Here is a 57,671-nt window from a genome sequence, read left to right as displayed (position 1 = left end):
AGAATTCCAGGCTGCATTTTGCTCCATTTCACGAATGAAACTTGCTCGTACTTCATCTGCATTTCCATGTGTCATTAAAAATACAAAGTCAGGATCTGATTCAATGATTCTTTCTGTATTGATCTGCGCATACTGTGGAAACTTTTCCAATGCAGGATAATCCTCTGCAATGTTTGTTCCACCTGCATAAGTAAGAATGTCACCGCTTAATGAATGAGGCAATGCCGCCATAAATGTGCCTGGAGCTCCATATACGAGAAGTACTCTTGGTGCTTCTCTTTGCATTTCCTCTTGTACTACGTCAAGCTCTTTCGTTAATTCTTCTACTAATTCCTTAGCCTGCTGCTCTTTTTCAAGCATTTCTCCATACAATTCAATTTGCGCTAAAATATCTTTGATCGAGTTTGCATGAGTTAAGACGACACTTGTACCTAACCCTTCAAGTGTTGGCACATCCTTTAGGTTCATTCCGCTGTTTGCCAACACAACATCTGGTTGAAGCAATGCAATCTTTTCAAAATTTAATTCATGTGTGGGACCGACTTGTTCTGCCTTCTCAATCGCAGAAATTGTTGGTTCTGATGTAGGCCTACCTATAACCTCAACACCTAATGCATAAAGTAAATCAACGTCACCGTTACCAAGAGCAACAACTCGCTCTGGTACATCAGTGAATGAAACCGTCCGATCAGCGAAATCAGTGATTTTTAGTTTTAGGTCACTCTGTTCAACTTCTTCCGAAGCTGCTTTTTGACAACCAGTCAACACGAAAATCAGGAGTATCCCGAGAAGCCATTTTTGATTATGTTTTTTCATCCATTTACTCCCCTTTCAACTAATTTTGCATGTACAACTAACCGACCATGATCACGATGTAATGTTGAATCACATGTTGATAAAGTCACAATGCGATCACCTGGCTCAATCACAATCTCTGATTCGTATAGCGACCTATCCCCTAGTTCATTTACAAATGATTGGAATTGATGATCTGATTCAAAATTTGTTTCGATGTAATAGAAGTCTGTTGTCGTTTGATAGACCGAAAACACTTCAAGATCATAGCCTTCGTATAGCGTGTCGTAGTAGATCGTATCATGCTGTGTGAAAAAATCTTCGTCCATGTACTTCTTTAATTGACCGAACATCGAACCATCTTTCATTTGATGACCATATAGAATGATGTTCCGGTCCTCAATATGTGATACATCATTTCTGTAGTCCATAAAGATACTTCCTGCTCGTGTATCTTTCTTTTTGTAGTTCCGATGCAAGTAAAACTCATTGTTATTTGCTTGTAAGATCGGATAATCAACCGCTGTATCTTCAATCGTAATCCAGCCAACAATGTCTTCGTTAATGTTTAATAATCGCTCAAATTGGGGGCGAATCGCATTCGGTGTTTCATTGGAAGTTCCATGGCTTTGTTCATAATAAACATCTTGTAATTCTCCAAGAGTTTGCCGGTTTTCAATATATTCATACACAATAAAACCAAGCTTTCCACCCGCATAGATGAAGACTGCTAATGCAACTATTGTGAAGATTCGTTGAATAAATTTCTTCATATTTATACTCCTATTGGAAGCAAATAAGATCCAAACTGAGCGTTACGTTCAATTGTGCATTCAACACCGTAAACCTCTTTTATAAGCTCTGCTGAGATTATGTTTTGTGGTGATCCCTGTGCTTTTATTTGCCCATCTTTCATCACAATTAAGTTGTCACTATACTTCATTGCTTGGTTTAGATCATGAAGCACCATACAGATTGTCATTTTATGTTCCTTGTTCAACTTACGAATTAACTCAAGAAGTTCTAGTTGATAATAAAGATCTAGATAAGTCGTCGGCTCATCAAGAAATAGCATTTCTGTTTTCTGCGCTAATGACATGGCAATCCATACCCGTTGTCTCTCTCCTCCAGATAGCTCATCTAACTTCCGCAACTTTTTTTCTTGTAAATTTGTCATTAATAATGCCCACTCCACTGCCTCTCCATCTTCTGCAGTTTGTTGTTGCAGTGGCTTCTTATATGGCAATCTTCCAAATTCAACAAGCTTTCTTACAGTTAAATCTTGTGGCCCAATATTTTGCTGATGGACAATTGAAAGCTTTCTCGCAAATTCCTTTGCTGTCATTCGATTCAGATCACGACCGTCCAATGTAATCGTACCTTCTTGAACTGCTTCTCCTTTTGATAAAAGCGACAGCAAAGTTGATTTGCCACATCCATTTGGTCCAATGATCGTCGTAATCTTCTCTTTTTCAATGGACCCCGTATTCGATTGTAGCAACGGTTTTCTTTTATCATATGAGAACGTAATTGAATCAAACTCCATTGACTTTATCACTCTTTCTTAATAGGAATATTAAAAATGGTCCGCCAATGACCGCCATAATCGTAGATGCTGGAATTTCTAACGGAGCAATCATCGTTCTTCCTAGCGTATCTGCGGTTAAAATAAGCAAGGCACCAGCAAGTGCTGAAAAAGGAATCAACACGCGATGATCTGTCCCTACTAGCAATCTCGCAATATGTGGAATTAAGAGACCAACAAAGATTATCACCCCTGCAACAGCCGTTGAAACGGCCGCTAATAAAACAGCGATAGCAGAGATTATCACTCTTAATAATGTGACATTTACTCCCAGGTTTTTTACTTTTCTATCTTGCAAAACAAGAACATTACATGATGTAGCAACAATGAAGGCAAGGATTAATCCAATGATTCCATAGGTTGTAATGACCTCAACATCATTCCATGTCTTCATTGTTAAGTTCGACGCATTTGATGCTCCTACTGAAATATTAAAATAGCTACATATCATCAGCATTGCTTCACGTAACCCTGTAAACATCGCACTAACAGCGATCCCTGTTAGAATGATTCTTAGCGGATTCAATCCAGATTTCCACGATAAGGAATAGACGAGAAAGCAAGAGATGCTACCTCCAATAAATCCAAACAATGGACCGCTCATGTAAAAACTAGGTAAAAATAATAAACCAAATAAAGTAAAGAAGCTTGCTCCAGCTGAGATCCCGATGACACCTGCATCAGCTAAAGGGTTACGCATGACTGATTGAAACAAAACACCTGCAACTGATAATGCTGCCCCTGCAAATAATGCGACAATCATTCGTGGAAACCTGAGATCGACAACGACGTCTACTTTGTCATTCCCACCTTGAATGAAACCGCTTATCAGTTCTTTTACAGAGACAGATACACTTCCAGACAATGCTGAATAGCCAATCATGAGCAATAAAGCAATGATGACGATTGAAAAAGATAAGATTTTTTTGTTCACCGTATTTCTTCCTTCATTTTTATTGTCCATTCGCTTCGGCAAAAATTCTTGCCAGCTCCTTCACAGCTTCGCCAATATATAAATTGGCAGTTGTCGCAAATTGGGGCTCTTTCACATCATAAACATGACCATTTTTCACGGCTTTAAAATGCTTCCAAATATCGTTTGTCTCGAATTCATTTTGGAACATTTCGATAACTTCTTCTGGCATTCCGTGAGATAATCTAATGATGATGTCTGCATCGGCCTCGTGTAAGTATTCAGTGTTCGCAGAGATGTATTCCTCTTGGAAGCCTTCTATTGTATTAACACCACCTGCCAACTCTACTAAACTCCCTACGTAAGATTGACTTGTTGCTACTAAGTAGCTACCAGGTATACCTAGTAATATGAGTACTCTAGGGGAACCGAATGACCCTGCTTGTTTTGCAACCTCTTCTAATGACGATTCGATTTCTGTAACAAGAGCATTTGCTTCTTCATTTCGATTATAATGATCACCGATACTCGAAATCGTTGTAAGCATTTCCTCCACACCTTGTAAGTTTAAATAAGTTGTCTCTAACCCTGCCTGTTCAAAGGCATCATTTAAATCATATTCCAATGTTGTAACAGACAAGACTTCATCAGGTTGTAGTGTCCGAATTAGTTCCATATCAGGGCTCATTGGATTTCCAACTGGCGTGACATCTTTATATGCTTCAGGAATATTGAATCCAGTTGTCGGAATACCAACTAGTTCTAGGTTCAGTGCATCCATGATTTCCATAATGGCATGTGTCGTTGCAACCACTTTTTGTGTTGATTCCTCTTCTAAAGGCTCGCTCATTCCTTCTGTTTCATTTTGATTGGATGTGCACCCTGCACAGATGATCAGTAAAAACATGATCAAAAATTGCTTCTTCATATTACCTCCAATAATATGGATACAATCACCTATAAAAAGTGATTGTACCCTTTTCTACTATTATTCTGTAAGTGTACGTTTTTCTCTCATACGTTTGAATAAATAGAACCCAGACAATCCAACTAATAAGCTATATACGATGACATCCATTAAGTTAATAGCATCGTTGGTTTTTGCGTTTTGAACTTTTGTTGTTTCATTTTCAGTAGCGCCTTGATCTCCATCACGATCAAAGTCTTCGCGGTCTTCTGCATCATCCATTGGTTGCTCAACTGGTGGTTCAACAGTTGTTGGCGGCTGAGGATTTGTAGTCGGTGGTGTTGTTCCATCTCCACCATCTTCTTCAAATTCTAAGCTTGATAAATCAAAGACAAATCGTACTGGATAAGCATGTGGTGCACCAATTGCTTCAATATCAGCAATATATTCTGATTGTAGAGTTGGTACGTTTAAGCTTAAAACTCTTGAATCATTTGCAGCATCACGACTTTCTTCAGCAAACGGTGTTTTCACACCTTTTAAATTTAACTGGATTGCGCCAAGTGTTGAAAGCCCCATTGCTTGTGTCAGTTTTAATGTATAAATGCCTTCTTCTACTACTAACAATCCATTGCTAGAGAAATACTTTGCAAAGGCTGATTCAGTGTCAGAATCAACGCCTAAAACTGAAAGTGGAAGTGTGTATTCTCCATCCAAAATACCATCTTGATTTGGAGTCTCAATTGGAGTTTCTGGAGTTTCCTCTAATTCCACCTCTTCAATAGTGTCAACAGTGAATTGCAACTCTACTGAACGTGTTACAGGGTCAGCACCTGGTCTGTATTGCATATGTAGATGAATCATCGTTGGCTTTACTAAACTATCAATTGCAAACTTGTATTCTTTCTTTTTAGCTTCCGTATCCTCTGAAACGACTGCCGCTTTCTGAGTAGCTCCATTCACATCTGTCTCAAGACCAGTGATCACGTCACTAGAACCAATAGTTAAGTAAATGAATGGTTGACCATTTTCAACAACTAATCTAGTTGGTCTTTCAAAGAAAGAATCCCAACTTGAAGTAGGTGCTCCATTATTTAAAATGTTAAAATTAATTGAGTAGTTCCCATCCTCTATTGACGGCTGTGGTTGAGGTTCTGGTTCAGGTTGTGGCTCTGGTTCAGGTTGTACTACTTCTTCCAACTCAACAATTTTCAGTGAAGATTTATCAAAGTTTAGTTGAAGTTCATGATTCATTCCGTAAGACATATTCATTTGGACATTGACTGTTTCTAATGAAAGAGTTTCAAATTCAATTTTCTTTGTGCCATTTTCGGCATTTTCCTCTAATACTGTTACATCCTCGTAATTTCCATTTCGTTCCACTTGGAATTTTTGGATTACATGGCTTGCACCAAGATTAAATGAAATAAGGTTCTTTCCATCTTTAACAGTTAAAGTAGCTGGTTTAGAGAAGTAACCTGCCCATGCTTCTGGTGCTGGAGTTCCATTATAAGTAACGTCGTAATTAATTGTGTACACACCATTTTGCAATCCTTCATCAGCTTTAGCCGTTAAAGGTGTTAAGTGTTGTACGAAGCTAAAGAGTACGATTAGACAAATAAAAAAGCTAGATTGAATTTTCTTCATAAACTTAACCCCTTTTTGGTAATAACTTGTTTCGGAATAGATATAACCCTGACAATATAAGTACTGTGATTAACATAAATAATGATAATTGATCACTTGTAGGTGGATTTTCCACTTGGTTACTTGAGTTTGTTCCTTCATTGTTTGTAGTATTTGTATTGTTCGTATTTGAATTATTTCCGTTAGAATTGGTGTTTGCTGCTTCGATTAAGTTCAAACTAGATTCATTGAATGATAAACGAATGGTATACCAGTGGTCATACGATGCATCTGCCACAACGTGAATTTTTCCTTGTGAAGGCTGACTAATTCCATCTAATGCGAATTGAACAACAGATTGCTCACCACTCTTTGAAACGGTTGTTACATCTTTTAATGACCCTTTCGATTCCACTTGGAACGCCTTTATCATATCGCTTGTTAATGTTAATTGTGCAGTGATGCTTCCATTTTTCACGGTTAATTTAGCAGGTTTTGCAAAATATCCGTCAGCCATTGATGCTGATCCACTATCTGGCTTTATCACCGAATATTGAATATTGTATGTACCGTCTGCTAGGTTAGCAGATGCTGTAGGCATAACTGCCACAAAAAGTACGACAAACATGAGTGCAACGAAACATATTTTTTTCTTCAAACATTGTTCCTCCTTCTATATTGATTATCATTCTCAGTTAATTTTAAATAAAAAAGTCTTCCTCCTCTACGTTTTAAAATTAAATGATTATCATTCTCATTAATTGTTATAAAAAATAGATGAATTCATCATCTAAAGATTGAGAATTATTATCATCACAATTGGATTATAGTTGATAATGATTATCATAGTCAATAGCTTTTATTTGAAAACTTTTTTCTTTTTTCGTCTTTTGCATTTGATATTTTATATTTACTGTTTCCACATTTACTCGTATTGATCTATTTTAAACCAAAAATAGGTAGTCATTTTATTGACAAAGTGAATAAGATGAATTATGGTTATATACATAACTATATAACCATATAACTATATAAGAAAAAAGATTTGGAAGGTGGTGCATTTTATTTGTTAGATGATAAAAAGCCCTTGTTTCTTCAAGTAAAAGAATTAATTGAAGATCAAATTGTAAATGGACAATTACAAGAGCATGAGCAGATTCCTTCAACAACTCAGATGGTTAGCTTTTATAAAATTAATCACCTCACAATAACTAAAGGCATTCATTTGCTCGTAGATGCTGAGATTATTTATAAGAAAAGAGGAGTCGGGATGTTTGTTGCAGAAGGAGCAAAAGAAAAATTAATTGTTGAGAGAAAACGTGGATTCTCAGAAGAATATGTTGTTCCATTAGTAAAAGAAGCTATAAAGCTTGGCATTTCTGATGATGAAATGATTCAGATGATCAATGAAATAAGGAGTGAACTCAAATGAATTGTGATATACAGTTAGTAAATGTAAGTAAGTCCTTTAAAAAGAGGCACGCTTTATCAAATATAAATGCTTCGCTTCCATTCGGAAAAATATATGGATTAATTGGTCGGAATGGTGCAGGAAAATCTACCTTGCTCTCCTGCCTGGCATCTTTTCAAGAGCCTAGTTCAGGCGAATTAACGATCGGTGGCGAATTGCCTTTTGAAAATGCGAATGCTATGGAAAAAGTAGCGTTTGTTTATTTTAAGAGTTATGAAGATGACCCAGACAAGGTCAAAAAATTATTTAAAGAAGCATCCAAACTTAGAAAAGGATTCGACCTTGACTATGCGCATAAATTGGCTGAAAAATTCAAGCTACCGATAAATAAAAAATTGAGCAGCTTGTCAACAGGACAAAAGTCTGCATTGAATGTCATCATCGGATTGGCAAGTCGTGCCCCAATTACAATTTTTGATGAAGCCTATAACGGAATGGACGCTCCGACACGTGAACTATTTTATCGAGAGATTCTCGAAGAACATGAACGCTATCCAAGAACAATGATTTTATCAACACATCTTGTTTCAGAAATGGATTATTTATTTGAAGAAGTGATTATCCTTCATAATGGAAAAATTCTACTTCAAGAAAAGGCGGATGAGCTTGCAAATCAAGGCTCAACGGTCGTTGGAGCAAAAGCAAATGTAGATGCATTTGCAAGTGAACTCCATGTTATTAATGAGCAACAATTAGGTGGAACAAAAGCGATCACAATTTTCGGCAGACTATCAGATGAGCAACTAATAGAAGCGAAGCATCTAAACCTAGAAATTAGTTCTGTTTCTCTCCAAGATTTATTCATACATTTGACTAGTAAGGAGGAAATTTTAGATGCATAACACACTTAAACTAAATCGATATTTATCTACAACGCTTATGGGCTGGGCATTATGGTGCTATTTTTTCATTGTGATTGGCTACATCGTTATGAGAGTAATCGAAGGCAATTTTCAATTTAGTGAAGAGTATCTTAGTGAAATATCTTTCTTGTACTTTTTGTATCAACCCTCTAAAATCTTTATGTTGGTGATAGGTATTGTCACTGCACTCTTCTATTTGCCTCAATTTGTTCGATTTGGTTATACAAGAAAAGATTATTTTAATGCACAGAGTATATCAGCCTCTATTATTTCAATAATGATAATGAGCATTGCTTATCTGATTGGAGTAGTCGAATATTTCCTTGGAGTGAATGATAATATAACACAAGCACCATCCATTTCAATGACTCTTATTTATGCGCTAACAATTTTCGTATATTTCACAGCAGGCTGGGCGATTAGTGCTGGATTTATGCGATATAAATTCTTTGGAGGTATGCTCTATATACTTGTTGCTATAGGTCTTTTATCTCTTCAAGACTATGTATGGGGAGAAGCACTTAACGATCCAATTTATGCATTTGCTAATCAAGCATCCGTTGGTCCGCTCGCCATTCTCACCTCGATCGTAATTGGATGTATTTTTACAATCATCTTCAAATTGACAACTAAAAGAGTAACGATAAAGATGAATTAACTTAAACACTTAACGAATTCTTGACGAAAAGACTAGTTAAGTTTAAGCTCTACTTGTAATTTTGCTAGATAATTTTGAAGTACATCTAGATAAAATCGGATTATTGTTAGAAAAATACGAAATCCTGGCTAGATACCCTTCAAAATCTAGAAAAATCAAGGAAAATTCCTTTCCTTGATTTTTTCTATGATTTAAAGATCTCCCTTGCATCTGATTTCAAACTACGTACTTGTTTTAAGTATGTCGTCATATTTCGATCATCCTCGATTGGGTAGTTAAAATCGAAGCGTTCTGCGACAGCCTTTGCTACTCTTCTAAATAAGTCACAAGTTACAAAGATTGATTCCCATATTTCGTTCTGGTTATGGTTAGAGTATGTTTGCTCATACATTTCCCTAGTTTCCCTGTTGATATTTGAAAATCATAGTGCATGCCGATCCACCAATCGATCATTTGATCTAGTGCTTCCCTAACTGGATATTCAAACATTGATTTTGAGTATGGAAGTTCATCACGCCAAAGGCCTTTCGCAACATTTTGCAGGCACCACCAAAAGTTATTCGCGTAGCTATTGTACTCGTGGATAGAAGGCTCTTTTACATAATAATCTTCATCTGTTGGCAGTGGAATTGCTGGGAGAATTTCGTCTTTATCAATTAATGAAAGCGTCAGTTTATCTTTCCCATATTCTAGCTTCATCTTCTTGATTGTTTCCAAATGTAAATCGATTCTATTACCATCTGTAAACAGCATGAGAAAACTATACGATTCATCAAAACACTTTGGCTGAACCGGTCCAAAATCATTGTAATCTGGTTCTTGTATCATCAATCGATCTCCAAATAGGTCTAGCCAGTTTTGCTCATTTAAAAAGGAAGCTATTTCGGTCACTACAAAAACAATATCATAATCTTGAAAAATATCTTTTGGCACTTTTGAATTCGTTCTGGAGCCATTCATGTACACAGCTCGAATACGCTCATCACCATTCGCAATCTTGGTGATTACATTAATCATTTCCGTCTCATTTCTCATATGTATACCTCTTCAAAAAAATTCATATAGCCCTTCAGCAAAATATTGAAACTCTTCATCCTTTAAACTTAAATGTTTATAGCCTTCAAAAAAAGCAGCGTAAAGCTTCTCTTCTTTTCTAAGTTTCCTGATCGCTAACGCTACATCATAGCGCGGATCACCTACTGTCATAAACCCACAATCGATCCATAAAGAGACGGTTCCATTTTTTACAAACACATTATCTGTCGTACAATCACCATGAATCATCGTTGGTTCTATAGTTGATGGCCGGTTTTCATTCAAATGCTCTAATAAATTCACACTCCCATCGGTGCCACCTTCATGTAAATACTGCTCAGCAAGTACTAATTGACAATCAATCCAGTTTTCTTGAGTACGAAACTTCCCCGGAATCCTCGTCGCATGCAATTTATGTAAATAGGAGCCAAATGATCGAACGAGATTCTCCTTTTCTACATCTGAATTTGTGTCATTTAATGCTGTTGTTAATGAACAACCTTCCTCATATGAAGTGATTAAAGACGATCGATGCTTCTCTTCATAAAAACCAATAATGTTTGGAACCCGTATTTCGGTTTAATGACTTAATCGCTGTAAAACATCTGCTTCTCTTTTGAGCCATTGTCGATAACGTGGTTCTGTTGCTTCTTTTAAAAAATATTCCCCTCTGCTTGTGACAACTTTACTTACAGTAGAAGTCCAACCTTGTTCTTTTAATTTTTCGACAACTTCAATTTCACCAACTGCATCTTTAATTAGTTACACCCTTCTTACCCCTTCAATATGTAATCAGCGGAATTAATCGGATTAAAGCGCTTTAAATAATATTCCTCCGCTTTCCAGTAGCGTTCCGTGAATTTATTGTATTGCTCAGCAATTGCTTCTGCTTCTCGATTCATACGTGTTTCTTTATTTGTATCTACAAAAAAAACTGTTTCTAAATACGGTCTCCACTCTGCTCTCTGCAAAAACACCCCTTCAATTACGATGACGCAATGTTCTGGAAGATAAACATCTTTCTCTGTATAGCTGTCTTTTTCTCTATCGTAATATGCTAACGTAAAATCACTCGCCCATTGCAATTGGTGAAACAATTGCTCTTTTAATTGTGTCACCTTCCACTGCAGATAAAAATATTCATACCATTGTTCGTAGCCAGTATTGTATCGTTCTTGACGTTTTACGATATGATCATCGAGATGAAAAAGCCGCGTTTGTAGTCCATCAGCCTCTAAATGCTTAAATATGTTTTTTGAAAATGTTGTCTTCCCTGCCCTACTAAAACCATCAATCCCAATAATAGATCGCTTATTCTTATTTGCATCTTCCTTGATCAATCGAATCATTTCTGTTTCAGATATACTGTTTATACGATTCACCTCCCTATTATTACCTGTTTTTAGTATACTATGAAAGTATGAAACTTCTACTTCTTTCAATCGTATACAAAATTAGACATTAAATACTTAAGGAGAGTTACAAAATGGATGTACATCTTTCTGTTCCAACACAACGCTTAACAAAGGAAAGTATAAAAGTAATGGTCGTAGGTGAGGTCATTTCAAATATAATTTCCTTTGTCACACTTGGTATATTATTGTTTTTAACTCACCACTTCTCTTGGTGGGATTGGGTCTGGTGGGTATTAATCGGGCTAGTCGTTATTTCTGTACCAATGGCCATTTGGTCAATTGCAATTCAACCCTTCCTGTTGTACAAAAACTTCCGATACGATGCAGACGAAGAATTTTTACAAATAAAAAAAGGTGCTATTATTGAAGAACATCAGTTAATCCCGATGACAAAAATCCAATCTGTAGCAACAAATCAGGGACCGTTGCAACGCAAATATAACCTTTATTCTTTAAAGATTGAAACAATGGGATCTAGTCATAGTATTCCTCAGCTGCCAAAGGAAGTCGCAATCGAATTAAGAAACAGAATTGCTCACTTCGCAAAAATTAAGGAAGTGGATGAATGATGAGCCCAAAACGATATTCACCGTTAACCATTATTTTTGATCTATGGGGTTTAGTTCGTGGATCTTTTTTCATTTTTCTCTTTTTATTCATCATTAATCGTTCAGACGCTACTTGGGTGTTTTACGCTAGAATTGCCTTTCTCGTCATTTTTGGTTTAATCATTCTTTATACAATCGTCAGTTGGTTTACAAAAAAGTATTGGTATGATGACCATTCCTTTTATTTGCAAGAAGGTGTATTCGTTCAGAAGAAACGCACCGTTCCCTTCTCGAAAATTCAAAATGTAAACCGTAACACAAGCCTTATGCACCGATTATTACGTCAAACATCGATTCAATTCGAAACAGGGATTTCCGGAGAGGATGGAACAATTAAATTCGGTGTCCTTACAAAAGAAGAAGCTGAGAACTTTGAAAAAATGGTCATGGGCCATAAAGAGGAAGTATTGAACGAACTGAAGGTAGAATCGATGGTGGAAGAAGAGCAAGCTCTTCCATCAAAAACAATTCATTTTACCGCAAGCAGAAAAGATATTGTTAAAGCATCGGTGACATCACTAAGTTTCCTAGTGCTCATTCCTGTATTAGGTTCACTTTTTTACTCAGTAAATGATGTGTACAATGTAGAAAAAGAAGCTGAAGGGATCATTCAATTTGTATTAAGCTCATGGGTCATCACTTCAATCATTGTGCTTTTCCTTATTGTGGCTTCTGCAATTTTTGGTCTTATTCGTACATTCATCAAATATGGAAACTACCAAATTTCGTCTGATGATGAACGAATCTATATTTCTCGAGGAGTACTTGATGAAACCCATTTCTCCATATCTAAGGATAAAGTTCAGGCAGTTGAGATCTCACAATCTCTTATAAAACGATTACTTAGAATTGCAGAAGTTAAACTAACAAGTGCTGGACAAACAAGTACAGATGATGACAATTCACTGGAAACAAGCTCTCTGTTTCCGTTTCTGCCAATTAACGATGCTTACCGACTTATTACAGAGCTCTTGCCAGAATACGAAGTTAAAGAAGATATGCATAAGTTAAATCGGAACGCATTGATGGCACGTCTTATACAACCATACTGGTTTTGGATCATTGCAACAGGAGCCTTATATTACTTTAAACCTGATTTCTTAGGATTTGGTATCCCGTGGTGGCTGTTATCGATCATCTTATTTATATCGACTCTTATTCTAAGAATCTTAGATTATAAGAACAGTGGTTATCTCTTACACGATCAATTTGTTCAATTTAAATCAGGAAGCTTGCAAACTGTTACATTTATAACCCGAAGAGATAAGGTCTTAGAGGTAGGGGTCACACGAGGACCTGTCTTACGAATGTTGGGGTTAGCGAATGTGCATATGATTAATCGTTCTCAGCCGGTCCGACATTCAGGAATCGATACTGTCCCTTATACATTCGCTCAATTGTTTTATGATTGGTACCAAAAACGATTTAACGAAATTCATGTAACAAAAGAATAAACGATTAAAACCCAAGAGTGATCTTGGGTTTTATGTTGGACTTTTTGATTGCATTATATTGATCCCTAATCCAATAAATACAATACCAGTTGCTTTATTAAGATAGTAATCTACTTTTGGATGATTTCTTAATTTTCTTGTTGTAAAAGATGCAAAATTCGCAAGAAGTAAACACCAAATTAGACTAGTAATGACATAGGTCATTCCTAAGATAATAAATGGCAATGAACCATATGAATGATTAACAGATACAAATTGTGGAAGGAGTGAAATATAGAATAATGCAACTTTAGGATTGGTTAGGTTCGTGATCAGCCCCTGCATATAAACTTTCTTCAATGAAATTGCCTTTTTATCTGACACCTCAAAATTTGAATCCTTTTGAATAAACATTCGAATACCCAAATAAATGAGGTATCCAGCACCAATGATTTTCACAATTGTGAACAATACAACTGAAGTCGTAAGAATAATCGACAATCCGATTGCCGCCATAAACGTATGAATCATAGCTCCAGTTGAAATTCCTAATACCGAATACACCCCTGCCTTCTTCCCTTGAGACACACTCCGACTGACAATATACATCGTATCCGTTCCTGGTGTTATATTCATAATAATAGCAGCCAACAAAAACACACTGAAGCTTGTAATGCCAAACAAGAGAAAGCCCCCTTTATTTTTATAAATTCAGAAAATTATTCTAATCATACTATACTCCTTTACTTTAAGGGAATAAAGTTTTTTTTAAAACCCTCCAATATTACACCACCCTAACATTCTTTTGATATAGTAACCTCCTACTCATTTTAAGGAGGTTCTTTCCATGGTCTTATTAGTGAAGGATTTATCAGTATCTTATGGAACAAAAATTGCAGTAAATAGACTGAATTTACAGCTCGTAGCAGGGACTGTCATTGGCATACTAGGAGCGAACGGTGCTGGTAAATCAACCGCAATCTCAGCGATGCTAGGTGTATTACCAAGTGATTTTAAGGAACTAAAGTTAGTCGGGCACTCCCCCATTACCGAACGAAAAAAAGTATTTAGACAAGTAGGTGTGCAGTTTCAAGAAACAAATTTCCAGGATCGGTTGACCGTACTTGAGGCATGTGCACAGTGGCAGGCACTTTATCATGAAACAGAGGATCTAACAGAATTATTCATAGCATTTGGATTACATGATAAGCAGAAACAACTTGTAAAATCCCTTTCTGGTGGTGAAAAACAGCGACTAGCTGTATTGCTGGCATTGATTCATAGTCCAAAGCTTGTATTTCTAGATGAATTAACAACAGGTTTAGATACGAAAGCTAGAAGAATGCTGTGGAAGACGTTACTAAACAGAAAGAAAAATGGACTTTCGATCGTGCTTAGTTCACATTACATGGATGAAGTACAAGCATTATGCGATGAGATCATTATTTTGCGTGAAGGGAAAACTGTATTTAAAGGAAAAATTGAAGAAGCTCTTCATGAAAGTAGTAAAGAAACGTTAGAAGAAGCATACTTATTTTTTGCTGGAGAGGTGGAAGAATGGATATGAGAACATTTGCTACATTTTTAAAAATCGAAGCTAAGTTGGTGTGGAAAGGAATGGATATTTTTATTTTCGGGATTCTCTTTCCAATCATCATGGCCTTCTTATTTGGCTACTTATTAAAGGAGGATGGATTGGTTCCCTTCGATTCATCTTATTCTGCAATTATCACGATTGGAATTCTAGCAACCGGTGTAATGGGTGTCCCATTAACGATCGCTGATTATCGACATCGAGGTATATTAAAAAGATTGCAAGTAACCCCAGTTACACCAATGGCAATCTTATCTGCACAAGTGATCATTCAAATGTCTTCAGCAATTGTCTCCTTCATTTGTGTAACATTCGTCTATCATGTTTTCTTTGATTTTTCTTTAAAAGGGGATTGGACAACTTTTCTATTAGCATATGGCTTTGTTATGCTATCAATGTATAGCATTGGCTTCTTTATTGGGAGCATCGTAAAAGATCAGAAGTCTGCAAATGTTTGGAGCTCGATTGCCTATTTTACGATGCTATTATTTTCAGGGGCGACTATCCCCTATGAAATTATGCCAAGCTTTTTTCAACGGGTAATGGATCTTCTCCCCCTTTCGCACGGGATTCATTTACTAAAACAAACCAGTATTGGTGAACCAATCACCGACCATTTATTGCATCTTTCAATTCTTAGCCTTTGCATCTTGATTGGCGTTGGTTTAGGCTTAAAATACTTTAAATGGAAGTAGGGTTATGATGTATTCAACAACTGAAATCGCTCGACTTGTAGATGTCCACCCAAATACTGTGAGAATTTATGAGGAATGGGGATTCATCTCCCCCGTCCCTCGTAAAGAAAACGGCTATCGGGTTTTTAATGGCATTCATCTTACTCAATTAAAGATTGCAAGAGTTCTTTTTCATGCAGAAATCATTCAAAACGACCTACGAAATCGAGTGAGAAAGATTGTCTACGCTTCTGGACGTGAAGAATTTTCTCTTGCCACTAGCTATACATTTGAATACATTGATACTTTAAAAAAAGAGCTTGAATTTGCAGTACGTGCAGTCGATGTCGTTGAAAGATGGCTTAAACAAATTCCGAATAACTCAAACCAGACTTACTCTCGGTTAGAAGTTGCAAAGTTACTCGACTTAACACCCGAAACGCTAAGGAATTGGGAACGAAATGGTCTTGTGACCATCCCTAGGACCACAAGAGGTGTTCGGCAATATAGAGAGATTGACATTGAAAGACTTCACGTAATTAGAAGCTTGCGTCATGCACACTATTCCATCAATTCCATTTTGAGAATGTTCAAACAAGTAAGTGAAACAAACACAAATATACTAATTCTCCTTAATACACCTAATGAGGAAGAAGATATTGTCTCAGTATCGGACCATATAGTCATCGCCTTACAGCATGCGATTGTTGATGCGAACAAAGCATTAGAATGGATACAATATTTAGAGTCTGTTCATAAATAAGCTCCTCTTTATCTCCTTTTCCGAAAGTGGTGTGAAGGATTCAGAACGGATCAATGCTGCCCACTTAGATGCTCGTGGACAAGTTTCCATTCATCCTTCTCATCTTTCATAAATACATTAGTTGCTCGCCCACTTCCTTGAATGAACTTTCCTTCGAAATAACCTTCATAATGATAACGATAAATACAAGTAGCTGACCGTTCATCCACTGCCAACCATTTAATGTCCCGGGCTTGATATACTTCATCTTTTATTGTTTGCCATGCTTGTTCGAAATAGCTGCGGATCTCAACCATTGAGTTGCATGTTTTATTTGAAAACCAATAAATTGCATTAGGATGTAATAGCTTTTGTACTTTATCAAATTGATGTGTATTTGTTGCATGAATATAATTAGATAATGCTGTATGGTGATTCATGTAAATCTCCTTTTCTACATTGATTCATTTTTATTCTCTAACTGTATTATATTACTCTTTATTTTTGTAGACAAACTAGTAAGAATATTGTAAATTATACTGAAATCGTTTAATGAGGTGATTGCTTTGATTCAAACTGAAAGGTTATTCTTACGGAGATTTTCTGAGAAGGATGCACAACGTGTTTCTGAACTATGTAATAATTATAATTTGAATAAAAGCACCTTAAATTTACCATATCCTTACTCCAAGGCTGACGCGCTATCATGGATCGCAACACATGAGGACAATTTCTATCATGATCTACTATATGAGTTTGCGATTACAGAGAAACAATCAGGTGAATTAGTTGGGGCAATTGCTATATCCAATCAAAAAAAATTTTGTCACGGAGAACTCGCTTATTGGATTGGAGAGCCGTATTGGGGCAATGGGTATGGGACTGAAGCCGCTAAGGCAATCATTGCTTTTGCTTTTAATGAAAAGAAGCTTCACAGGGTATTTGCACGGTTTTTCAAGTCAAACCCAGCATCTGGAAAGATTATGCAAAAGTGTGGCATGGTTTATGAAGGAACAATGAAAGATCATGTTCAAAAAAATGGAGTATACGAAGACCTAGTATTTTATGGATTAATTAATCCTAAATCAGTAGGAGGGGGAGATTAATCCCCTAGTTTCTTTCCTACTGATACTTTATTATTTGGTTTACTATTCATTATGATAATTTATATAAAAAGTGATTCTACTAGATTTAACTTCCCATTCCTTTTCCATCATTCGTGGTCGAGAACAGTTCTTCGCAACACATGTATTCGGTATCATTAAATTTTAACCTTAAGAATATCCCGTTTCTACGGTCGGCCGACTACCGCCTTTAGTTCTTTACATTATTTTTTATAATGAAATTGACTGCTCAGCTGTTCGATTGAAGATGAAAGATTTAATAATCCTTCTCCAACGGCATGATTTTCATTTACCTTCTCTAATTGAGCATTTGAGGCTGAGACCATTTCTTCTACACTTGCTAACGTTTCTTGAGAGATTGAAACATATTCATTTGTTTTTTCTTCTATTGATGGCAAAATCGTTTCGATACGTTCAATCATCTGTTTTGATTGATCGATTTGACTACTGACCATTTTTGTTTCACGTAAGATTGCCTCGAATTGAACCTTGCTTTTCACAGCATTTTGATGATACTCTTCGTATTTCTTTAACATTACAGCAAATGTGTTTGTCGCATTTTTTGAAACGACTTCCATTTCATGAATCATCTTTGTTATATCTATTGTCGCGTTTGATGACTGATCTGCTAGATTACGAACTTCAGTTGCTACAACTGAAAAACCTTTTCCTGCTTCTCCTGCCCTCGAAGCTTCTATACCTGCATTAAATGATAAAATCTTTGTTTTTGAGGCAATTTCTTGAATCGTTGTAATAACTTGATCGATTGACGAAGCGTATGTATTCACTTCATTCAAAGCATGCGATGCAGAATTAATTTCCACGGAAAACTCATTGATTGAATCAATAAACGCTCTCATTTGATTTTCCCCACTTAAGGCTGTTCCATCCATTCGGTTAGAGTTCTCATTCACTAGATTCATAGAATGTGACAGATGATTTAACTCCTTCTTTAAGTCAATAAATAAATCCATACCCTGGCTTGTCTGAGTAGCCGTTTGCTCAGCACCTGCTTTTACAGTTTCAATTGCAGTATTTAGATGTCCTTGATAATCAATAAGAGCTCCAGAAGATTGATGTAGATCCATCCCTGACTGTGTTAATTTTTCCGTAAGTTCGTTCAGTTTTTTTAACATCTCTTGTATATGTATAACCATTTGATTATAGCTACGATACAATGATGTAATTTCCGGTGTCGTTGTGTCAGGATGAATCATTGTAGAAAAGCGACCACTTCTAGCTTCCTTCATAACCTCTCGAAGCTTCACAAGTGGACGCGTAAGCTTACGAACAAGAAAGATGATTACAATCGCTGTGATTAAAATACTAGTCGTGACCATAATCATGATAAATGTAGTCGCTTCATTTAAGCCTTGTAAATAATCAGCCTGTGGTACTGCTAGAACAAAGTTTCCATTAAGCTCTTGTATTTTCTGAAATGCAATTGTATAAGTCTCTCCATCAATGATACGATGAATCATCCCTTGGTTGCTTTCACGAATCTCATTCGCAATCGACTCTGGAATCTTAAAACTTACTGATCGATTTACCTGAAAACTAGAAATATCTTGAATTGATACTAAAGCAAAATCCACATTTAATCCATCCTGAGCCAGCACAGCTTGTTGACGCTTCAATACCCGATCAAGCTGGTTCGAAAAAGCAGTATCATCTCCCACATATTGGAGCATTAAGTTTTGTGACATATCATAAACATAAGAAGTTTCTCTAATAAGTCGTTGTTCCATCAACTCTACTGCTGTTTCTTTTGAGCGGTCGTATGTTGTGTAGGCTACGATCGTAACAATTGTGATAACCAACCCTAATACGGCAAATAAGAGCCTAAATTGTAATGAAAATCTCTCTAGTAAATGACTAAGTCTCTTCTTCAACCTGAGATCCCCCTTCACTATGTACAATCTCATTATGAAGTCGAATTATGAAGCTACTGTTAATTTTTTGTATAGGATTTGTAATATATAGAACTTATGACCTAATTACATTTGCATATTTTCTTTCATATTCTTGATGAATCTGTCCAGCAATAATATTCTTCTGAATTTCAGATGTTCCTTCATAGATTCTCGTAATACGAGCATCACGATAAAAACGCTCGATTGGGTATTCTGCAATATAACCGATTCCGCCATGAATCTGAACAGCTTTATCAGCAATGCGGTTATATGTTTCCGATCCCAATAGTTTCACCATTGCCGCTTCTTTAATCACTTTCTTACCTTCGTCTACCATTGAAGCAACACGGTATGTCATTGACCGTAACGCTTCGATTTCCATTGCCATTTCGGCTAAATAATGTTGGATAATTTGCTGCTCAAAAATCGGCTTACCGAACTGTATCCGTTGATGAGCAAAATCTACTGACATCTCTAGTAGCTTTTCACAAGATCCTAGATTTCTAGCTGCTAAGCCCGCCCTTCCATTTGCAAGTATTTTCAACGCATTCATATACCCCTGGCCAACTTCTCCTAATACATTTTCGGCTGGTACTTCACAGTCTTCAAAAAAGATCTCTGCCGAATGTGACCCATGTAATCCCATTTTCTTTTCAAGCTTGCCTACTTTAAAACCCGAAAAAGCCTTTTCCACTATAAATGAAGTAATTCCTTTTGCACCTTTCGAAGGGTCGGTCACTGCCATAACAGTAAAAACATCAGCAATTGGTGCATTCGTGATATAGTGCTTGCTTCCATTTAAAAGATATTTATCCCCTTTTTTTATCGCTGTCGTTTTTAAATTGGATGCATTTGAACCAGCACTCGGCTCAGTAAGAGCAAAAGCTCCGATTTTCTCTCCAGATGCCATTTTAGGAAGATACCTCATTTTTTGTTCAGGCGTTCCAAGCTCAACTATGCCAACACCACCAATTCCAGTATGTGCACCAATCACTGTCGTATAGCCATTATGGGTTCTACCAAGCTCCTCCAATACAGCACATTTTCCAACCATATTAAGCCCTAGTCCTCCATATTCCTCAGGAACACTTATTGCGAATAACCCGATATCCTTTGACTTTTGTAGTATTTCTTCTGGAATATGATCCTTTTCTTCAATCTGCATTGCATATGGTTCTACCTCTTTATTAATAAAGTCTCGAATCGTTTTCTTTAAGGCAATTATGTCATCACTAAAAGTAAAGTTCATGTTCATTAACATCCTTTCACATTTTCAATAATTGTTGAAATCCCTTGGCCACCACCAATACATAATGTTACTAATCCATACCTTTCTTTTCTTCTAGCTAGTTCGTTGACTAACTTTGTCATCAAAACAGCTCCCGTTGCACCTAGTGGGTGACCTAACGCAATCGCACCACCATTAACATTCACTTTATCTAATGGCAATTTTAGTTCTTTAATCACTGCCAATGCTTGGGCTGCAAATGCTTCATTTAATTCAATTAGAGAGATGTCCTCTAATGTTAACCCTGCTCTTTCTAAAGCCAATTTTGTCGAAGGGACGGGTCCAATTCCCATAATGTCAGGTGCGACCCCTGCAACAGCCTGTGAAATGATTTTTGCTTTTGGCTTTACACCATACTTCTTAATTGCAGTCTCGGACATTAATACACATACAGCTGCTCCGTCATTTCGCCCGCTGCTGTTTCCTGCTGTGACTGTACCATTTTCTTTAAAAACCGGCTTTAATTTTGCTAGTTTTCCAATGTTTGTTTGTCTAGGATGTTCATCTACCTTAAAATGAATCGATTGCTTTCCCACCTTTACTTCGTAAGGAACTATTTCATTTTCAAAATATCCTTTCTCCACTGCAGCCTGAGCTAAATTTTGACTTCTTAAAGCAAACTCATCTTGCTCCATTCTTGATATCCCATACATTTCAGCAAGGTTTTCTGCAGTAACCCCCATAGTAATCGGGCCATACTCCTCTATTGGCTGTGAACGAGATTGACTCTCTGTATTTGAATCAACAAGTGTCTGATTGCCTGTGCCCACTCCAAATCTAGCATTCCGTAAGTAAAACGGTGCTAAACTCATTGATTCAACACCACCCGCAATGACAACATCACTTAAACCACTTTGTATTTGCTGCACCCCATTATTAATGGCTTGAAGTGCTGACCCACATTGACGATGAACTGTATAAGCTGGCAAATCAATCGGTAATCCTGCTCGTAATAACGCCACCCGTGCAATATTTGGTGCATCCGTACTTTGCTTCGTTTGACCTAGGATCACTTCATCAACATCTTTTTTTGGAATCCCCACTCTTTCTACTACGTTCTCAATAACCTTTGCTGCTAGAAAATCCGGTTCTACTTCTTTCAAACTTCCGCCCATACGACCAATCGCAGTACGGACTGCTTCAACAATATATACATTTTTCAAAACAACATACCTCCTGGTATCTTTCTGAACATTCAGTCAATATTTAATTCGACTTCTTCTTTTAATATCCTTTATGTTTTATCGAATTCATAATTAGAAAGAAAATATAGGATGTGATTTAAAACTTTTAAATCCGTACGCAGTAAAAGAAGGTATACCTCCTATAAAACGTATAAACGGATGGAGATTATTAGAAATGCTAAGCTGGGGAAAAATAGGAATCGCTCTAGAAAATAGAATGCATAAAAACATTTATTTCTGTAGATTTTAGCCATACAAAAACTCAGTATATTGGATATTGAAAAAAGCAATTTAAAAAACATCGACACTGATTTTAGAAGTTATGTCTAACAATCTTTTCTTGTATTGATTTACAAAGGATTTGCTGTGGAAAATAAAAAGAAGAAACAAAAGAAAAAGGCTAGCTTACTGTCAATAAACATGACGATAAACAGCCTTTTTGCCCTTGTATAGAGGGTACTAAAATTTTATATCTTAGTTTTTCGAGAACATTCATTGACTATTGCATTCTAATCACTCGATTTTTATCAATTATCCTCTTCAAATGATAGGTTCAAAGGTTCATCATGATATTCCGTTAATACATTAAAGTTTGTTGTTTCCACAGACTCATCTACTTCTTCAAACGTTAATGAATCGATCCAAGCCTTTCCACTACCAGATAAAAGAATGCCAAAAGAGATCATGTCTGCTTCAACGGGAACATCCAAAACAATCTCATATACATTCCAATCATTTGTTCCTGCGATCTTCCGATTATACATATTATCAAATGCAAGTACGTCACCTTGTTTATGATCCACTCTCATCCAAAGTCCACAATAATTATCGACAGCCTCCGTTTTAATAAACCCCTTGAAGCGCATACGTTTACTAATATAGTTCTTTGCTTTAAATTGCTGCATCAACGTGCCGAACTCATCTCCTCTCGACACTGAAACAGCTTGTATGTATGCAGACTTCCTTCCTTCGTGAAACATTTTATGATCCAACCCAATAATAAATTTATCTGGATCACTTCCTGTTAAAAACCAGTTCTTAATTGGAGATACCATTGTTTCTTCCATTTGATTGCCCCCTGTATGAATGAATTGAAAAGCATTTCGATATTTTCCGGGTGGTAACTGATAGACTCTTTTAAATGCTCGAGTATAAGCTTCTTGGCTTTCATATCCGCAGTGAATTGCAACATCGATGATCTTCATCTTAGTTTCAAGCAACAAAGATGAAGAATAGACTAGTTTTCGTTTCTTGATGTATTCCGTTGCGGATATACCCAGTTCCTTTTGAAACTTTCGGTGAAAATGATAACTAGAATAGCCCATGAATTCAGCCACAGTCTCAAAGGTCAGTTCTTCTTGTAAATGATCTTCAATATATTCAATGCTTTGTTGAACAAATGATTTAATGAAATCCATCACCCCCGTAAGTTGATCATACACAATGCCTTAGAAGGAAGATTGATAATTTTTGCTATTTTTGTACTATCGATATACATAATGATTTTCCAATGAGGTAAAACAACGAAATTTAAATCTCACTTCACTATATTGCTAATTGAAAAGAAACCATGAATCTATAACACTAACAAACGAGCTCTCGTTTACTTGAGTAACTCTCATTACTTAAAACCGTTACACCTAATCAAGCGTAATTCCTAAGCATAACAAGATGATTGCTTGTTGAACATATATTAAGTTCTTCTTGAATTCATATCCAACAAAATAATCTGAAGAGATAGAATCAATACTTACTTCTTCGTTTCTAAAAAACGGTGGGCAAGGATTTAACATTGCATGTTTATTAGTTGTTTTCATTCTTTCTAAAGTGATTTGATACTGATTTATATACTTTTCTGTTCTTAATTCATTTGGCAATGAGTCAGTTAAAACAATATCGCTTACTGATAAAATAGGTTCAAGAATCGTATGAAACTTATAGTTTCGATTATCTATCCCTAGCTCAAACCCATCCATACAAACTTGGTTGAAGTTAAGGTCCATTATTTCTGAAATACTTTTCCAAGACGTTGAAATATTACTTTTTGGACCAACAAACGTATATACTAAATCTTTATAATTCCTTTTCTTTTCACTTATTGAATACAAGTCAGATAAAATCTCACAAGGGTGATTATCCGAAGTCATCGCATTTATGATTGGTACTGGTGAATGTCTTGATAATTCCTTTACTTTTAAAAAATCAGAATGTCTAACAACCACTCCATCTGCCCAATTAGCGATATAGTGGATTACATCTTCTAGTGCTTCTCTTTTATCTAAACTTTCAGGAGGAAATAGTATAGAATCTCCTCCCAAATCTTTTATCCCTTTTTCAAATGTTATTCTTGTTCTAATGCTTGATTCTGGAAAAAATAATACAAAGTTTTTTCCTTCTAAAGCATTCATATTATCTTTTTGTTTTATCTTTGTAGCTAACTTAAAGACTTCATTTATCTTTTGTTCAGTTAGTTCATTTATACTTAGTAAATTCAAAACAACAACTCCTTCGATTTAGAATATTGCGTTTAAAATCATATTCATTTTACCAGTTCAACAAAACTACTCGTTTCCCTTAGTGTAAACCTATTTACCTACTATTCTATATGATGACAGCACTGATGGTATTGTCTTATCCTCAATCAGCATTATATTACATAAAGTTTTAGTATAGTCGTGTAAACCTATGACCCAATTGATTTATTTTTGTCCACCTTACAAACGATAAAGTCAATAAACGTGCGACTTGCGATTGGCAGCACTCTTTTATCCTTATACGCTAGACTGATTGTCCGTATAATTGGTGGTGAGATTGAGAGTGTTTGTAAATTATATGGACATCTTTTTAAGACAAGTTCAGGCAAAACAGATACTCCTAAGCCCTGTTCGATCATTGACATGATTGTATAATCATCGTGAACTCGATACTCGATCATAGGTTCAAAATTATGTGAAGCAAAATGAGTCATCGGTTCACTTACATCTCCCTCATCCAACAGAATATATGGGTACTTTCCGATAGTTTCTAGATCAATGGAATTTGCTTTAATTCTCGCACTTGGTGGTAAAACAGCAACCATTTCATCCTTACTTAAGTCAATCGTCATTAAGCCAGAAACAGACTTAGGATTTACAAAGCCAAAATCTACGATTCCAAGCTTAATCCAATTTTCAATGTCCGTGTAATTGCCTTGATACAATTCAAAATGTACAGCAGGATAGCTTTCCTTAAATTCATGTAACCATTGTGGTAGCCAATGGCTGGATACACTTGAGAAAGTACCAATTCGTATTATTCCACGATGAATGCCTTCCATCTCTTTCTTCTTTTCGAGTAATTCCTTATGTGAATGGAAAATCTTCGTAATATAGGGTAAGTATTCTTCACCATCTGGTGTTAATTTAACTCCCTTTCTAGATCGTAAGATTAATACCGTTCCCAATTCATCCTCCAACGCATGCATCATTTGGCTAACTGCTGATTGCGTGTAACCTAATTCTTCTGCAGCTTTTGTAAAGCTTCCTGTTTCAACAACTTTTATAAAAGCATAATACGCGTTCACATTATCGTTCCTTTCTTTTATAAGAAAATCTAATATTACCATTATAATTATTCGTTTTACTAATATAAAGAGCAGTGATACGATATTTTTCAGAAAGTAGAGGAAAGAAGGTTCTTTTCATGAAGCAACTGACAGCAGATATGCTTATATTAATGGTCACACTTTTTTGGGGTGCATCCTATCTATTTATGAAAATGGGCTTAGAATCCGTTGATGAATTCACAATGATTGCTTTACGATTTGGGATTGCTTTCTTATTAGCAGCTTCATTTTTCTTCAAACGGCTAAAGAGTGTAAAGTGGCCAACAGTTAAATACAGCATCATTCTTGGCATGCTACTGTTTCTCGTCTTCACAACCGTCCAATTTGGATTAAAAACAACAACAACATCGAACGCAGCATTCCTTGTAGGATTGACAGTAGTATTCGTACCACTCATTCATGCTGGAATTATGCGAAAAAAGCTATCAATCCCTTTATGGATTAGCATTTCCCTTGCGCTTGTCGGCATTGGCTTCTTAACAATAAAAATGCCTTTTTCAGTTCATTTTGGAGATATATTATGTATTTTAACAGCCGTTTTTTATGCGACACATATTACCGTCGTTGGTAGTGTATCAAAAAGCCTTGATGCGATCACACTTGGAGTTCTGCAATTAGGGTTCGCTTCCTTATTTGGCTTAATCTTTGCATATATATTTGAAACTCCAGCTCTTCCAACTACGATGAATAGCTGGATTGCGATTTTGTTTTTAAGTATATTTTGCTCTGCAATTGGTTTTATCGTTCAAGTTGTTGCACAAAAATATACAACTGCCGTAAAAACTGGATTAATCTTCTCCATGGAGCCTGTTATCGCAGTGATTCTCGGTTTTATTTTCTTACAAGAATATATGAATTTTATTCAGACAATTGGCGCACTATTAGTGTTTACAAGTATTTTATTTGCCAACACTTACGATCAAGTTAAATGGAAAAGACTTAGACGAATAAAAACATCATAATCGTTTTTTATAGTGGTGCTGAGATGGTCTCTGCACCTTTTTAATATGAAAACTATCCATAAAATTAGAATAATATGCAAATCGAATTACTTTTACATCGTTTTATAGATGAAACCTTACCTGGATCTAATCGTAATAGATTATATAAACTTACTGAAGTAGGTGATCTTAGTGAATCAAAGCGTTTATTTTCAAGACAATTTCTTTTCATCCGGATTAACGACCATACATAATTCTAACCATGAATTACTAGGTTATCTTGATTTAAAATCTGCCTTCTCTAGGAAAGTTTCATTGCTAGACAATGATAAAAAAGAGGTCATGAAAGGGCAGTTCGCCCACTTTTTCTCAAGGAAATGGGTGGTTCTAGATGAAAAGCGAGGCTCAATTGGTGAGGTAAAGCAGTATTTTTTCGCCATTGCAAAGAAATTTCACTATCAGACTCATGAAGGAGATCATTACCAAATCGAGTCACCCGTTTTTTCAAGAGAATATACGATTATTGATGAATGTAAACAAGAGGTTGCCCATTTTTATAGAGTGAGTTCATTTTTTTCAACGCCAGCATTTAGACTCGACAACCACTCTAAACGACTAACAACAGAAGAGCTCATTATCCTTATAATGGGCGTAAATGCGATTCAAAAAAATAATCAGGCTGCTGCAAATGCTAGTACATAATCACTTGCTTATTCCGTTACGTTACACGTTATCCTTTAGAAAAAGGAGATGATGAACAGTGCAAACAATTGGACCATTTGCAAAGAAAATGAATACAACTTTAAGAGCATTAAGGCATTATGATGAAATTGGATTGTTGGTGCCAACTGAAGTAAATGAAAGCGGATTTAAACTATATGGAGATGTTGAGGAAGAGCGCCTAATCAAAATTCAAGCGTTACAATACATTGGTATTTCACTCGATGAAATGGGTGATATTCTATCCGATCAAGACAAATTCTCATCTATTCTATGCGTCCAAAAGAAGCATTTACAAGAGCAAAAAAGGCAAATTGACTCTACATTAAAAGCCATTGATGAAATTGAAAAAACTCAAGCTCTTCTATCAGAAACATCAAAGCAAGCACATGATTTCCTCTACTACACAATCCACCTGTATCGGATGGAAGACGCACAAGTTTCCTTTTTAAGAAAGCATTTTTCGGAGTCAGTTGTAGAAAGGATCATGCGAACGCCAATCGGAGATAAAAGTAGGCTACTTTCCTTACAATTATTCGAAGCGATGAAACAAAACAAAGACCCTATAAGTGAAGAAGTCCAGAAAATCGTCAAAGAGATGGTCGAAAGCTCAAAGCAATTCGTTGATCCTGAAATTGTGACGCTTATTGCTGAAAAGATTACTATCTTTGAAGAGTATGAGCAGTTGTTTACATCAAGCATGCCTCAAGCAATGAATGACTATTACTTAAAAGCTGCACAATGTCTTTTTCGAAAGGAGCAATAAATAGTCGACCAGTGAAAGGTTCCTAATGTGCTAACAGCATTTTTAAAACAGCCCAAATATATTTTGAACCAAAATTAGGGCTAGATGAAGCAGCTATTCATCTAGCTTTTTTGTACATCAAATGATTAGATTACTATTACAAAGGTGTTGGTTAGACGAACGCTTTCTTATTGAATTTTCCACCAATTTTCACCACTTCTAATTAGTAGGCGATACCTACACGAGAATTGATATAATTGTTACTTCCGATCTGCTTGTAAGTAAATTCAGCTGTATCCGCTACATTTATTTCAACTCCATCCACTGGTAAAAAATTACGCTCCACCCGGTATTCACCTATTACTTCTCCATCAGGCAAATACGTTGGACATACAATGGTCCAGTCGAGTAGAGATTGTTCTAGCAAATCATACACTTTATGATGTTCTTTCGCTGCACGTTTTGATTTCTGCTTTGATTCACTAGTTTGATAGCGAAGAGAATTTGGCGAGGTTCTACTTTGGAGAATACCAGCAGTTCCAATCGTTATGATTCGTTTTATACCTTCACCTTCCATTGCTTTAATAATAAGTGGCATGCTTTCTGATAGAGTGCTTGTGCCATCAGTATTCAGTGCACTAATCACTACATGAACCCCATTCATGGCACGGACTATATCATCTTTATTTAAAACATTCCCTTGCATAATGGTTAGATTTTCATTATTGATTTGTAACTTCTCTGGAGTGCGAACTAATACAGTAACATGATGTCTGTCAAGAAGTGAATAATTCACTATTTGACTTCCAACTCGTCCAGTTGCACCTAAAACTAAAATATTCAAAAGAAAAATCCTCCTTATTAAGGAAATAACTATTACATTATAAAAACGATTATTTCGTCTTTTTTTACTTAATACATCAAAACATGCAAACTAAATGTCTAATAGCGATCTTTATAGAAGTTGCATATCTATCCCCTCTATTATTGAGTCAGTGTGAGTAATACTTATTGTGTAAATATAATTAGCTATGCATTGTGGATATACATTCTGTAATATTGTACTACAAAATGAGGGTGTCATTATCTTGTTTATTCGTAGTCATTTAAAATCACCAAGAAACAAAAAGCACACCACAATGAATGAGTGATGTACTAAGAATCATTTTATTTATGATAGTAAAGTCAAGTGCATCTTTTATTAGATAGTGTCCGGTAAACTTTATTCACTATCCTTTAAAACATTGTGTTACTTTCCCCTCCCCATTTGAGACTTCAACGGTTGCAAACGCCCCATTTACAAATGTCATCTGCGGAGGAACATGCCCACAATCAATATCAAATACAATTGGGATCTCAAGCTCATTAAAAAGATCTGTATACACATCTTCAAGTGTATAATCCCTTACTGCTTTACTCACTGGGCTTCTTCCAAATAAAACACCAGAGCAATTGTCAAACCAGCCCGCTAATTTCATTTGTACAAGCGTCCGGCGTAATTCGGTTGTAGAGCACTCAACATTTTCTAAATACCAAATGATCTGTTCGTTTTTACTAAACTTTTCTTGGAATGCATGAACATCACCAAATGGAGTACCAATTAGATGACGAATCGTATCGATGCAGCCCCCTAACAATCTTCCTTCAAAGTGAACTGGCTTATTTGTGACAGTCATCCACTTCGTCTTTTCAGTAAAGTGAAACACATATGGACTTGGTTCTTCAAAATTCCACTCTTTTTGATAGTTTGATGAAGAAAATTGTGTGATTGATTCTCCTTGTTTCGTTTCTAGAACCTTCTCCCACATTGCCGTTGTTTCGTCCATTTCTATTCCACGTAGATCAATTAAGTTTGTTCCATGAGCGGTTGCAATTCCTGTTTTCAATGTAATAGCCATAAGTAAAAGACTTGTATCAGAATAACCCAACACCCATTTAGGTCGGATCGATTGAAAATCAACGTACGGAAGAATTTCAAGTAATAACTCCCCACCCCATGGAGGTATGATCATATCAATGCATTCATTTTTCATCATTGAATTGAATTCGGCTGCACGAACAGCCGCTAATGCAGACTTCATCTTATCCTGCGTCCAAGCGGTTTCACCAAAGACTACTTTATAGCCTCGAGCTTCCATTCTTGCTTTAGATTCATGCAATAAATGATGTAGCTCACTTGAAACACCTGATGATGGGGCAGTAACGCCAAGAGTTGCCCCATTTTTCAAATGTGGATATATAATCATAATGTCACACACTTCCTATTCTATTAAGTTCAGTGCGATTTCCTCTTCTTTGTTGTTCCACTTCACTAAAAAATTTTGTTCTTTTGTAGGTCGGTAAAAAAGTTCAACTTCTTGAGTGATAACTGCTTTCATTTCATGGTTGAGGTTAAGAACACTACTACCTGTTCCATTTGTCGATGTTCTAAAATACCAATCCTCTACATTCACTTCAGTATCATCGCCAATATACCTAATTTCTAGTTTATGAGTATAACGTTCCTTATCAAGTGAAGTATAAGTAGATTTCACTGTCCAGTTTGCACCGTCTCCATTGTATTGAAAGACTTCACTTACGATACGATTTGACATAATGAAGGTAATGATAAAGTAAACAAGAAATCCTGCTAAAAATAGTAGAAGATACTTTGTACTCTTCTTCAAGCAGCCACCTCCTTATTAGGCATAATCAACTCTAAACTCAATTGTTGTGCCATACCTGCGTTTTTCAACAAAGCCAAGCTTTTTTAACATTGTGATTGCCCGTAGATTGCTGTTTTTAGTTTTTGCAAGAAAGGTAGAAATTCGATATTGATTGAATCCAAATTTCATCATATATCTTAGCGCATGTGTAGCAATTCCTTTATCCCAAAATGTGCGATTGCCAATTGTAACGCCAATTTCTCCTTGGCGCTGTGGCAAAAGATTGAGGTCAACATAGCCAACCATTTGATCTTCAAATTCTATCGCAAAACGATGAAAATCTTGCCCTTGGCTTTCAATAATTCGCTTCCACCACTTGCAAATTTCGTCTTCAGTTAAGTCTTTCTTCCAGTCTACAGATTGACAAAAAACGTCGTCTTGACTCCATTTTAATACAGAATGGATGTCGCTCTCTTGAATCGGGCGAATATGTACCGACTTGTTCATTTCATTACTTTTTTAAAGACTTCATCAATATATTTTGCTACTTCTTGGTATCCACGTGCATTGGGATGGACATAATCTTTTGACCATAATTCATCATTTCTAGTAAACTCATGATCCCATACATCTACTAATATCACGTGCTTATCTCTTGCTAAACTTCGGATGATCTCATTTGCATCAATTAATTGTTGGCGAATGATTTTCTTTTTTTCTTCTGGTAAGGGTAAGCGAACGGTAAAGTCAGGCAATGTCCCTATGATGATTTCAGTATCAGGAAATGCGTCTAATAGCGTGATAACAGCTTGCTGAAAAATCTCATCATTCCATCTTCCTTTTAAAACATCATTTGCTCCAACGATCAAGCTCACTAGTTTAGGTGAAAGGCTAACCGCTTCAGGCAGCTGCTCATCTACGATTTCAGCTGAGGTTAAACCTCTTACTGCCAAGTTTCTATACTCTAACGGTGGTTCATGCATATTGGCGAATAGCTCTACCCAGCTTTTTTTCTCTATACCTTCCACTTCATCTCCTATACCTACAGTAAAACTATCCCCTATCGCTACAAAAGTCATGAAGCTTCCCCCTTTTCCTCTTTAAAAAAGTCGATTTTATTTGGTCGTAAAACTGCAATTGAGAAAAGAATAGAACAAATGAACATCATGATCGCTAAACTTACAATCACTAAACGAAGTGACAATAGGTCTGCTATCATACCAACTATTAATATAAAAAGCACTTGCATGGCGCTTTGCATCAATTGAAATACACTTGTCACTCTTCCCATAATATCAACGGGAATTTGATTTTGATAAAAAGTCATCATTCCAGCATTTAAAAACGTATTAAAAAACCCAAGTATAACAAATCCAACAACAATCGAAAGGAAATCCCACGAAAAGGCATAAATGACGTATCCCACTGTCATCATGATAAATCCTATGACAATCATTTGTCGAATTGATAAACGGTGTGAGCTGATTGAAAGAATCGCTGCTCCAACAATGGACCCTATCCCCGTAATACTGATTAGAAGTGCGTATTCACGCTCGCTTAAGCCAATAACCTGTTGTGTAAAAACAACCTCCTGTGTATCCATGGCGAATGAAAACAAGAGCACACCAATGAATCCACTATATAAAAAAGCGACAAATTGATTTTGTTTAAAAAAAGCAAACACTACAGAAAAATCGGCTTTCACTTGGTCAAACGTCAACTTGACCGACTTCTTAATGCTTTCATCAGATTGTTCAGGAATCACTAGTAATAGTAATGCAGCAATGGTAAAAAAAGCAGAATTAATCCAAAAGATCATTTCAAATGAGAGTACCTCAATAATAATCCCTGCAATAGCTGGACCGATGACAAATGCACTCGATTGTGAAAAAGAACGAAGCGAATTGAAACGCTTTCGTTTTTCGGGAGGAACGAGCATTGTTGCGAAAGTCGTTGAGGCAGGATGATAGAAAGATTGTCCAATGCTTAAAAAAACGAGAATGATATAAATTGATGTTACATTTGGAGCAAATGCTAGTAGCAAAATTAGTCCTGCTCTAAGCCAGTATGTAACCATCATCACTTTCTTCTTGCTTCTAGAATCGATATAACTTCCCGTCCAAACTTTCGTAACGATGTTAACCGCAGGCCCAATAATCCACAATAATGCAACAGCCGTTGCCGAACCAGTCAACCTTAACACATAGAGATTGATCGCAACGAGGTAAATGAAATCTCCGAAGTTTGCCAACCCCATAGAACCTAATAAATATGAAGGGTTCCTCCACCCTTTTAACTTATGTTGCATAACGAGACTCCCTTGGCATTGGATGTACCATTATTATAGCATTCTGTAGTGAATTTTTAGAAGTTTTTGTTATTTTAACCGTTCACGATTTTGTAAATTCTCATTGGAGGAAAATGAAGCTCCAAATTGAAGTTAATGAAAGAAAGGAGGAATACGATGTTTGTTAAACCATTTCAGAAGCCAGAACGATTACTGCAAGTCGAAACGTTGCTAAAGCGATTACCGGAAAGTCATCAAAAATGGAATGATATAAAGCAAGACTTTATACGCTACCAAAGAGGTTATAAGGGTGAGAAAGCATTGCTTTATTTTTTGGAGCAAACACAACAGTACAGGATATTTCATAATGTAAAACTGCATACAGCTAATAGAAGCTTTCAAATCGATTTTCTTCTCTTATCTCAAAAATTCATTCTCATTCTTGAATGTAAAAATTTCTATGGAACGCTTCATTTTCAAAAGAATTGCAAACAATTGGTTCGTTATGTGGATGAAAAAGAAGAAGGATTTTCAGATCCTATTTCACAAGTTAAGCAGCACGCAAATGCGTTACAAACATGGCTTCAAACTTACAGCTTCCCAATGCTACCAATTGAAATCCTCGTCATTATCCCTAACCCTTCTACAATCATTAAGGTAGATCCCCACTATAGTGATGCACTAAAATATGTGATTCACTCTCACGCACTTCTAGAACGACTACATCATTTTGAGAAACAATACAAAACAATCAATATTATGCTGCAGCAATTAGATAAAATCTGTGAGGAAATACTAACTAATCAAATTGAAGGTGTTACCGATCTCTTAAATATATACAATATAAAATCAAATGACCTATTAATAGGAATTCGTTGTCCTTCTTGTAATGAGCATGGTATGATCAGAAAGTTTGCTGTCTGGAAGTGTCCAAACTGTTTTGTTCATTCCAAAGATGCCCATGCAAACACCGTTATGGAATACTTCACACTCTTCGGTCGAAAAATTACTAATAAGGAATTAAGATGGTTTGCTAAAATTGACAATATAGATCTTGCCAAAAGAATCCTGCAAGACTTAAATTTACGTCATAACGGAGAAAATAGAGGAAGAATATACTTCAAAGAGTGAGTGTATTAGCTGGTTGCTAATGAAAGTTGCTGATTTTTAACCGAAAATTGCTGATTCTCAACCGATAGTTGCTGATTCCTAACTGAAAGATGCTGATTTCTAACCTAAAGTTGCTGATTTCTAACCGAAAGATGCTGATTTCTAACCTAAAGTTGCTGATTTCTAACCTAAAGTTGCTGATTCTCAACCGATAGTTGTTGATTCCTAACCGAAAGATGCTGATTCTCCCCAACAGTTGCTGATTTCTCCATTTATTGACTAGAATCTAGTAAACTCGTCCTTCATCGATGATGTTTTGCAATTTTTCTATTGTTATCTTTTTTCTACCGGCTTCTTTCATGATGTATCCCTTTTTATGCTTGACCCATTTGCCGTATGGAGCGATGTGATAAGTGCTGCCGTTAGCATAATTCACATTTAAAAATAAGAGTACGTGCTCTCCAACTGTATAATGAGGAACGTCCGAGACGGACTGAAATAAGGTACCATCTGGTAGTACGGTCTCACCGCCATGGCGGCGAAGTGTAAGTTGCTCTTCATCTTCTCCTTTGTATGTGTTCTTCACTGTTAGTAAAACATCTGTGTAAAGTATACTTTCCGCAAAGCCTTCTCCCACCATGTAGACGGATGGGTATATTTCAGTAACTACAGCCTCTACAATTTTATCGGAAAGAAGAAGTTCTCCGAAATCATACGGACCATTGTATACTTCTAGTTTTGTTGACAATGCTTTTTCGTCTACTTCGAAATCAGTTGTCGGTTGATTTCCAAGAGGTTGCGTAGAGCAGCCTTGTATAACAAGCATCAATAAAAGGATCATCACTTTTTTCACAATCCCCACCCCTTCCACCTCATAATACCATTATAATCCCAAAAAAGAACACACCTTTTCAGGCGTGTTCTTTCATTTTCAAAGCTTCATAGCGTACTCCTTCGTACATGTAGCCTTGTTTTTTATACATTTCTTTTGGTGTGTCTTCTCCATCTGCAACAAGGATGACTGCTCTTTCGCCAGCAAGTTTCATGACAAAGTGCTGTAGGTGCTTTGCAATTCCTTTCATGCGAAACTTATCTTTTACGGCAAGGTTGTCAATTTCGAGTGTGTTTTCGTTGGCGTAAACAGTTAAGCTTCCTGCGAATTCTCCTCTATACGTTGCGCCAATAAAAGTGGCTTCTTTGCTCTCCACTAGTCCTTTTAGCAGCCACTGCTTTCGCATCGCATAAGCTTCGCCGTACTGCTGATCATGTTCATATTGCATCTGTAAAAACGGCTCTTCCCATTCCTGATCAACGATGTTTACTTGAATACTATCGTTTTCTTCTACAGGAGGGAAACCAATCGGATCGATTGCATACAATTCAAGAAAACCAACATCGTATTTTTTCTCTGTTAAATAGTTTTGTAGTTCCTCTGTTAGCACCATATTTTCTGGAAATAGGAATTTTAAATGAGTTTGACCTTTTTCTTCATGAAATAATTGCAAGTACTCCTCTGCCTGTAAAAATTCATGCAGTGACGGCATTTGATGGAATGTGATAAAGTTGCCATCGTATAAATTTAAAAATTCAGCAAAGTGGTAATGCGTATATAAATCTGTTTTTAAAACTGGAAGTCCGTAATGCTGAATCTGATTAAAAGTAAACATATGATTCTCCTTCTTAAATCAAATGAAACCTTGTTGTGCTTCCAACTTGCGAGGAAGTCACTTCAAGTCTTACATCGATTCTTTCTTTTAATTCTGGTACGTGTGAAATAACCCCAACTAAGCGGCCGCTGCTTTGAATGTCAATTAACGATTCAATTGCTTGTTCGAGAGACTCTGGATCAAGTGTACCAAATCCTTCATCAATGAACATCGTATCAAGGGACACACCACCAGCATATGATTGAACGACATCAGCTAGCCCTAATGCGAGCGCAAGCGATGCTTTAAAGCTCTCTCCACCTGATAATGTTTTAACATGACGATCAAGTCCAGTATATTGGTCAAAAACAAGCAGTTCTAATCCACTTTGCACATTTCCTTTTGAGCGATCGGTTTTACGAATCAGCTGATAGCGCCCACTTGTCATTTTGACAAGACGGATGTTGGCTTCATTCAATATATCATCAAGGAAGGAAGCTAGTACATATCGTTCAAAAGTAATTCGATTGGCGTTATTACCTTTTGCTAATTCAGATAAATGACCAATTAATTTATACTTTTCCTCAAGCCTTTTCATTTGCTCATTAAGTGCAACCACTTCTTCATAGATGCGTTCATGATCTCGCTTCTTCACTGCTAAGTGGGAAACGACCTCTTCTAAGTTCACTACAGATCGCTCGATTTCTTGCAAGTTTTCATTCAGCTGTTCAAGATTCGGTGCTTTTACATCCTTTAAGGATGCCTTTAATGACTGAAGGCGATCTTGAACTGAGCGGACGGTTTCATGGTATTGTCGCACTGTTGCTTCTAATTGTTTACGTTCAGCCTCTGTGCGCTTAGCTTGCTCATAGAGCGAGTAGTTTGCAAATCCTTGGCTCTTCATTTTATCAACAAAGGCCAATCTCTCATTTTTTAAAGCATTCATCCGTTCTTGCAAATAGGCAACATTCTCTTTCTCAACAGCGATTTGTGCACTAAGCTGCTCCTTCACGAACTGTTCCTGCTTCTCGGCATACTCGAGCATTTGCTTCTGCTTTTCTATTTCCCGTTCTATTTCTGAAACGACATTATTGAAATGCACAACCGAACGAAGCTGTTCTGGAATCTTCTTCTTCATTCCATTAAGCGTTGTTTCTGCTTTAGCCAACTCAATCTCTGCCGAATGCGTCCCTTCTTCTGCTTGCTGCAACTGATGCTTAGTCTTTTCCAACTTAGCTTGGAGCTCCTCCTGCTGTGAACGCAACGTTAATAACTGCGTTTCTGCTTTCTGTGCTGACTCGATTTCTTGTTTCACTTGCTGACCTTCACCCTGAATGATGTTGATTTTCTCAAGGATGCTCTCATTTTCAAGATCAGGAAAAATCTCATCTATCTCCGATTGCATTTCAGCCCCTGCCTTTTTTAAAGAGTTGGCTTCAGATTCCACCTGAAAATAAGTCATTTGTGACTTACTCTTTCTGCCTTCCTTTTCAGTCAGCTGTATACGAGCAGCTTTCAGATCGTCGTCACTAATTAAATCCGCTGTATTTACCGTTTTTTTCGGGTGTTCCACAGCTCCACAAACAGGACACTCTTCACCTTCATGCAAATGAGAAGCCAAATTCGCAGCTTGTCCTTGTAGCCATTTTGCTTCTACAACAGAGAGGGTCGCTCTTGCATCTTTTTCCTGACTCTCAGCAATTTCGTACTGGGCTTTCGCTTGTTCTAGCTGTACGACCTTTTCTTTGTAGCTTCCTTGCTGTTTGTTAAATTTTTGTAGCATTTGGAATTGTGATTTAAGCCGCTCTAATGCGTATCTGTGTGTCGACAATTGATTCACTTTTTTTTCAATATCGCTAATTACGACCTGACCTTTTTCTAACTCTATTTCAACTTGCTGTACCTCTTCTTGCCTGCTCTGTTTTTCTCCTGAAAACTTGTGCTGTTTTGATAGTAATTGCTCATATTGATCGTTCAACTCTGAAAACTGTTCAACATCTGCTCGTAATGAAAGCAATTCATTTAACTGCTTTTCGACTTTAATTCTTTCTTCTTCCTTCGCTAATTCTACTTGAAGTGCAGCCTGTTTCTCTTTATAGCTGTTCTCTAAGTTTTCTTTAGCAAGTGTAGCGTTCTTTAATTTTGATTCTGCATCGGTGACATCATTTTTCAAACGATGACAAAGCTCCTCTTGTTGTTCAAGGACTTGAGCTTTAAAGGCAAATTCGATCACTTCTTCAACCTTTACTATGCTGTCTTTTTCAGCTTGTAATTGCTGAAGTTCGCCCTCTAAGCTTTCCTTCTGCTTTATTTCTTGAACAATCTTTTCCGCCGTAAACAACCACTCTTTTATGTTATCACGCTGTTCGCGAAGGTCAGTCAATGCGTTTGATTCCTTATCAAGTTGAGTCTTTGTCGCTTCTATTTCAGATTCTAACAACGGAAGCATGACTATGTCATTTTCACTTTTTTCTGCAATATGCTTCTTCAATTCATCATTAAAATGCGCCTCTATTTTCCATAGTAGAGACGTTCTAGTTACCACTTGGCTTTCTACTTCTTTCTTCAACGTTTTTGCTTCTTCTGTAAGCTTTAACTCAATCTTCTTATATAATTCTGTATGGAAAAGTCGCTGAAGGATGCCTTCCTTTTCCTTGCTATCTGATATGAGGAGCTTTCTGAATTCGCCTTGAGGAATCATCATGATTTGGCGAAATTGATTGCTGTCGATGACCATAATTTCAGTAATCTTCTCATCCACATCACGAACATTCGCCCCAAGTAATTGCTCTGAGCCATCTTCTAACATCAAATATAGCTCAGCCTTCGCTCCAATCGTTGTCGTCCCCTCACCACGCTCTTTTTTCTTTAATTGCTGTGGAGAACGGGTAATTCGATACATTTTCTCTCTTAATGTGAACGTTAAACTCACTTCTGTAGGTGTTTTCTCATCAGCAAATTGACTGCGAAGGTCAGTTCCATTTCGATCCTCCCCACTTGCCTTTCCATAGACGGCGAAGCTAATTCCGTCAAAAATCGTTGTTTTCCCAGCACCCGTTTTACCAGAAATAACAAACATCGTACGATCACCTAGTCGAGTAAAATCGATTGTTTCAGTTCCAGCATAAGGGCCAAAAGCTTGCATCGTTAAGGATAGAGGTCTCATCTTTTTGCCTCCTCTCGTAAAACATGCTGAATTACATTTTCCATCACAGTTCTTTTGTCGTCTGTAAATGGAACGGTTGTATTGTCCTCATAAAACTGGGCAAACAAATCTAGCTCTGTTTTTTGCCCATCCTGCATGACCTTGATATCCGTTTTTTTCTTCTGATCAATGCGATACTGCTTTCTCTCAAGATGAAGGACGTTCGGATATACGTTCCGCAACTTTTGAATCGGATCTATAAGTGCACCTTCGTCTAGTAAATTGATTTTTAAGTAATCATCAAGCTTTTCTTTTTCATAAAAGCTAGCATCAAGAAGTTCTTCTAAATACCCTGAGACTTCACGCATATCGCGTGCAGGTTCAATTGATCGCCTACGCTTCGTAAAAGTACCGTTTGCTTCCATATCAATTATTGTGATCGATTTTTGCTGAGTCGCTTCTGAAAATGAGTATTTTAATAGGGAGCCTGAATAGGCAACCTTATCATGCTTGATTGCATCTGGACTATGAAGATGTCCAAGTGCAGTATAATGAAATGGAGCAAAAACATCGGTATGAACATTGCCACTTCCTCCAACAGACAAAGTCCTTTCAGAATCGGTCGTTTTCCCACCTAATACAAAAGCATGTCCGACAAAAATATTCGGTTCATTCGGATTAATGTTCTTTTCCATTTCTCCAACATAACGCTTCATCGCATCATGATGATTATGAATAGTAGCATCGTCAAATAATTGCCTAACTTGTCCAGGCTCTGCATATGGAGCTAAAAAGAAATTCACACCGGCAATTTGTACTGGCTTTAATCCGGCTTCAAGCTGACCGTTCAGGAAGAGCTTACTATGCTTGTACCAATCTGTCCCAAAGGAAAGACGCTCCGCACTATCATGATTGCCGCTAATCGCAAGTATTGGAATCTTTAACTCTATATTTATTTTATAAAAGACTTCATTTAATAAATTTACCGCATCTGTTGGCGGTACAGACCGATCATATAAATCGCCAGCAATAACAAGAACATCGGGATTCTCTTCTTTTAGAACATCCAATAAATTATATAAAAAATGGCGTTGATCCTCTGTCATATAAACACCATGAACAAGCTTGCCTAAATGCCAATCAGCTGTATGTATTATTCTCATAATCAAACACATCCTTACATAATGTGATTTCATTATAACATGAATAAAAACCTACACCCTCCAACGGTGGGCATAAGCTTGGGGACATTCATTACAGCATTTCAAACGGGAAGTAGATATACATGAATAAATACAGTATAACGTAATCGGTGATCATATTTTTAAATGTAAGCTATTAACGAAACAAATGAGAAACGTACTTCTTTTCTCAATATTTAATGTTTTCCCGATCAAAATATCGAATCTCGAAAAAAGATCACACTTGAAACTAGTAATAAAAACGTTAGTATCGGGTGTTCCAATATCCAAACATCACCCAAATTATGTATTTCCAATCTTTTAAAGTATTGAATGAGCAGTTTCATCACAAGAAAAACCTTTAGAATGTCGAAAGCCTTATCAGAATGAAAAGCCCGAATGTTCATGAGAAAACTTCTGTGGCAAACAATTTGTTTTCAGTCTTCAAGTACAATCATAGCGTTCAAGATTAGCGCCTTGACCCTCGTAGTCATCTCAGTACATTTCATAATTAATAAACTTGCAATACTCGAATCATGATGAATAAAAAAACTACTGTTAAAACCATTTCTAATATAAATTTTGTAAGTGTAGATTTATACTCATGACGGTTGTCTGAATACTTTTTTTCCATAATGATTGTGAAGGTTTCTTTTATAAGAAGCATAGGAAGTAGAACAAACATTGCATCGAAGATCCATGATTCTGATTGAATAAACAGATTCCATTCTAGTACTCTATTTAAAAGCTGAATACCAACAAGAATGATTGCAATAGCTAAAATTAGCCGATCCCCTTTTTTATGAGAATCACTCATGTACTCTTCACCAAAGCTTCTTTTTTCTACTTTGTAAAACATCCGTACAAAAAAGCCGATTGCAAAATTTAAGATACTATATACTATGATCAGAATGAAGGTGATTTCATACAATTCCATTGAGATTCTGCCTCCTATAGATTTTATGTAAAGCTTATAAAAGCAAGAAAAAACCTATAATAAAAATAGCTGATACCCCTGTGCGCATAGTAGTAAATTTATATTGCCTTCGATTTTCGACATACTTTAATTCTATGAATATGCGTAAAACTTCACCAATAAAAGCAAACAGTAAGCCCAACATCGGGACTAACCAATATGAAGAGTTGTCTATTATGATGATAAAGACAAGCAATAGAACAGCTGAAGCTGTAAACATAATACGAATCCACTTGTCATACTTTTTGTGCTGTTCATTTACAAAGTAATTTTTAAAAATGCTTTGTTTTTCTACCTTAAAGATTTTTCTACCAATAACATCAACTGCCCATAGAATGATAAATAATCCGATAATTGCAATTATAATGAGCTTCCCTTCCATTTTCTCCCCACCTTTATGTAAACTTCTTCCATTTTACTATAAAAATAGTCGTTTAAACATAAAATCACCCAATCTCTACTAAGAGAAATTGGGTGATCGAACAATTATAGTTTAGATACGTTAGCTGCTTGTGGTCCACGAGCACCTTCTACTACTTCGAAAGATACTTCTTGACCTTCGTCTAATGATTTAAAGCCATCTGTTTGGATTGCAGAATAATGAACGAATACGTCGTTTCCATCTTCTCCTTCGATGAATCCGAAACCTTTTTCAGCGTTGAACCATTTTACTTTACCGTTTTTCATGAAAAAAATCCTCCTACAGGCAATAAAATATGCCACAATGAAATTCACCATTAAGAACGATTATGTTTCTTACCCATACTTATCCAAACTTGTGATGGAAAAAGCTGCTTACGGAAAAATAACGCGATGCTCAACGGCTATCTATACTATAACAGTTCTCGAGTAATTTGTCAACTTTTGGTTACTTATAAAAAACTTTCTAGCAATCACGTAATCTAACGAAACGAGCCGCTATTTCACCATCTTTTCTGGCAGACTTTGAATTGAAGAGATGACATTGTCCAACTTTGTCTCGATTCGATGAAGCAAGAATAACGTAACAACGATTGGAAAACCAAGATCACTCATTAACATCATAAAGTCTTCCAACTTCCTTCCCCTCCTTTTTTAAATAAACCGGTCTACTCCTTCGAGTAACCGGTTTATAAGCTGTTTTATATCAATTCTAGGTTTGTCACTTGACGATCAATCACTCTTGCCCCTCTTACAGCTATTAGTTGCCCACTGTTTGAATTAAAAACATTAGCAACAATGATTGATTCCATTGCTTGTTTTACTACTTCAGCATCTACTGGCTCTTTAGGCGCATCAATGGTTAATCGACTTGTCCCACCAAAAGCTGTTTCAAAAATAAGTTCCAATTTTTTAGTCATTACTTACACCTCCTTCGGTTTATAAATGCTTTTCATTATGCTACTATGTCGGATCGATCATTTCGATAAACAGATACGACAGAATACAAAGTCAAGCTCTCAATAGCTTGAGAAACCTGTAAGAACCCTTCTGCTGTTGCTTCTGGAAGGATATTACTGTACGTTCTTTGACTAAATTCTACTTCACCTGATTCATTCATGCCTGTTTCAAAAACAAGCTGTAGCTTTGAATCAAGCAGCATCACTTGTGCCATAGTGATCACCTCCTTCACCTTTTATATACAAAGATGAAGCGAAAATGGTCAGATAAAATCATAATTTTCATGTTATCTAGTTAAGAAAACAAGCAATCTTTTACTAAATACATAGAATAAACAATAGCCGAAGTGAGGAGGTGACGATATGAATTTATTAGGGTATTTAAACCAGAATTATTTTATATTGATTCCGGCACTATGGGTAATTGGCTTTGCTTTGAAACAAACTCCTATTATTCCAAATTGGACAATCGTGTGGATCTTATTAGTTTTTTCTATTACTGTTGCTAGTTTTGCCTTTGGATTTTCCGCAGACTCAATCATTAATGGAGTAATTGCTACAGGCGTAGCAGTCTTTGGTCATCAAGTTGTAAAACAGACCTTAACAGAGGGAATACTAGGAGATAAAGGGGACAAGCAATAACTACAAACTTTCGCTTGTGTCGTATGTAAGCTTCACAAGCTTTTTTTATGCAAAAAAAGATTTGCCAAGTTAGGCAAATCTTTTTAAATAATCAATTATAAACGAAATCTAGCAACAATGCCCTTTAAGTCATCAGATAAATGAGCGAGCGTTTCAGCTGATGCAGCCACTTCCTGCATCGTTGCTAATTGCTGCTCAGTTGCTGCTGAGGTTTCCTGCGCTGCTTGGACGTTTTTAGTCGTTCGTTCCATTAACTCTGTGATTTCACTCATTACTGTCCTACTTAATTCATTCATTGCCTCGATTGAGTGCTTCACATTCGTCACTTGATCGGTTACTTCTTCCATTGATTGCGAAATATGCAAAAATGCTTCATCTGCTTGTTTTGAATCTTCTAATCCCGCTTGCACTTTCTTCGTACCGATGTCCATTGCGTGAACAGCTTGTTCAGTTTCTGCTTGAATATAGTCAACCATTTGTTGAATCTGATCTGCTGATTTTTTAGATTCCTCTGCTAACTTCCTTACTTCATCTGCAACGACAGAGAATCCTTTTCCATGTTCACCAGCTCTAGCAGCCTCAATCGCTGCATTCAGCGCAAGTAAATTTGTTTGCTCTGCAATGGTTGTAATCACAGCAACAAAGCTTCGAATGTCATCTGATCTTTTTTGTAAACTACGAATTGTCGAAGCAGCATGTAATACAGATCCATTGATTTCATTCATTTGGTGTACGACATTTTGAATGGCACCTTGTCCGTCTTGAGTTCGTTTATTCGTTCGATCCGTAGCTAACAACATTTGTTCACTGTTTGTTGCGATTGTTTCCAAATTGGCTGCTACCTGTTCTACCGATGATGTAGTTTGGGAGAACTTTAGCAATTGTTCTTCAGAATTGCCGACATTTTCTTGCGCTATTGAAGAAACTTGCTCTGATGCTTGTCTACTTTGTGCAGAGCTTGCCGCCATTTCATTGCTACTTAATGCCACCTTATCTGAAGTATCACGTACTTGACCTACAATCTGTCTTAAATCATACAGCATCCTATTGATTGTTCCAATTAAAAGTCCAATCTCATCATTGCTTTTATACTTCATTTTTCCTTGACTTAAATCACCCTCTGCCACGTGACGAATCGCTGTTGTTGCGATGCCTAACGGTTTAGAGATCATTCGACTTATGAGAATTGCACTGACGATTCCTAATACAATCGCCAATATACTACTAACAATAAGAATGATTTGTGTCCGATTCGTTTCTTCAGCAATCAAAGCCACTTTGCTGTTTAACTGCTTTTCTTCATAACTAACCAATTCATTAGCATAATCCATAAACTGATTAGTAAGGTCTTTTGCCGTCGTTGTTGCAATCTCCATATATGCTTGCTCATCCTCAGCAATCTTTAAATGGAGTTGTTGCTCAGATACCTCTTCAAATTCCTTATGTATTTCATCTAATGTCGATAGCAAGCTGTTTTCTGCGTTGGAATCTTGCCGCTCCATAAGTCGCTCTAAATATGTTCTCATTCTATTACGAGCCTGATTGTATTCTTGTAAATAAGAAGAGTCTCCCGTTAATAGGTAACTGTTGACACTTCCAGATTCATGATACATCTCAACTTGAAGTTGCTTTACTTCCAAGGCAATCTCCATTTCATTCTTCATTAACTGTTCATATGTATTTCTTAGACTCATTAGCTCATAGTTCGAAAGACCTGCAACCCCTAAAAACAAAACAAATACAAGGGAAAAGCCGATCAAAAGCTTCTTGGATACAGAAAACCTCATCATTGTCCACCTCTTCACTGGGAGTTAGATAAGCATAATTGTACATCAAATTGAATGCTGAGTCAGTCCTTTTTTACTATTTTTATATATTTTTTACATACTTACTAAAAAATCAAGAGAAAAAAAGAGTCAACACGGACGTACGTGTTGACTTGCAAAATGCAGACCAAAGATCTATTAGGGAGGAGATCTTACATTAGTATTCTATGAATCTAAGGCTCGTCTGCTTGGACAAACACCCTCAATAAATGGCTTAATTTATAAACTTCGAACCTATTTTCATTCAAAGTGACTTTTTTATCAGATGCTCATACTTTTTTGCCGTTGTAAGCTCCACAGTCAACTCACCATTAACAGCTTTTGCTTGGATTACAAACGGTGCTCCTGCCGTGTTTTTAAATCTGAAATCTAAGCCACCATAGGAAACAGTTGCATCCCTTCCTACCGGAACATAACCAACTTGCATTGAATGATTATGCCATTCTACATACTCAACTCCTAATAAGTCGACCGCATTAAACAAAGTTGATGAGGTTTGACATATGCCGCCACCAATTCCCATTACGAGCTTACCATTGACAATCTCCTCTGCAGGCTGATAGCCGTTTTTCTCATCACTCGGTCCAACTGTCGTATTAAAGGAAAAATAGTCACCTGCACCGACAATGATATTCGTTATTGCTTCTGCTGATAATTCTATATTTCTAGTTCTTCCTTCAACTTGAGGATTAAAATTTGTTTTATAAGAAGCAATAACTACTTCTTTCAGCTCAGCTACTTCTGCAGCTTCATACCCACTAGCAGTTACATACAAAGGGAGTTCTACAACCCCACCTTCTTCTGCGACTGCATTGATTCGCTCTATAAGCTCATCCTCCTCAAGAATTATCCTAGGTTTTCCAACAACCACTTCTCCATTTTCATTCAAACGATCTGGAATCATGCGCTGATCAAACCCTTTAGTTTCTTCATCACCTCTAGCAAGTGTTTTCACCCATTGCATTAGTGTTGACTGTGCACTTTCTCCTTGTAGCTCGTTAAGTGCAAATACATGAATGATTTCCTGTGAATCAGGGTGAATGACTCTTACTTCATCGATGATTTCTTCTTCCAATTCCTCTTGTTCTACCTCTTCAAGCTGTGCTAGCTTTTCTCTAAGGTCTTCATTCTCCTTTGTAAGCTCAGCCTCTTTGCTTGAACACGCAACTAACAATAATAAACAACCAATCATTGCAATCTTTTTCATATTTCCCCTCATTTTTTGTTTTTTTACATACATTAAATCTCCTTTATATGTATGTGGTGGAAGAGGAACTATGAGCCATTTATTTTTATTTTTAATTTTCTAATTTTTCTATATAATGTAACCATAACTTAGTTAGCATAGGAGGCTGTTTCATGAACTATGATGCAATCATTGTTGGTGCTGGTTTGGCTGGCATTACGGCAGCTACAGAATTAGCGACAAGTGGGAAGAAAATTCTACTCGTTGATCAAGAACCAAGACAATCGCTGGGTGGGCAAGCTTATTGGTCATTTGGAGGGTTATTTCTCGTGAATTCTCCTGAACAAAGGCGGCTCGGAGTAAAAGATTCAAAAGAGCTTGCTTGGCAGGATTGGCTGGGCTCAGCTGGTTTTGATCGTGAGGATGAAGACTATTGGGGCAAGAAATGGGCAGAAGCCTATGTTGACTTTGCAGCAACGGAAAAAAGATCATGGTTACGGACATTTGGAATTCGCTTCTTCCCAATTGTTGGCTGGGCAGAGAGAGGCGGCTATTTAGCTGATGGACATGGAAACTCAGTTCCTCGATTCCATATTGTTTGGGGGACCGGCCCTGGTCTTGTCCAACCTTTTGCAGACCGAGTGCTTGAACATGAAAAGAAAGGCATTATTGAATATAGACCAAGGCATCAAGTCAACAAGCTCCTTATAGAAAACGGACAAGTTCGTGGAATTACTGGTTCTATTCTTGAAGAAAGCAACATCAATCGAGGAGAAGAATCTTCTCGCACTATAGTTGGTGAGTTTACATACTATGCTGACTTAGTATTGATTTGTAGCGGTGGCATTGGAGGAAACCATGAATTGATCCGTAAAAATTGGCCAGCGAGACTAGGACACCCGCCACAAAATATGATTTCTGGGGTACCTAAACATGTAGACGGAAGAATGTTAGAAATAACTGAACAAGCTGGTGGAAGGATCGTTAATCGTGATAGAATGTGGCATTATACTGAAGGAATTAAGAACTGGAATTCTATTTGGCCAATGCATGGCATTCGCATCTTACCAGGACCATCATCCATTTGGCTTAATGGGTTTGGTAAGCGTTTCCCAACACCGAATTTCCCAGGCTTTGATACCCTTGGTACGCTGGAAGCGATTCAAAAATCAGGACTTGATTATTCATGGTTCATTCTTACCAAAAAAATCATTGAAAAAGAATTTGCTCTCTCAGGTTCAGAACAAAACCCTGATTTAACAGGGAAAAGCATAAGAAAGGTCCTCTCTCGTGTTTTACCAGGGCCACCCGAGCCTGTACAAAAATTCCTCGACAATGGCGAAGACTTTATCATCGCAACAGATTTAAAAGAACTAGTGTCAAAAATGAACGAACTTGTCGGTACAAATCATTTAAACTATGAAGAAATTCATAAACAAATCATTGCCAGAGATCGTGACATGAATAATAAATTTACAAAAGATCTACAAATAGCCTCATTACGAGTAGCACGAAATTATATAGGTGATAAATTTATTCGAGTCGCTAAACCTCATAAGATATTAGACAAAGAAAATGGTCCATTGATTGCTGTAAAATTAAACATTATTAGTCGAAAAACACTCGGTGGTTTGCAAACAGATTTAAACGGACGTGTCTTAAACGAAGCTGGTGAGGCCGTAAAGGGACTTTATGCCGCTGGTGAAGCAAGTGGATTTGGCGGTGGTGGAATACACGGATACCGCGCACTAGAAGGAACATTCTTAGGTGGATGTCTATTTACTGGAAGAACAGCAGCACGGTCCATTTTAGATGAGCTAAAATAAATACTTACTGCCTTTTGAGATCACTCTCAAAAGGCAGTTATAATGTTGCAGACTATCTAAACATATCTGGGAATACATTTAAATCAATATTCCATGCAATTGGCATATAGAAATAGATTAATGCACTTAAGAATACGATTGTAAATAAGCTTAGCCAGAATCCTGATTTGATCATATCAGTAATTTTTAACAATCCTGAACCAAATACGATTGCGTTTGGTGGCGTTGCAACAGGTAGCATAAACGCACAAGATGCAGCTACTCCAGCAGCGACCATTAATGCAAATGGATGGACATCAAGGGCAAGTCCTAGAGATGCCATAATAGGGAACATCATTGTCGCTGTTGCTGTATTTGATGTGATTTCTGTTAAGAAAGTAACAAGAGCGACAACGGAAATAATAATAATGGCGATATGCACACCTTGTAGAACTGTTAACTGTTCTCCAATCCAAAGCGCTAAGCCTGAATCAGTAAAACCTTTGGCAATCGCTAGACCACCACCAAATAGTAACAGAATTCCCCAAGGAATGCCTTTTGCGTCATCCCAAGATAATAAGGATCCATTTTTGGTGTTTTTAGACGGTAATATAAATAGTATAACTGCAGCAATAATAACAATAGTAGTATCATTTACGCGTTGTTGTACAAAGTCTAAGGGAATGAATGATCTTGTTATCCATGCAAGCGCTGTCAAAGAAAATACAGCTAGTACAAGCTTTTCTTCTTTTGACATTATTCCCAGACGCTTCTTCTCACTCTCAATGATTGCTTTTCCACCAGGGACATCTTTCATTTTCATTGGAAATGCAATTTTCACAAGATAAATCCAAGTAGCTAATAATAGAATAACTGCTAGAGGGACACCAAAAACCATCCATCCAGCAAATGAGATTTCATAGTCATAGAGCTCTCTAACTACACCAGCAAAGAGTGTATTTGGAGGCGTACCAATTAATGTTCCAACTCCACCAATTGATGCTGCATAACCGATACCAAGCATAATTGATTTTCCAAAGTTATCAGCACCATCAGTAATGTTTTGCTTTTTCATTTGTGCTTCGACATGAGCAATAACCGCTAATCCAATTGGTAACATCATCATCGCAGTAGCTGTATTAGAAATCCACATTGATAAAAATCCGGTAGCAACCATAAATCCTAATGCTAAACGACTTGTACTTGTTCCAACAATCGTAATGATATTTATAGCAATACGTAAATGAAGATTCCATTTCTCCATTGCTATTGCTATTATAAATCCACCTAGGAATAAAAAGATTGTGTTATCAGCATAAGCACTTGCCACACTGCCTTCAATACCACCTGAAAGCGGAAATAAGACAATTGGAAGTAATGAGGTTACTGGAATTGGAATCGCTTCAGTGATCCACCAGGAAGCCACCCATAACGTTGATGCCAAAATGGCTTGAGCTTCTTTAGGCATTGTGTCCGGAGCTAAAACGAATAGAGTCAAAAAGAATAAGACTGGACCTAAAATCAACCCAATATTTTGTGTCTTAGACCTTTTTGGTTTGCCTTCCCCATTTTGAGCTGTATTTTCATTCATCTTTCCTTTTGATACTACAGAGCTCCCCTCTGTCGGAGGTGCAACAAAAAGTCGTAAAAGATCTTTAATTTGATAATGCCAACTCCACATCTTCCCCCAAAGCTGTTGAACATGATTTGTCATCTACTCATCCTCTCTACTCTGTCAATAAATATCATATATCGTATTAGTTTGACGAATAATGTCATACTAATATTGATAATGTTATACTAAAATTGCTTTCTGTGCAATAACAGATTTTAAATTCTAAAAACTTTTATAATTATTTGCAGTTTTTGAAAATATCATTATTATTCATTTTAGTTTAAAAGGTCGATAAGTGTAAAAGAGTTAACCAGAACACATATTTTAACTATGTACAAACTTTAGTTAATGTATTATTGTATATCGTAAAAAAAGCCGCCCATATATGGACAGCTCTCTTCTACATTATTTATTCAATTCAATGGTACTTTGACCATCATCGTTTATTTCATATTCTTGATTATACATCTCTTCTGCTTCACTCTGGAATATATCTGCTTTTGTATAATCCAACTGTGATCGATCAACTGGTGTAAAATGTTCTGGAGTGAAGAAGCGTAACAGGTCTCCATTGACAACTTTGTCTGAGTAAGACAATCGCTGTTCAACGACTAATTGCATTTCTTCTGCTTTTTCAATTAAAGCTTCATCCTCAATGATTTCACCAGTAGTTGAATCATAAAACGTGTTTCCTACTGAGAAGTATGTTGGACTCACAAAATCTCCGTTACGGAATGGAATTAATTCATCATGGTCCTCGGAAAAGATATCAGTACCGAATTGAACATAGTCTTTTGTTTCAATTCCTAATAAGTGTAATAAAGTTGGCATTAAATCAATCTGACCCGTATACTCATGGCTAACTCCACCTTCCATTCCAGGAACTCGGATAAACAATGGTACACGTTGTAGTCCAGCTTGCTCAAAATCTCCTACTTCATAACCTAAAACTTCACTCATCGCCTTTTTATGGTTGGCTGAGATTCCATAGTGATCACCATACATAATAATGACTGAATTGTCGTATAGACCAGATTCTTTAAGGTAATTAAAGAATTCTTCTAAAGCCTCATCTGCATACCTTGCAGTTCTGAAATAGTTATCAACTGTACGATTTCCAGTTTCATGAGCATCAATTGTAGCCAATTCATCATCCAAAGGATATGGGAAGTGATGAGTGACTGTAATAAATTTAGAATAAAACGGTTGCTCAAGTCGATCAATCATTGGAATCGACTGTTCAAAGAAAGGTTTATCATGCAAACCGTATTCAGCAAGGTTCGCAGGGTCCATATTATAGTAGCTTGAGTCAAAGAAATAATCATATCCAAATGATTTATAAATTTCATTTCTATTCCAGAAGCTCCCATTATTACCATGGAATACTGCTGAAGTATAGCCATGATCAGATAAAATAGCAGGTGCAGAATGGAATGTATTCATCCCTTTCAAAGTGAAAGCAGACCCTTGTGGCAAGCCATACAATGAATTTTCTAATACAAATTCAGCATCAGCCGTTTTTCCTTGTGCTGTTTGGTGGAAAAAGTTATCAAAATACTTTGTATTTCCCTCTCGAATCATCGAATTAAGGAATGGTGTTACTTCTTCACCATGTAATTGATAATCCATTAAGAATGTTTGAATAGATTCTAAATGAACGTAAATAACATTCATATCTTTAGCAATTCCGAAATACTCAGGATTTGGCTCAGCATAATTAGATGATGTAAAGTTTATCACTTCAATCGTATCATTGCTATCAGCCATTACACGTTGTGCAGATGCCTTTGTACTTTGTACAGCATCATAAATTTGATAATTGTACATACCTAAATATTTAACAATATAGTTACGATCAAAACCACGTGTTAATAATTGTGGGCGATCAGATTCAGCTAAACCTAAGTTTGCACATGAAATCGCAAGACCAAGAGCAAAAACAGCTACTGTTTTACGACTTGTCATATCCTTCATTTCGATTTTGATTACTTTAAACGCTAACAGTGCAATTAAAGCAGCTACATCAATAAACATCAGGATATCAGTCACATGCATTAGCGACAATGCACTTCCACCAACATCTCCAAAGTTCTGAGTTTGAGTTAATGTTGGTAAAGTAATGAAATCGTTAAAGAATCGATAAAATACAGTATTAGCGTATAAAAGAATCGACAATAGTGTATAGATGGCTATAAGAGCGATATATTTTCTGCGACCTTTAAAGAATAAAGCAAATCCTAAAAATAAAAGCGATGAGCCAAGTGGATTTAAGAATAAAATTATATGTTGTAGCGTACTTTCAATTCCTAATGAAAATTGTGTCAATTGTACAACATAAGTTTTCGTCCATAACATTAGAACAGCTAGGAAGAAGAAAACGATGAACTTATTCGTTAATTTTTCCTTTCCTTGTTGTAAGTTATACATATGTGTTGCACCTACCTTAATTACGATCAAATTTAATATTTTTTATTTGGTTTTCTCTACATTCATCTTACTAAATCATTGTAACGAATGCGTTTCAATATTATTTCGGTACTTGAAGAAGTCAATACAGAAATATTACTATACAATATTTTGGCCTAAAGTCAAGTTTTTAACTACTATCAGAAAAATCATTCAAGTGAGTCTTTTCTCTCTTACACATATTACCCATAAAAAAAAGCATAAAACCATACAGCTATGTTTACCGAACTCAATGATATTTCACAATTACATTTTCTTTGTAAGAAAACCTTTCACTGTATTAAACGAAGCAAAGTGCCCAAAAGTTTCACTTTTTATAAAATAAATTCGCTCTTAAGAAAAGCCCGCCACTCAATAATTAGGATAATTATTGATATGACAAGCTTTGTGCAAACTTATTTACTTGAAGAATAAGTCATTATTCCTACATACTAATTTTTCGCTAATTTGGGCATCGCTGCTTTAATTTTGTTCTGATCCATTTCAAGTGGATCCTCTGATTGCTTCGCCCTTTTCAAGAAGAACGCTAAGATAAAGGAAACAAATGCGATCCAAGTTGCTACAAAGAAAGCATCATTAATTCCAGCTAGCATTGCTTGCTTTTCGATTTGCTCCTGCATTCCTGCAAGCATGGATTGCGTTGTGCCATTTTGCAACAAATCCGAAACGATTGCTTTGCCATGCGATTCTGTTCTAACAGACATAACCGTAACTAAAAGAGCGGTACCAATTGCACCTGAGACTTGATTCAATGTATTATTCATTGCCGTACCATGTGGATAGAAACGAGGTGGCAATTGATTAAGACCATTTGTAGAGATTGGCATCATACATAAGCTCATCCCAAACATCCTAAACGTATTCATCAGTACAAGTTCCATATAGGTCATTTCCATAGATAATCGGCTAAACATAAATGTCGTAACAACTAAAATACTCAATCCAATGATCGCCAGTGCTTTCCCACCAAACTTATCGAACAACCTCCCAGTAATTGGAGACATAATCGCCATTGTTATTGCACCTGGTAGCATCATAAGCCCTGCATCTAGTGGGGAAAAGCCCATAATTGTTTGAACATAGATAGGGATGAGCAACATTCCTGAAAATAACGCCATATTAATGACCATTGACATAATTGATGCTAGCGTAAACATTGGATATTTATAAACTTGAAAATTGAGCATAGGCTGATCTTGACGCACTTGACGTCTTACAAAAATAAATAATGTAATTGCACCTATAATGATCGTTCCATAAACAATTGGATGATCCCAGCCCTTGTCTCCTGCAGAACTAAACCCATAAAGAATACCACCAAAACCGATACTTGATAACAATAGTGAAAATAAATCAAGTTTCATCGTTGATTCTTGTTTTGTATCTTTTAGTAAGAAATAACCTATCAATAGAACAATAAATCCAATCGGAGCAACAAAATGGAAGAGCATTCTCCAATCATAATGCTGAACGATCCATCCTGATAATGTTGGCCCAATCGCTGGTGCAGCCATCATAATAAGACCAAAGAATCCCATTGCTGTTCCTCTTTTTTCGATTGGGAAGCTCACGAGCATAACATTCATCAAGAGCGGCATAAGAATTGCCGATCCTGATGCTTGCATCATCCTTCCAGCTAATAGCACCGGGAATACGCTTGCTACTCCGGCAATTAGTGTTCCGATTGTAAACATAAGCATTGAAAACAGAAATAATTTCCTAGCTGAAAATTTTTGAATTAAAAAAGCTGTTGCCGGGATTAAGATCCCATTAACAAGCATAAAACCAGTTGTTAACCACTGAACTGTAGACGGGCCTACATTCAGTTCAGTCATGATTGAAGGCAATGCGACATTTAATAATGTATTATTTAAAAATGCAATAAATGCACCGATCATTAATATTGCAATCATGCCATAGGGTGGTTTTTTCTCTATTTGTTGTCCCTCTTTCACTGCTTTTCCTCCCTTGTATACACACAGTCTATAATTTTATACCTATATTCCAGATAGCCATAATCATATACCAAGCATTCCTATATTGCAATGAAAAAATACGAGCACATCGTAAATAATATTTAAAGAAATCTTCCTGTTTTCATTAAGAAATACTAGATAGACCCCATATTCTTTATCGATGTTTTAAATTACTGAAAAATTGCTCTGAAACACCTTGTAAACGCTCGTCATCAAAGAGTGCAGTCGTGTTATGATCAAAGTTAAACACATCGCTAATAAAGGCACACATGATGAAAAACAACGAATACGAATATGCGCGTTTTTCAACTATATGATTCAAGCCACTACCATAATCGAACAAGCTCTAAACAACCCTTACATAATTAATCAAAAGAAATCGTTGATTCCTGTAAGACATTGTCTTATGATCTCGAGGGATCGTGATGGAAGTAAATCGAATAAATAAAAACACCTAAAATGATGAATAATCAACATTTTAGGCGTTAGATCAATATGGTCTATTTTGATAAAAGTAATTTGGTTTCAATCGTTCGTTCTTGTATTGTGAATGAAAAATATGTGTTGATGCCGGTGATATAGGAGGAATCAGCCAAGTCCAATCACCAGTAACCTCCCTGTTTGCATCTCTTTCTATTTCTTCAAACTTCTTGAATTGCTGAGCTGCTGTATGGTGATCTACGATAGCCACTTGCTTTTCTTTAAATGAGTAAAGGACAGCTTCATTTAATGCAACTAAAGCCTTGTCCTTCCAAAGAGATGCGCTTTTTCTTGTATCAATTCCCATTATACTCGCAACATCACTCAATCTGTTGTAACGAAATTCATCTGCCAAATTTCTCGCTCCTATTTCTGTGCCCATATACCAACCATTAAAAGGTGCTGCTGTATATGTAATTCCGCCGATTTCTAAACTCATTTCTGAAATAATTGGAACTGCATACCATTTTAAGTTCAACTGTTTAAATGAATCGTACTCAGGGTGCATAATCGCTACCTCTAACACGATTTCTTCAGGAATGTCCTTAATATAGGGATCGTTATTATTTATTTGGATGACAAGTGGCAATAAATCATACTCTCCATATTTCGGCTTCCAACCAAGCTCAATGCATTTTTTTGTAAACTCCAATGAGTGCGGATCTCCAATGATACCTTGCTCGGATTCATAGCCTGCATAACGAATTAATTGATGATTCCAAATTCGCACATTGTCGGTACTCGATTTTTGAGGGAAGATTGTGATTGTGGGCTTTATTCTTCCACCATTGGTAGCGGATATGATATGTGCAAATAGCGCTTTCATTATTTCCTCTTCTGTCGCAACACTTCGTTGATCTATGACCGTTAGTTGGTTCCAAAACAAACGTCCAATACATCGATTGCTATTCCGCCAGGCAAGCATTGCCCCATATTGAAGTTCCTCAAATGTATGACTATAAGTACCGGTCTCTAAAATCATCTTTTTAATGTCATTTAGCCGGACCTCCAGTTGACTATGCTCTCTCCCCGTCTCTTGATAAAAAATATGTATAAATTCTTCTGCTTCTTGAAGTAGCTGGTTCTCCAAAAAATAGCCTCCTAAACTTAATTTCCGGAATCACAAGTAGTTTTTGCACCTATTAAACTAAAAGAAAAACGTCATTTCCGCACTAAGAGTAGCGTGAAAGGACGTACGATTGTAATAGTTATGGCCTAGTTATATTTCCATGGTTATTCAGCTTATGGCGGGACTGTCTGGGAATCGAACCCAGCTAACCACTCACGGTGGTTACAGATGATTTTGAAGATCACGGGGGACACCAGTACCCCATTCAGCCCCAGTATAGCAACGGTTTTTATTATATCTAGAAAATCTACTACATACAAGGTGAAAACTTAAGAAGTTGTGTCACTTTCTTGTCCACGCCTACATTTTTCCCGTATAATAGACTTATAAGAATAATAAATGTAGGTGAACAACATGTTAGATGGATGGTTTTTATTATTTATCTTATTTTGGATCGTTATATTAATTTCCTTTTTTGCAATCGGTGGATTCTTTATGTTCAGGAAATTCTTAAAACGAATGCCTAAAGAAGATGGAAAAAGCGACTTAGATTGGGAAGAACATTTTGTTAACGAAACAAGAAAATTATGGAAACAACCACAAAAGGATTTATTAGAAGATTTAGTTAGCCCAGTTCCCGAGCTATTTCGTGATGTAGCGCGCCAAAAAATTGCTGGAAAAATTGGAGAATTAGCGCTTAAAGAAAAAGCAAAGAAAATTAATGAAGACTTAATTATTCGCGGATACATACTTGCTACACCAAAGAGAGATCATAAGTTTTTGCGCAAGAAGCTGGATGAAAAAGAAATAAGTGTAGCCCCTTATGAGCACTTATTTTAGAAAAACTATGTAAAAACCCAAGGAACGAACTTCAATTCCTTGGGTTTAACACTTATTGAGTTGGTAATTGCTCATCTTTACTCAATTTATTTTTCAAGTTTTTAAATTGAATAAACATGGCAATTCTCCATGGAACGATCATTGCAAATGCTAATATCCAAAACATGCCGCCAAGTTGACCTAAATCAAACGAAACACTTAAGATTGATTTTGCTGCGATTCGAATGACCAATAAAACAACTAAAATGATCATAAACGCCTTCGACCGTTTTAAATATATCTCATCTTCTCTAATTTCAAACTTTGACGTTTTTATTAAAAAAATTGAAAATACCAACCCTACTCCTGCTGCCTCAACAATTTCAAGAGAAGTCACTCGAAAGTAAGGGAAAATAAACATCAATGCACCTGTGCTCATAAATAGAGGGGGCAATATTATTTTTTTCGCTGTTGCTGGCTTCTTTGATGAACGCACTCGTACAATCATCGCGGCAATCGCCATTAAAATTGCACCGATCGTGCTTAACAAAACCCAATTCATACACTAACATCCCTTTGCAAATAATTTCACTTCTTCATTATAGCCTATTCATAAAAGAAAGTTCATCATATTTAAAATACGAAATAAGTTTATCTGGGATTGTAGACAAAGTCAGGTTTCGACTTAGTCTGCACGCATTCTAGCGATTCTTATCAATTGAAATCTCAGAATGTCTTGAGAACGTTTGTTAGACTAGTCGTGCAGTCAAGTAAAAACCCTAATAGGACACTTTGTTCGTGAGGGGACGGAGAAGACAAATAATATCATTGCGAGTGTTTGTCAACAATCTGAGATAATCTTCATAAACCTTTTCAAACAGACATGTTCCGAGGAATTTCAGCTGTAGCTTCTACCGTAAGTAAATATTTTTTTCAAATTAAAGAATGAGATATTTGTTCTGCATAGTTTTATAGTGCTTGTGCTAGACAGTGAAAGCTTCGGTATCGTAAACTTCTTCATAAAAAAAGATGGCGAATAACCACCATCTTTTTCGAACTTCTTAGCTTAACACTCTAGCAATTGCTTCTATAACTCTCTGCTCATCAAATGGTTTAACAATAAAATCCTTCGCACCAGCTTCTATTGCCTCAACAACCATTCGCTGCTGCCCCATTGCAGAACACATAATGACCTTAGCGTCTGGGTGTTTGCTACGAATTTCGCGAATTGCTTCTAGCCCACTCATTTCAGGCATTGTAATATCAAGAGTAACCAAATCAGGTTTTAGTTCATCATATAATTCAATTGCTTCTCTTCCGTTTTCACCTTCGCCAACAACAATATGACTACCTTTTGTCAAAATGTTTGTTAAGGTCATACGCATAAATTTTGCATCATCAACAATTAAAATTCTTGCCAACACGTGTTCCCCCTCGAATACAACGAATGTCTACTGTATTTTCAATATAAATGAATACACTTTAGATAAACACTTGTCCTTTTCTACTATACACATACTACAATATACCTAATTTTTCACTAAAATTCAATTGGGAATGTGCGACAAAATATGCGTAAA

Annotated in this window: 58 protein-coding genes, 1 tRNA gene and 1 pseudogene (1 of these 60 running past the window's edge); 16 read left to right on the top strand and 44 right to left on the bottom strand. The window is 36.5% G+C overall.

The window, feature by feature from the left end:
* The 7 genes in view from AC6F34_RS10330 to AC6F34_RS10300 are tightly spaced (at most 60 nt apart) and all read right to left on the bottom strand, a layout consistent with a single transcriptional unit that may run on beyond the window.
* Positions 1–816, bottom strand: partial view of an ABC transporter substrate-binding protein gene (locus tag AC6F34_RS10330; RefSeq protein ID WP_500771718.1) — the 5' portion only. 120 nt of this gene lie to the left of the window's left edge; only the first 816 of its 936 coding nucleotides appear in the window; it begins with the start codon at positions 814–816; the stop codon falls past the left edge of the window.
* Complete coding sequence (gene srtB / locus AC6F34_RS10325) at positions 813–1,574, bottom strand: class B sortase (protein ID WP_500771754.1); 762 nt, start codon at positions 1,572–1,574, stop codon at positions 813–815. The genes AC6F34_RS10330 and srtB overlap by 4 nt, the downstream gene beginning before the upstream one ends.
* Positions 1,571–2,341, bottom strand: coding sequence for an ABC transporter ATP-binding protein (locus AC6F34_RS10320; RefSeq protein WP_500771716.1), 771 nt, complete (start codon positions 2,339–2,341; stop codon positions 1,571–1,573). The genes srtB and AC6F34_RS10320 overlap by 4 nt, the downstream gene beginning before the upstream one ends.
* Entirely contained in the window at positions 2,331–3,314 is a 984-nt protein-coding gene (locus AC6F34_RS10315) for a FecCD family ABC transporter permease (RefSeq protein ID WP_500771714.1), read from the bottom strand. The genes AC6F34_RS10320 and AC6F34_RS10315 overlap by 11 nt, the downstream gene beginning before the upstream one ends.
* Positions 3,315–3,333: 19 nt before the next feature.
* Positions 3,334–4,221 (bottom strand): heme ABC transporter substrate-binding protein IsdE, encoded by an 888-nt coding sequence (isdE, locus tag AC6F34_RS10310; protein WP_500771711.1) that lies wholly within the window; start codon positions 4,219–4,221, stop codon positions 3,334–3,336.
* 60 nt (positions 4,222–4,281) lie between these two features.
* Positions 4,282–5,847 (bottom strand): NEAT domain-containing protein, encoded by a 1,566-nt coding sequence (locus AC6F34_RS10305; RefSeq protein WP_500771709.1) that lies wholly within the window; start codon positions 5,845–5,847, stop codon positions 4,282–4,284.
* 4 nt (positions 5,848–5,851) lie between these two features.
* Positions 5,852–6,484 carry an NEAT domain-containing protein gene (locus AC6F34_RS10300; RefSeq protein ID WP_500771707.1) on the bottom strand — a complete coding sequence of 211 codons (633 nt, stop codon included), beginning with the start codon at positions 6,482–6,484 and terminating at the stop codon, positions 5,852–5,854.
* 408 nt (positions 6,485–6,892) lie between these two features.
* On the opposite strand from AC6F34_RS10300, the gene AC6F34_RS10295 reads away from it, so the two are divergent.
* From AC6F34_RS10295 to AC6F34_RS10285, 3 genes are read left to right on the top strand one after another with little or no spacing between them, the layout of a single operon-like run.
* Positions 6,893–7,258, top strand: coding sequence for a GntR family transcriptional regulator (locus tag AC6F34_RS10295; protein ID WP_500771705.1), 366 nt, complete (start codon positions 6,893–6,895; stop codon positions 7,256–7,258).
* On the top strand, positions 7,255–8,139 hold the full coding sequence (locus tag AC6F34_RS10290; RefSeq protein ID WP_500771703.1) for an ATP-binding cassette domain-containing protein: 885 nt from the start codon (positions 7,255–7,257) through the stop codon (positions 8,137–8,139). Before AC6F34_RS10295 ends, AC6F34_RS10290 begins: the two co-directional genes overlap by 4 nt.
* A complete protein-coding gene (locus tag AC6F34_RS10285) occupies positions 8,132–8,818 on the top strand; it encodes a hypothetical protein (protein WP_500771701.1) in 687 nt (228 codons plus the stop codon). Before AC6F34_RS10290 ends, AC6F34_RS10285 begins: the two co-directional genes overlap by 8 nt.
* A 184-nt stretch (positions 8,819–9,002) precedes the next feature.
* On the opposite strand, the pseudogene AC6F34_RS10280 reads toward AC6F34_RS10285, so the two are convergent.
* From AC6F34_RS10280 to AC6F34_RS10270, 3 genes and pseudogenes are all read right to left on the bottom strand, one after another.
* Positions 9,003–9,835, bottom strand: a pseudogene (locus tag AC6F34_RS10280) (aminoglycoside 6-adenylyltransferase).
* A 30-nt stretch (positions 9,836–9,865) separates the two neighbouring features.
* Complete coding sequence (locus tag AC6F34_RS10275) at positions 9,866–10,411, bottom strand: phosphotransferase family protein (protein ID WP_500771752.1); 546 nt, start codon at positions 10,409–10,411, stop codon at positions 9,866–9,868.
* A 215-nt stretch (positions 10,412–10,626) separates the two neighbouring features.
* Positions 10,627–11,235, bottom strand: a complete 609-nt coding sequence (locus AC6F34_RS10270) for a kinase (RefSeq protein WP_500771699.1) — start codon at positions 11,233–11,235, stop codon at positions 10,627–10,629.
* 104 nt (positions 11,236–11,339) lie between these two features.
* Here AC6F34_RS10270 and AC6F34_RS10265 point away from each other — a divergent pair, with 104 nt between their 5' ends.
* Positions 11,340–11,837 (top strand): PH domain-containing protein, encoded by a 498-nt coding sequence (locus tag AC6F34_RS10265; protein ID WP_500771697.1) that lies wholly within the window; start codon positions 11,340–11,342, stop codon positions 11,835–11,837.
* A complete protein-coding gene (locus AC6F34_RS10260; protein ID WP_500771695.1) occupies positions 11,834–13,330 on the top strand; it encodes a PH domain-containing protein in 1,497 nt (498 codons plus the stop codon). The genes AC6F34_RS10265 and AC6F34_RS10260 overlap by 4 nt, the downstream gene beginning before the upstream one ends.
* A 30-nt stretch (positions 13,331–13,360) precedes the next feature.
* Here AC6F34_RS10260 and AC6F34_RS10255 read toward each other — a convergent pair whose 3' ends face one another.
* Positions 13,361–13,993, bottom strand: a complete 633-nt coding sequence (locus AC6F34_RS10255) for a LysE family translocator (protein WP_500771693.1) — start codon at positions 13,991–13,993, stop codon at positions 13,361–13,363.
* A gap of 163 nt (positions 13,994–14,156) precedes the next feature.
* On the opposite strand from AC6F34_RS10255, the gene AC6F34_RS10250 reads away from it, so the two are divergent.
* Genes AC6F34_RS10250 through AC6F34_RS10240 form a run of 3 tightly spaced genes read left to right on the top strand, consistent with a single transcriptional unit; the run spans position 14,157 to position 16,340 of the window.
* Complete coding sequence (locus AC6F34_RS10250; protein WP_500771691.1) at positions 14,157–14,876, top strand: ABC transporter ATP-binding protein; 720 nt, start codon at positions 14,157–14,159, stop codon at positions 14,874–14,876.
* Positions 14,873–15,598, top strand: coding sequence for an ABC transporter permease (locus AC6F34_RS10245; RefSeq protein ID WP_500771689.1), 726 nt, complete (start codon positions 14,873–14,875; stop codon positions 15,596–15,598). The genes AC6F34_RS10250 and AC6F34_RS10245 overlap by 4 nt, the downstream gene beginning before the upstream one ends.
* Before the next feature lie 4 nt (positions 15,599–15,602).
* Entirely contained in the window at positions 15,603–16,340 is a 738-nt protein-coding gene (locus AC6F34_RS10240; RefSeq protein WP_500771687.1) for a MerR family transcriptional regulator, read from the top strand.
* A 50-nt stretch (positions 16,341–16,390) separates the two neighbouring features.
* Here the strand turns inward: AC6F34_RS10240 and AC6F34_RS10235 are convergent, their stop codons facing one another.
* On the bottom strand, positions 16,391–16,759 hold the full coding sequence (locus tag AC6F34_RS10235; protein WP_500771685.1) for a YybH family protein: 369 nt from the start codon (positions 16,757–16,759) through the stop codon (positions 16,391–16,393).
* 126 nt (positions 16,760–16,885) lie between these two features.
* On the opposite strand from AC6F34_RS10235, the gene AC6F34_RS10230 reads away from it, so the two are divergent.
* Positions 16,886–17,425 carry a GNAT family N-acetyltransferase gene (locus AC6F34_RS10230; RefSeq protein WP_500771683.1) on the top strand — a complete coding sequence of 180 codons (540 nt, stop codon included), beginning with the start codon at positions 16,886–16,888 and terminating at the stop codon, positions 17,423–17,425.
* 221 nt (positions 17,426–17,646) lie between these two features.
* Here AC6F34_RS10230 and AC6F34_RS10225 read toward each other — a convergent pair whose 3' ends face one another.
* From AC6F34_RS10225 to AC6F34_RS10200, 6 genes are all read right to left on the bottom strand, one after another.
* A complete protein-coding gene (locus tag AC6F34_RS10225) occupies positions 17,647–19,335 on the bottom strand; it encodes a methyl-accepting chemotaxis protein (protein ID WP_500771681.1) in 1,689 nt (562 codons plus the stop codon).
* Positions 19,336–19,429: 94 nt separating this feature from the next.
* Positions 19,430–20,605, bottom strand: a complete 1,176-nt coding sequence (locus AC6F34_RS10220; RefSeq protein ID WP_500771679.1) for an acyl-CoA dehydrogenase family protein — start codon at positions 20,603–20,605, stop codon at positions 19,430–19,432.
* 5 nt (positions 20,606–20,610) lie between these two features.
* A complete protein-coding gene (locus AC6F34_RS10215; RefSeq protein ID WP_500771677.1) occupies positions 20,611–21,807 on the bottom strand; it encodes a thiolase family protein in 1,197 nt (398 codons plus the stop codon).
* A gap of 548 nt (positions 21,808–22,355) precedes the next feature.
* On the bottom strand, positions 22,356–23,246 hold the full coding sequence (locus AC6F34_RS10210; RefSeq protein ID WP_500771675.1) for a helix-turn-helix transcriptional regulator: 891 nt from the start codon (positions 23,244–23,246) through the stop codon (positions 22,356–22,358).
* A gap of 222 nt (positions 23,247–23,468) precedes the next feature.
* On the bottom strand, positions 23,469–24,323 hold the full coding sequence (locus AC6F34_RS10205) for an ornithine carbamoyltransferase (protein ID WP_500771674.1): 855 nt from the start codon (positions 24,321–24,323) through the stop codon (positions 23,469–23,471).
* Positions 24,324–24,511: 188 nt separating this feature from the next.
* Positions 24,512–25,390, bottom strand: a complete 879-nt coding sequence (locus tag AC6F34_RS10200) for a LysR family transcriptional regulator (RefSeq protein WP_500771672.1) — start codon at positions 25,388–25,390, stop codon at positions 24,512–24,514.
* Positions 25,391–25,509: 119 nt separating this feature from the next.
* Between AC6F34_RS10200 and AC6F34_RS10195 the strand changes: the two genes are divergently transcribed.
* The 3 genes from AC6F34_RS10195 to AC6F34_RS10185 all read left to right on the top strand — a co-directional run bounded on the left by AC6F34_RS10195 (position 25,510) and on the right by AC6F34_RS10185 (position 27,859).
* Positions 25,510–26,394 carry a DMT family transporter gene (locus AC6F34_RS10195; RefSeq protein ID WP_500771670.1) on the top strand — a complete coding sequence of 295 codons (885 nt, stop codon included), beginning with the start codon at positions 25,510–25,512 and terminating at the stop codon, positions 26,392–26,394.
* Between the two features lie 171 nt (positions 26,395–26,565).
* Complete coding sequence (locus AC6F34_RS10190; RefSeq protein WP_500771668.1) at positions 26,566–27,075, top strand: hypothetical protein; 510 nt, start codon at positions 26,566–26,568, stop codon at positions 27,073–27,075.
* Between the two features lie 58 nt (positions 27,076–27,133).
* Positions 27,134–27,859, top strand: coding sequence for a MerR family transcriptional regulator (locus AC6F34_RS10185; RefSeq protein WP_500771666.1), 726 nt, complete (start codon positions 27,134–27,136; stop codon positions 27,857–27,859).
* A 202-nt stretch (positions 27,860–28,061) separates the two neighbouring features.
* On the opposite strand, the gene AC6F34_RS10180 is transcribed toward AC6F34_RS10185, so the two are convergent.
* The 6 genes from AC6F34_RS10180 to AC6F34_RS10155 form a co-directional block, all read right to left on the bottom strand.
* Positions 28,062–28,682: an NAD(P)-dependent oxidoreductase gene (locus tag AC6F34_RS10180; protein WP_500771664.1), complete on the bottom strand. Its 621-nt coding sequence runs from the start codon at positions 28,680–28,682 to the stop codon at positions 28,062–28,064.
* Between the two features lie 385 nt (positions 28,683–29,067).
* On the bottom strand, positions 29,068–30,084 hold the full coding sequence (locus tag AC6F34_RS10175) for a S66 family peptidase (RefSeq protein ID WP_500771662.1): 1,017 nt from the start codon (positions 30,082–30,084) through the stop codon (positions 29,068–29,070).
* 15 nt (positions 30,085–30,099) lie between these two features.
* A complete protein-coding gene (locus tag AC6F34_RS10170; RefSeq protein ID WP_500771660.1) occupies positions 30,100–30,504 on the bottom strand; it encodes a hypothetical protein in 405 nt (134 codons plus the stop codon).
* Between the two features lie 15 nt (positions 30,505–30,519).
* Entirely contained in the window at positions 30,520–30,990 is a 471-nt protein-coding gene (locus tag AC6F34_RS10165; protein WP_500771658.1) for a GNAT family N-acetyltransferase, read from the bottom strand.
* Complete coding sequence (locus AC6F34_RS10160; protein WP_500771656.1) at positions 30,987–31,562, bottom strand: SGNH/GDSL hydrolase family protein; 576 nt, start codon at positions 31,560–31,562, stop codon at positions 30,987–30,989. The genes AC6F34_RS10165 and AC6F34_RS10160 overlap by 4 nt, the downstream gene beginning before the upstream one ends.
* Positions 31,559–32,791 (bottom strand): MFS transporter, encoded by a 1,233-nt coding sequence (locus AC6F34_RS10155; protein ID WP_500771654.1) that lies wholly within the window; start codon positions 32,789–32,791, stop codon positions 31,559–31,561. Before AC6F34_RS10155 ends, AC6F34_RS10160 begins: the two co-directional genes overlap by 4 nt.
* 156 nt (positions 32,792–32,947) lie before the next feature.
* On the opposite strand from AC6F34_RS10155, the gene AC6F34_RS10150 reads away from it, so the two are divergent.
* Positions 32,948–33,901, top strand: coding sequence for a nuclease-related domain-containing protein (locus AC6F34_RS10150; protein ID WP_500771652.1), 954 nt, complete (start codon positions 32,948–32,950; stop codon positions 33,899–33,901).
* Positions 33,902–34,166: 265 nt separating this feature from the next.
* On the opposite strand, the gene AC6F34_RS10145 is transcribed toward AC6F34_RS10150, so the two are convergent.
* The 10 genes from AC6F34_RS10145 to AC6F34_RS10100 form a co-directional block, all read right to left on the bottom strand.
* Positions 34,167–34,742, bottom strand: a complete 576-nt coding sequence (locus AC6F34_RS10145) for a hypothetical protein (protein ID WP_500771650.1) — start codon at positions 34,740–34,742, stop codon at positions 34,167–34,169.
* A 49-nt stretch (positions 34,743–34,791) separates the two neighbouring features.
* Positions 34,792–35,547 (bottom strand): GNAT family N-acetyltransferase, encoded by a 756-nt coding sequence (locus tag AC6F34_RS10140; protein WP_500771648.1) that lies wholly within the window; start codon positions 35,545–35,547, stop codon positions 34,792–34,794.
* 13 nt (positions 35,548–35,560) lie between these two features.
* Positions 35,561–38,692, bottom strand: coding sequence for an AAA family ATPase (locus tag AC6F34_RS10135; protein WP_500771646.1), 3,132 nt, complete (start codon positions 38,690–38,692; stop codon positions 35,561–35,563).
* Positions 38,689–39,834, bottom strand: a complete 1,146-nt coding sequence (locus AC6F34_RS10130) for an exonuclease SbcCD subunit D (RefSeq protein WP_500771644.1) — start codon at positions 39,832–39,834, stop codon at positions 38,689–38,691. The genes AC6F34_RS10135 and AC6F34_RS10130 overlap by 4 nt, the downstream gene beginning before the upstream one ends.
* Positions 39,835–40,363: 529 nt before the next feature.
* Positions 40,364–40,789, bottom strand: a complete 426-nt coding sequence (locus AC6F34_RS10125; protein WP_500771642.1) for a DUF4181 domain-containing protein — start codon at positions 40,787–40,789, stop codon at positions 40,364–40,366.
* A 34-nt stretch (positions 40,790–40,823) separates the two neighbouring features.
* Positions 40,824–41,210, bottom strand: coding sequence for a DUF4181 domain-containing protein (locus tag AC6F34_RS10120; RefSeq protein WP_500771640.1), 387 nt, complete (start codon positions 41,208–41,210; stop codon positions 40,824–40,826).
* A 104-nt stretch (positions 41,211–41,314) separates the two neighbouring features.
* A complete protein-coding gene (locus AC6F34_RS10115) occupies positions 41,315–41,515 on the bottom strand; it encodes a cold-shock protein (RefSeq protein WP_500771638.1) in 201 nt (66 codons plus the stop codon).
* Between the two features lie 231 nt (positions 41,516–41,746).
* Positions 41,747–41,884 (bottom strand): YvrJ family protein, encoded by a 138-nt coding sequence (locus tag AC6F34_RS10110; protein WP_500771636.1) that lies wholly within the window; start codon positions 41,882–41,884, stop codon positions 41,747–41,749.
* Between the two features lie 65 nt (positions 41,885–41,949).
* Entirely contained in the window at positions 41,950–42,168 is a 219-nt protein-coding gene (locus AC6F34_RS10105; protein WP_500771634.1) for a DUF2922 domain-containing protein, read from the bottom strand.
* Positions 42,169–42,203: 35 nt separating this feature from the next.
* Complete coding sequence (locus tag AC6F34_RS10100) at positions 42,204–42,422, bottom strand: DUF1659 domain-containing protein (protein ID WP_500771632.1); 219 nt, start codon at positions 42,420–42,422, stop codon at positions 42,204–42,206.
* A gap of 148 nt (positions 42,423–42,570) precedes the next feature.
* Here AC6F34_RS10100 and AC6F34_RS10095 point away from each other — a divergent pair, with 148 nt between their 5' ends.
* Complete coding sequence (locus AC6F34_RS10095) at positions 42,571–42,849, top strand: phage holin family protein (RefSeq protein ID WP_500771630.1); 279 nt, start codon at positions 42,571–42,573, stop codon at positions 42,847–42,849.
* Between the two features lie 95 nt (positions 42,850–42,944).
* On the opposite strand, the gene AC6F34_RS10090 is transcribed toward AC6F34_RS10095, so the two are convergent.
* Together AC6F34_RS10090 and AC6F34_RS10085 are read right to left on the bottom strand one after the other, a co-directional pair.
* Positions 42,945–44,636, bottom strand: a complete 1,692-nt coding sequence (locus AC6F34_RS10090; protein ID WP_500771628.1) for a methyl-accepting chemotaxis protein — start codon at positions 44,634–44,636, stop codon at positions 42,945–42,947.
* Positions 44,637–44,919: 283 nt separating this feature from the next.
* Positions 44,920–45,882, bottom strand: a complete 963-nt coding sequence (locus AC6F34_RS10085) for a VanW family protein (protein ID WP_500771626.1) — start codon at positions 45,880–45,882, stop codon at positions 44,920–44,922.
* Positions 45,883–46,034: 152 nt separating this feature from the next.
* Here AC6F34_RS10085 and AC6F34_RS10080 point away from each other — a divergent pair, with 152 nt between their 5' ends.
* Complete coding sequence (locus AC6F34_RS10080) at positions 46,035–47,687, top strand: FAD-binding dehydrogenase (RefSeq protein WP_500771624.1); 1,653 nt, start codon at positions 46,035–46,037, stop codon at positions 47,685–47,687.
* A 52-nt stretch (positions 47,688–47,739) separates the two neighbouring features.
* Here AC6F34_RS10080 and AC6F34_RS10075 read toward each other — a convergent pair whose 3' ends face one another.
* From AC6F34_RS10075 to AC6F34_RS10050, 6 genes are all read right to left on the bottom strand, one after another.
* Positions 47,740–49,380, bottom strand: a complete 1,641-nt coding sequence (locus AC6F34_RS10075) for an SLC13 family permease (RefSeq protein WP_500771622.1) — start codon at positions 49,378–49,380, stop codon at positions 47,740–47,742.
* 306 nt (positions 49,381–49,686) lie between these two features.
* Positions 49,687–51,708, bottom strand: a complete 2,022-nt coding sequence (gene ltaS / locus AC6F34_RS10070) for a lipoteichoic acid synthase (RefSeq protein ID WP_500771620.1) — start codon at positions 51,706–51,708, stop codon at positions 49,687–49,689.
* Between the two features lie 470 nt (positions 51,709–52,178).
* Positions 52,179–53,660 carry an MDR family MFS transporter gene (locus AC6F34_RS10065; protein ID WP_500771750.1) on the bottom strand — a complete coding sequence of 494 codons (1,482 nt, stop codon included), beginning with the start codon at positions 53,658–53,660 and terminating at the stop codon, positions 52,179–52,181.
* 217 nt (positions 53,661–53,877) lie between these two features.
* On the bottom strand, positions 53,878–54,066 hold the full coding sequence (locus AC6F34_RS10060) for a hypothetical protein (RefSeq protein ID WP_500771618.1): 189 nt from the start codon (positions 54,064–54,066) through the stop codon (positions 53,878–53,880).
* A 147-nt stretch (positions 54,067–54,213) separates the two neighbouring features.
* Positions 54,214–55,293, bottom strand: a complete 1,080-nt coding sequence (locus AC6F34_RS10055) for a nitric oxide synthase oxygenase (RefSeq protein WP_500771616.1) — start codon at positions 55,291–55,293, stop codon at positions 54,214–54,216.
* 155 nt (positions 55,294–55,448) lie between these two features.
* Positions 55,449–55,545 (bottom strand) — tRNA-Sec (locus AC6F34_RS10050).
* A 141-nt stretch (positions 55,546–55,686) separates the two neighbouring features.
* Between AC6F34_RS10050 and AC6F34_RS10045 the strand changes: the two genes are divergently transcribed.
* On the top strand, positions 55,687–56,112 hold the full coding sequence (locus AC6F34_RS10045; protein WP_500771614.1) for a DUF2621 domain-containing protein: 426 nt from the start codon (positions 55,687–55,689) through the stop codon (positions 56,110–56,112).
* Positions 56,113–56,164: 52 nt separating this feature from the next.
* On the opposite strand, the gene AC6F34_RS10040 is transcribed toward AC6F34_RS10045, so the two are convergent.
* Together AC6F34_RS10040 and AC6F34_RS10035 are read right to left on the bottom strand one after the other, a co-directional pair.
* The gene (locus AC6F34_RS10040) at positions 56,165–56,653 is read right to left on the bottom strand and encodes a CcdC family protein (RefSeq protein WP_500771612.1); all 489 of its coding nucleotides are present in this window, start codon (positions 56,651–56,653) and stop codon (positions 56,165–56,167) included.
* Positions 56,654–57,152: 499 nt separating this feature from the next.
* Positions 57,153–57,512: a response regulator gene (locus AC6F34_RS10035; protein WP_500771610.1), complete on the bottom strand. Its 360-nt coding sequence runs from the start codon at positions 57,510–57,512 to the stop codon at positions 57,153–57,155.
* Between the last annotated feature and the right edge of the window lie 159 nt (positions 57,513–57,671).

The sequence above is a fragment of the Niallia sp. CD-39 genome (assembly GCF_059874745.1).
The sequence above is the reverse complement of the archived record's forward strand: the minus strand, read 5'-3'. Positions and strand labels throughout refer to the sequence as shown.

Coding starts and splice junctions, on each gene's coding strand:
- AC6F34_RS10095 (WP_500771630.1), top strand. CDS start 42,571: ATGAATTTATTAGGGTATTTAAACCAGAATTATTTTATATTGATTCCG.
- AC6F34_RS10150 (WP_500771652.1), top strand. CDS start 32,948: ATGTTTGTTAAACCATTTCAGAAGCCAGAACGATTACTGCAAGTCGAA.
- AC6F34_RS10235 (WP_500771685.1), bottom strand. CDS start 16,759: ATGAATCACCATACAGCATTATCTAATTATATTCATGCAACAAATACA.
- AC6F34_RS10045 (WP_500771614.1), top strand. CDS start 55,687: ATGTTAGATGGATGGTTTTTATTATTTATCTTATTTTGGATCGTTATA.
- AC6F34_RS10285 (WP_500771701.1), top strand. CDS start 8,132: ATGCATAACACACTTAAACTAAATCGATATTTATCTACAACGCTTATG.
- AC6F34_RS10245 (WP_500771689.1), top strand. CDS start 14,873: ATGAGAACATTTGCTACATTTTTAAAAATCGAAGCTAAGTTGGTGTGG.
- AC6F34_RS10305 (WP_500771709.1), bottom strand. CDS start 5,847: ATGAAGAAAATTCAATCTAGCTTTTTTATTTGTCTAATCGTACTCTTT.
- AC6F34_RS10195 (WP_500771670.1), top strand. CDS start 25,510: ATGAAGCAACTGACAGCAGATATGCTTATATTAATGGTCACACTTTTT.
- AC6F34_RS10140 (WP_500771648.1), bottom strand. CDS start 35,547: ATGTTTACTTTTAATCAGATTCAGCATTACGGACTTCCAGTTTTAAAA.
- AC6F34_RS10135 (WP_500771646.1), bottom strand. CDS start 38,692: ATGAGACCTCTATCCTTAACGATGCAAGCTTTTGGCCCTTATGCTGGA.
- AC6F34_RS10220 (WP_500771679.1), bottom strand. CDS start 20,605: ATGAACTTTACTTTTAGTGATGACATAATTGCCTTAAAGAAAACGATT.
- AC6F34_RS10155 (WP_500771654.1), bottom strand. CDS start 32,791: ATGCAACATAAGTTAAAAGGGTGGAGGAACCCTTCATATTTATTAGGT.
- AC6F34_RS10125 (WP_500771642.1), bottom strand. CDS start 40,789: ATGGAATTGTATGAAATCACCTTCATTCTGATCATAGTATATAGTATC.
- AC6F34_RS10080 (WP_500771624.1), top strand. CDS start 46,035: ATGAACTATGATGCAATCATTGTTGGTGCTGGTTTGGCTGGCATTACG.
- isdE (WP_500771711.1), bottom strand. CDS start 4,221: ATGAAGAAGCAATTTTTGATCATGTTTTTACTGATCATCTGTGCAGGG.
- AC6F34_RS10210 (WP_500771675.1), bottom strand. CDS start 23,246: ATGGATTTCATTAAATCATTTGTTCAACAAAGCATTGAATATATTGAA.
- AC6F34_RS10250 (WP_500771691.1), top strand. CDS start 14,157: ATGGTCTTATTAGTGAAGGATTTATCAGTATCTTATGGAACAAAAATT.
- AC6F34_RS10120 (WP_500771640.1), bottom strand. CDS start 41,210: ATGGAAGGGAAGCTCATTATAATTGCAATTATCGGATTATTTATCATT.
- AC6F34_RS10265 (WP_500771697.1), top strand. CDS start 11,340: ATGGATGTACATCTTTCTGTTCCAACACAACGCTTAACAAAGGAAAGT.
- AC6F34_RS10115 (WP_500771638.1), bottom strand. CDS start 41,515: ATGAAAAACGGTAAAGTAAAATGGTTCAACGCTGAAAAAGGTTTCGGA.
- AC6F34_RS10100 (WP_500771632.1), bottom strand. CDS start 42,422: ATGGCACAAGTGATGCTGCTTGATTCAAAGCTACAGCTTGTTTTTGAA.
- AC6F34_RS10240 (WP_500771687.1), top strand. CDS start 15,603: ATGATGTATTCAACAACTGAAATCGCTCGACTTGTAGATGTCCACCCA.
- AC6F34_RS10065 (WP_500771750.1), bottom strand. CDS start 53,660: ATGATTGCAATATTAATGATCGGTGCATTTATTGCATTTTTAAATAAT.
- AC6F34_RS10040 (WP_500771612.1), bottom strand. CDS start 56,653: ATGAATTGGGTTTTGTTAAGCACGATCGGTGCAATTTTAATGGCGATT.
- AC6F34_RS10260 (WP_500771695.1), top strand. CDS start 11,834: ATGATGAGCCCAAAACGATATTCACCGTTAACCATTATTTTTGATCTA.
- AC6F34_RS10175 (WP_500771662.1), bottom strand. CDS start 30,084: ATGATTATATATCCACATTTGAAAAATGGGGCAACTCTTGGCGTTACT.
- ltaS (WP_500771620.1), bottom strand. CDS start 51,708: ATGTATAACTTACAACAAGGAAAGGAAAAATTAACGAATAAGTTCATC.
- AC6F34_RS10075 (WP_500771622.1), bottom strand. CDS start 49,380: ATGACAAATCATGTTCAACAGCTTTGGGGGAAGATGTGGAGTTGGCAT.
- AC6F34_RS10165 (WP_500771658.1), bottom strand. CDS start 30,990: ATGAACAAGTCGGTACATATTCGCCCGATTCAAGAGAGCGACATCCAT.
- AC6F34_RS10090 (WP_500771628.1), bottom strand. CDS start 44,636: ATGAGGTTTTCTGTATCCAAGAAGCTTTTGATCGGCTTTTCCCTTGTA.
- AC6F34_RS10130 (WP_500771644.1), bottom strand. CDS start 39,834: ATGAGAATAATACATACAGCTGATTGGCATTTAGGCAAGCTTGTTCAT.
- AC6F34_RS10290 (WP_500771703.1), top strand. CDS start 7,255: ATGAATTGTGATATACAGTTAGTAAATGTAAGTAAGTCCTTTAAAAAG.
- AC6F34_RS10160 (WP_500771656.1), bottom strand. CDS start 31,562: ATGACTTTTGTAGCGATAGGGGATAGTTTTACTGTAGGTATAGGAGAT.
- AC6F34_RS10105 (WP_500771634.1), bottom strand. CDS start 42,168: ATGACTAAAAAATTGGAACTTATTTTTGAAACAGCTTTTGGTGGGACA.
- AC6F34_RS10085 (WP_500771626.1), bottom strand. CDS start 45,882: ATGAAAAAGATTGCAATGATTGGTTGTTTATTATTGTTAGTTGCGTGT.
- AC6F34_RS10320 (WP_500771716.1), bottom strand. CDS start 2,341: ATGGAGTTTGATTCAATTACGTTCTCATATGATAAAAGAAAACCGTTG.